Source organism: Achromobacter sp. MYb9, assembly GCF_002975275.1.
Taxonomy (GTDB): Bacteria; Pseudomonadota; Gammaproteobacteria; order Burkholderiales; family Burkholderiaceae_B; genus Achromobacter.
Window position 1 is genome coordinate 226,467 of sequence record NZ_PCOQ01000001.1, and the last position, 57,671, is coordinate 284,137.

Consider the following 57,671-nt stretch of genomic DNA (forward strand, 5'->3'; position numbering starts at 1 on the left):
GCGAACAACCCCAGGTGCAGGCCCGTGATAACGCCGGCGGTCTTTACCGTGGCGCTCAGATCGTCTTCGCTTTCCTGGAGTTCGCCCGTCACGCCGTTAAAGCGCATATAAGGCGCCAGGCGGCCATACGACACGCCGTCGGCGGCATCGCGCACCAGCGTGACGGTGGCGCCGGCATCTCCGGGGTTGTTGACCGTGACGCGGCCGACCCGGCCCTGCCAGTGCTGCTGGGCTTGTTCCACCAGCGGCGCAAGCCGGACCAGCGGCGCGGGCTGATTCAGCGGCGGCGTGACCTTGAACTGCTTGAAGACGTCGTCCGTGTATTGGCGCGAGCTTTCGTAGACGGCATGGATGCCCGCGGGCATCAGCATGATCATGAACAGCACCAGGCCGCTGAACGTGATCATCAGGTGGAACGGCAGCCCCAACACGGACAATACGTTGTGCCCATCCATCCAGGCGCGTTGTCCGCCCTTTCCAGGACGGAAGGTAAAGAAGTCGGTGAATATTTTCTTATGCGTGATGATGCCGCTGATGATGGCCACCAGCATGAACATGCCCGCAATGCTGGCCAGCCAGCGCCCCCACGGGAACGCGGTTTCCAGCTCGAAGTGGAACCGGTAGAAAAACTCTCCGCCGCGTGTCTCGCGGCCGGTCACGGCCTGCCCGGTCGCCGGATCCAGCTTCACGCGCACGAATCCGCGTTCGCCCGGCTTGGGCTTGGGCACCTGATACAGCATCTGGATCAGCGGTTCACGGTCCGTAGGCGGTGTGATGAACCAGCGTTTGGCATCCGGCGCATGTTCGCTCAGGTAACGTTGTCCGATTTCGACCGCCTGCACGGCGGGTACCGGCTTCGCCTCGATCTCGGGTTGCATCCACTGCGTGATTTCGGGCCGGAAGAACGCCAGCGATCCCGTCAGGAACATCGCGAACAGCACCCAGCCGAAGATCAGCCCAGCCCAGGTGTGCAGCCAGGACATGGACTGGCGCAGGCCTTCTTCGCCCTGCGCTTTGACTTTGGCTGCCTTCATGCCGCCCCCATCATTCGCCCGGCCAGGAACAGCCCGCCCAGCACGGCAGCCGGCAGCAGGACGCCGGCCCAGGCGCGCCAGGCGTTGCGCGTGGCGAATACCCAGATCACGCCACAGGTATAGAACACGAAGGACAGCATCTGCGCCGTGGTGACGGCGTCTGCCCGCCCCATCGGCAGCCAGACGGCCAGGCACGCCGCAGCCGCCGAGGCAAGGACATAGCCGCCCAGGATGGCCGCAGCCATTCTGGAAAATACGGCCATTCGGTAGCGCATCATGCCTGCGCCGGCTGCGGGAGCTTTCACTTGGACACGTTGAAGGTCAAGGTGGATACGTAGCGGATCTTGGCGTAGGACTTGCCGTCGGCCTCGCCCGCCTTCTCTTCGGCGTGCGCGGCTTCCAGCACATACTGGCCGGGCCACGGCGTCGTGATTTCGATGCGGCCATTTTCATCGCTGTGGAAACGCTTTTCCCACTTCGGCGGGCCGAACACGGTGACTTCGGTTTTGGCCAGCGGCTTGCCCTGGAACTGCAGGACGAACGTGTTCGCGCCGGCGGCGGTCGGCACAAGCTCCAGGTCCAGCTTGCCCTGCGTGTCGGCCCGGCCCGCCTTGGCGTTGTACTTGACGAGCGTTTCCTTGAACTGGATAGGCTGGGCCAGACGGACATCGCCCTTGCCTGCCGCGCCGAACTCAACGAAATCCGCGCCTTCGGCCGACATCTTCAGCGTCTTGCCGTCGGCACCGGTCACGACGGGCGACACCAGAACCTTGCCCAGCAGGCCGTCGCGCTTTTCACGCAGGTCATCAGCCCATTCGCCAAAGTACGCCTTGGCCGAACCTTCGGCGCTGCGTTCCAGCCAAACAAAGTGCGCCTGCGCGGCGCCCGCGCTGCCCAACAGGGCAATAGCGGCCAAAGTCCTAGCGAATTTCATTTTGGATTTTTTCCTTTAGTCCGAAAACCGGTCCAACAACCCAATCAGGCAAGCCCCGCGGCCGATGCCTGTTTGGCAGGGCCTAAATTATAACCATTCTCACTACGGACGGGGTGAAAAACTGGGGAAGGATAGGACACGCTGGTTAACCCCTATTCTTTTAAATTCTGCTTTAAATATATTAATTACATATCAATGTTCTTCAACCGCTCTTCAACCAGGAGGTCCTCATGACCCATCCCCGCTGGACTGGCATTTTTCCCGCCATCACCACCAAGTTCCACGCCGACGAACGGATCGATGCCGAAGGCACCGCGAAGCACATCGATTTCCAGATCCGCAACGGCATCCATGGCATCGTCACCTGCGGCTCGCTGGGTGAAGCCAGCACCTTGACGCTGGAAGAAAAACTGGAGGTCACGAAGATCGCCCTGGACGCCGCCGGCGGCCGCATACCCGTCCTGGCCAACGTCTCGGAAACCAGTACCCGTGAGGCGCTGCGCTACATCGAAGGGGCCAACAAACTGGGCGTCGCCGGGTTCATGCTCATGCCATCCCTGATCTACGTGGCGGATGCGCGCGAAGCCATGCTGAACGTGCGCACCATGGCTGACGCCGCGCAGCAGCCCGTCATGGTCTACAACAATCCGCTGGCATATCGCGTCGACCTGAAGCCGGAACACATGGCCGAACTGGCCGATTGCAAATGGATCGCGGCCGTGAAAGACAGCTCGGGCGATACCCGCCGCGTCACGGACCTGCGCAATGCCGTGGGCGACCGCTACCAGATTTTCCTGGGCGTGGACGACCTGGCCTACGAAGGGCTGGCATTGGGCTGCGACGGCCTGCTGGCCGGTGTGGGCTGCGCTTTCCCGCGCGAAACCGTTGCCCTCTATGACCTGATGAAAGCCGGCCAGCATGCCGAGGCCCTGGCGCTCTACCAATGGATGACGCCGCTGCTGCATCTGGACGTTTCGGCCAAGCTGGTGCAGAACCTGAAACTGATCGACGTGCTGGTGGGCGTGGGTACCGAACACGTGCGCCGCCCGCGTCTGCCCGTGATCGGCGAAGAGCGCGCGCTGATCGAACGCGTGGTGGCGAAGGCACTGGCCACCCGCCCGGCGAAATACCAGTCCGTGCCTTGAACGGCGGCGCAAGGCGGTATCCGGCGGCGATACGCCCGTAGATAACCCAAGGTTATCCCGCCGCGTCATCCGCCGCGTTATCCGGCTCCGGAACGGGGTGATGCTGCGGTCGACCGCAGCACGACGTCGCCCCGTTCCCTGCCTAGACTAAGGCTGCATCCCCCTTCCCCTCACGCTGAGGGCCAACCCTGCTGAACCAAAGGCGGCGCCATGAAGCAGATCCGTGTCATCGATTCCCACACAGGTGGCGAACCCACCCGGCTGGTCATTTCGGGGTTCCCCGACCTGGGCGCCGGCACCATGGCCGAGCGGCAACGACGGCTGGCCGGCCAGCATGACGCATGGCGCGCCGCCACGGTACTGGAACCCCGGGGCAGCGATGTCATGGTGGGCGCATTGCTGTGCGCCCCGGCCGACCCGACCAATGCCGCCGGCGTGATCTTCTTCAACAACGCCGGCTATCTGGGCATGTGCGGTCACGGCACCATCGGTCTGGTCGCCACCTTGGCCCATCTGAATCGCCTTGTTCCCGGCGAACATGGCATCGAGACGCCCGTCGGCACCGTCCGGGCCACCCTGCACGACGACGGCTCGGTCAGCGTGCGCAACGTGCCCGCCTACCGGCTGCATCACGCTGTGCGCGTGAAGGTGCCGGGCCACGGCGACGTGACCGGCGACGTGGCCTGGGGCGGTAATTGGTTTTTCCTGGCCGCTGACCACGACCAGCGCATCGCGCCGGACAACCTCGAGGCCCTGACCGCCTATGCCTGGGCCATTCGCCAGGCCTTGCAACGCGCGGGCATCACGGGCGCCGACGGCGCGGAAATCGACCATATCGAACTGTTTGGGGCGGACCCCGACGCCGACAGCCGCAATTTCGTCCTATGCCCCGGCAAAGCCTATGACCGCTCGCCTTGCGGCACGGGCACCAGCGCCAAGCTGGCCTGCCTGGCGGCCGACGGCAAACTTGCCCCCGGCCAGATCTGGCGTCAGGCCAGCGTGATCGGAAGCGTATTCGAAGCGAGCTATGCGCGCGCCGAAGACCAGATCCACCCCATCATCCGCGGGCGTGCCCATGTCTGCGCCGACGCCACCCTGTTGATCCAGCCCGACGATCCCTTCGGCTGGGGCATCCGCCTGTAGCCGGCAAAGAAGCCTTCTCATGTCACACCGTCATACGGATGTCCTGGTGATCGGCGCCGGCATCGTCGGCGCCGCCTGCGCCCACGAGCTGGCGCACGCCGGCCTCTCTGTGCATGTGGTCGACGCCCGCTTGGGCGGCGCCACGCAAGCCGGCATGGGCCACCTTGTCGCCATGGACGACAACGCGGCCGAACTCGCGCTAAGCAGCGCGTCGCTGGAAATCTGGAAAGCATGGGGGCCTCGCATGAACGCAACAGCGCCCGGCTGCGCCTACACCCGCTGCGGCACGATGTGGATCGCCGCCCGCGACGAGGAAATGGCCGAGGCCGAACGCAAGCAAGCGCGCCTGCACGCCTGCGGCATTCCCGCCACGCTGTTGAACGCGCGTCAACTCGCCACCGCCGAACCCGCCTTGCGCACAGGCCTGGCCGGCGCGCTGCAAGTGCCCGGCGACGGCCTGGTCTACGCGCCCGGCGCCGCCCGTTGGCTGCTGGCGCATGCGCCAGCCACGCTATCGTTCGAAGCCGTCGAAGTCCGCGAGATCGACGCGCAAGGCGCAGTGCTGAACAACGGCACGCGGCGCAACGCCAACGCGGTGGTCCTGGCCGCCGGCATGCCGGCCGCCCGCCTTTGCGCGGACCTGCCCCTGCATCCCAAGAAAGGCCACTTGGCCATCACCGACCGCTACCCCTTTGCAATCCATCACCAATTGGTCGAGCTGGGCTACATGGCCAGCACGCAGCAGCGGGAAGGCGCTGCCGTCGCGTTCAACGTGCAGCCCCGTCCCACGGGCCAATTGCTGATCGGCTCATCACGCCAGGTGGGCGAGGCCGACCCCGCCATCGAGCCCGCCGTGCTGTCGCGCATGCTCAAACTCGCCATCGACTACCTGCCGGCGCTGTCCGGCCACGACATCATCCGCACCTGGACGGGCGTGCGCGCTGCCACCCCGGACGGCCTGCCCATCATCGGTCCGCATCCCACGCGCAAGGGGCTCTGGCTGGCGGTGGGCCACGAAGGCCTGGGCGTGACCACCGCCCCGGCCACCGCAAAATTGCTGACCGCCTTGATAACGGGCGCGCCGCCGCCGCTGGACGCCGCGCCATTTTCGGCCACCCGCCACTTTCCCGTTCACAAGGCCGCGACATGACGCCCACCCCGCTTGCACGCGTGCGCATCCAGCTCGATGGGCAACCCGTGAACGTTGCCGCGGGCAGCAGCGTCGCCGCCGCCCTGGCCGCCCGCTCGCCCGGCAACTCGCGCATCTCGGTCACCGGAGAAAATCGAGCCGCCGTCTGTGGCATGGGCGTCTGCCACGAATGCCGCGTTCTGATCGACGGGCAATTACGCCTGGCGTGCCAGACGCTTTGCCAACAAGGCATGCGCATCGAAACGGTACTGGACCCTGGCACGCGCGCCGCTTGCTCCGGGGCGCCGCTGGAAAGCCACGACGACACCTGCGACCTGCTCATCATCGGCGCGGGTCCCGCCGGAATGGCCGCGGCGCTGGCCGCCGCTCCCAGTGGGCGCGCGATCGTCGTCGTGGACGACAATCCGGCCCCAGGCGGACAGATCTGGCGCGACGGCCCCGCCGTAACGCTGCCCGATTTCGCCAAGCAGCAACGCGAGCAACTGGCGCGCCACACCAACATCCGTCTGCGCTGCGGCACACGCGTGGCCGGGCTGGCGGGCAAGCCCGGATCGTCCGCGCTGCTTCTGGAAGACGCGCGGCAAGGATGGGTCCAACACTATGGCTCGCTGATCCTCTGCACGGGTGCGCGCGAGCTGCTGTTGCCGTTCCCCGGCTGGACGCTGCCCGGCGTGACGGGCGCCGGCGGCCTGCAAGCGTTGATCAAAGGCGGCATGGCCGTGCGCGGCCAACGCATCGTGATCGCAGGGTCCGGCCCGCTGCTGCTGGCGGCCGCGCAAAGCGCGCGCCACGCCGGCGCGACGGTGGTTCGCATTGCGGAACAAGCCGCGTGGCCGGCGCTATTGCGCTTTTCCGGCAGCCTGGCGCGCTGGCCCGGCAAGGCCCTGCAAGCGGCAGCCCTGTTCCACCCCCGATACCGCAGCGCCAGCCATGTGCTTGAAGCCGGCGGCGACGGCCGGCTGCAACACGTAAGGCTGCGCCGCGGCCGCCAGGTAGAACAGCTTGCCTGCCATCGTCTGGCCTGCGGGTTCGGCCTGGCGCCCAACACGCAGTTGGGCCAGATGCTGGGTTGCGCGCTCAACGCCCACGACGGCCTGCAAGTCGACGACCTGCTCCAGACCGGCGTGCCCGGCGTGTATGCGGCCGGCGAATGCACGGGTGTCGGCGGCAGCGAACGGGCGAGCATCCAGGGCACGATCGCGGGATACGCGGCGATCGGCGAACTGGCGCGTGCTACGCGCCTGGCGCCCCGCCTGGCGCGATGGCAGGCTTTCGCAAACACGTTGCGTCGTCATTTTTCATTAGGCCCGCCCGTGCTGGCATTGGCCCGCCCCGACACGCTGGTCTGCCGCTGCGAAGACGTGCCGCAATCCGCCCTGGCCGGCTGCGACGGCTGGATCGACGCCAAGCTACATACCCGCTGTGGCATGGGCGCCTGCCAGGGCCGCGTGTGCGGCGCCGCCACGCAAGCGTTGTACGGCTGGCGGCCCATGCCCTCCCGCCACCTGCTTGCGCCCACGCGCATCGACACCCTGGCCGGCCTAGACCTTCACGATGGCCACGCCCCCGCCCCCACGACAACACGCTGCGCTGACGCGGCGGATTCCCCGAATAAGGAGCCCCAATGACGAATACCCTGGACGACGGCATCGCCTTCGCCGAGCGCCTGGCCGATGAAGCGCGCGACCTGTACGCGCCCTACTTGAGCGCCGCGCCGCGCACCGACATCAAGCCGGACCGCAGCCTCGTCACCGCGCTGGACCAGGCCATCGAGGCGCATTTGCGCTCGCGCATCGAAAGCGCGTTCCCTGGCCACGGCATTTATGGCGAAGAAGGTGGCACTGTCCGGCTGGACGCCGAGTACGTCTGGGTGCTGGACCCCATCGACGGCACCGCTCCCTTCATTGCCGGAATCCCCGTGTTCGGTACGCTGATCGCCCTGCTGCGCCGCGGCGTGCCTGTCATGGGCCTGATGGATTTCCCCGCGACCCGAGACCGCTGGGTCGGCGCGGCCGACCGCCCCACCCGGCACCAGGGCCAGCCTTGCCGCACACGGGCTTGCGGCCAACTGGCCGACGCCATGCTCACCACCAGCAACCCCGACTTTTATGCGCCGCACGAGCTTCCCGCCTTCCAGGCCCTGCGCGAACGCACGCGCTGGCGCATTTACGGCGGTTGCTGCCTGGCTTACGGCGTATTGGCGTCGGGCCGCACGGACGTCGCGATCGACGCCAGGCTGGCGCTGTACGACTACGCGCCGTTCATTCCGGTCATCCAGGGCGCTGGCGGCGTCATCACCGACTGGAACGGCCAGCCCCTAAGCCTGGACAACCCCAGCCCGCGCATTCTTGCCGCAGGCGATCCCGCGCGGCACCGCGAAGCGCTGGACCTGGTGCGCCACGCCATGGCCTGACCTGCCGCAAGCCGCAACCGCCGGCTGTTTCCCCGCACTGACATGTTCCCTCTTGGGCCAGGAGCCTCCTGCCATGGATATTCGCATCGAAAATCTTTGCATCTCGTACCACCAGCAACGCGTCATCGACGGGTTGAATCTGGACATCGCGCCGGGCAGCTTCTTCACGCTGCTCGGGCCCAGCGGCTGCGGCAAGACCACCTTGCTGCGCACGCTGGCGGGATTCATCCCCGTCGAATCCGGCCGCCTGCTGTTCGGCGGCAAGGACGTCACCCGCTTGCCCGCGCACCAGCGCAATATCGGCATGGTGTTCCAGGACTACGCGCTCTTTCCCAATCGAAGCGTCTTCGACAATGCGGCGTATGGCCTGCGTGCCCGAAAAGTCGCGCCGGCCCTGATCAAGCAGAAGGTCGCGGCCGCGCTGGAACGTGTCGGTCTGGCGGAATACGGCAAGCGGCTGCCCGCCGAGCTTTCCGGCGGCCAGCGTCAACGCGTGGCGCTGGCCCGCGCACTGGTCATCCAGCCTCAGGTGCTGCTCATGGACGAACCCCTGTCGAACCTGGACGCCAAGCTGCGCATCCAGGTCCGGCAGACCATCGCCGACCTGCAACGAGAGGCCGGCATCACCACCGTCTTCGTCACCCATGACCAGGAAGAGGCGCTGGCGCTGTCAGATCAGATCGCGGTCATGCAAAAAGGCCGCGTGGCGCAGCTGGGTGCGCCACGCGACGTCTATGGGCATCCCGCCAGCGGCTATGTCGCGGACTTCATCGGCGCCGCGAACTTGCTGCCCGTGCAATGCGTGGCTGCCGCCTCCGGCCCCGTGCGGCTGGACCTGGATGGATACGCCATTGCCGCGCATGCACCTGCGCCCTTGAACGGCGCGGCCGTACTGGTCGCGCGGCCCGAAGATATCCGGCTGTCGGCGTCCCCTGGGCCCGGCGTGCCCGCGCGCATCCTGGCGGAACAGTACCTGGGGATCAAGATGAACTACCGCGTTCAACTGCCCGGCGGCCGTCTCATGAACGTGGACGTGCATGGCGGCCAAGCCTCGCCGCTCTCCCGCGGCATGACGGTCAGCCTGGCGTTCGACCCCAGCAAGACCCTGGTGTTGGCATCATGAAGCGGCTGATCTCCTCATTGCGGTCGCCCTGGACCTGGCTGTCGCTGGCGGTGTTGGCCGTGCTGGCCGTCTTCCTGGTGTGGCCCGTGCTGAACATCCTGTCGGCCAGCGTGCTGGCTCGCAACGAAGACGGCCATTCGGGCTGGCGCCTGCTGTTGTCCGACCCGCGCTACCTGCGCGCCATCGGCAACACCCTGATGCTGGGAGCGGGCGTCACGGTGCTGGCCGCCGGCATCGGCGTGCCGCTCGCCTACCTGACCGCGCGCCACCGCTATCCCGGCAAAGTCCTGGTGTCGATCCTGCCCCTGATCACGCTGGTCATCCCCGAAGTGATCGGCGCGCAGACCTGGCTGATGATCCTGGGCAACAACGGCGTACTGACGCGCGCCCTGCGCGACGGGCTAGGGCTGGACATCCCTTCGTTCTACGGCTGGCCCGGCCTGCTCATCGTCATGACCTTCACCTACTACGCCTATATCTACATCGGCACGCTGGCGGCGATCCGCGGTTTCGATTCGCAATTGGAAGAAGCCGCGCAAAGCCTGGGCACATCGCCATCCGTGTCGCGGCTGAAGGTCATGGCGCCGGTCGTGATGCCCGCCATCCTGGCCAGCGCCCTGCTGGTGTTCACCATGGTGGTGGGCAACTTCGCCACCTCGATGATCCTGGGGCACGAGGTCGAACTACTGTCCGTCCTGACTTACCAGGCGTCGGTATCGGAAACCGGCAGCGACCCGGTCATGCAAAGCACGCTGGCGACCACATCGATTTCGCTGGTGATGCTGGCGCTCTTTCTTCAACGCTGGATCGTGTCGCGCGGACGCTACGAGATCACGCAAGGGCGCGGCGCGCCTGCCACGCCCTTGCGTGGCCCACGCGCGCTGGCAATGGCAGGCGCCGCGCTGGGCGTCATGGCGCTGTCCATGCTGCCGTTGGGAACCCTGGCCGCGGGCGCCTTTACCCGCGCCAACGGCCCCGTGATGCGTTGGGGTGAATGGACGGCCGCACACCTTGAACGCGTGTTGATCAGCGCGCCGGCGCCGGTCCTGAATTCCATCGTCTACGCTGGCGTGGCCACGCTGATCGCCATCGCCTTCAGCACGCTGGCCAGCTATTTGATCGTCAAGAAGCGCAACCTGCTGACGCCGTGGTTGGATTACCTCAGTTCGATTCCGCTGGCGCTGTCGGGCACGGTGATCGGCATCGGCCTGCTGATGACTTTCGGCCACGGCGCGTTCGATCTTTCAGGTACCGCTGCGCTGATCGTGCTGGCCTACATCGTGCGGCGCTTGCCGTTCGGCGTGCGCAACGCCTCGTCCACGCTCTTCAACCTACCCGACTCCATCGAAGAGGCGTCCGTCAGCCTGGGCGTGCCGCCGTTGGCGTCGTTCGTGAAAGTCGTGCTGCCGCTGATGGCGCCGGCTATCGCGGCCGCGGCCGTGCTGACCTGGACCACCACCGTGTCGGAGCTGAGCGCGTCGGTCATCGTGTATTCGCCGGGGCACGAAACCCTGCCCATTCAGATTTTCCGGCTGATCGACAGCGGGCTCATGGCCCAGGCGTCGGCCTACGGTCTGGTCCTGATCACCGTGATCCTGGCGCCCGTGCTGCTGGCGACCCGGATATTCAAGCTGCGGCTCTTCGCCTGAGCCGGCTGCATTCACCCCTAGCGCAAGAGGCCTCATCATGACTCATCTTCCCCCGCTCAGCCGCCGCCAGATGCTCAAGCTACTGGCCGCCAGCGGCGGCGCCTGCGCCCTGCCCGCCCGCGCGCTGGCCCAACGCGCCGAGCAGGTCGTGCTGTACACCACGCTGAATTCGCAGTCGGTGGAAACGGCCAACGACATGGCCCGCGAAAAAATGCCCGGCGTCCGGCCCAGTGCGGTCGTCGGTGGCAGCAGCCAGCTGCTTAAACGGATCGAAGCCGAAGCGGCCAAACCGAAGAGCGATTTGTTCTGGACGTCCAGCGCCAACATCATGAATGCCTACCGGGCGCTGTTCGAGCCCTACCTGTCTCCGGAGGCCGCGGCGATCCCCGGCACGCTGCATGGTCCCGACAAGCTTTGGACCGCCGCCAACATCCATATCGTGGTGGCCATGGTCAACGCGCGCCAGCTTGCTGGCGCCGCGCCGGCCAGTTGGGCCGATCTGGCCGACCCCCGGTTCAAAGGCAAGATCATCATTGGCGACCCGGGCAACAGCTCGACCGCATATACGGCATTGTGGGGTATCGAGCGCGTCCTGGGGGATGCGGGCCTGAAAGCCCTGGCGCGCAACGTCAGCGTCTCGACCTCGGCCTCGCATGTGGTGCGCAGCGTCGGCCAGGGCGAATACGCCGTCGGCATCACCTTCGAATCCACGGCCTACCCCTATGTGGCCGGCGGCCAGAAAGAGATCGGCATCATGTACCCGGAAGACGGCACCTTCACCGTGGCCGACAACATGGCGCTGGTGAAAGGCGGCCCAAATCCGAAGGCCGCGCGTCGCATGTATGACCTGCTGCTATCACGCGATATGCAGCTGGCCCTGTTGCAAAACGCGTACCGGCGCCCCAGCCGCAACGACATCGACGTCAGCAAGCACCTGGGCATGCCGCCGCTTGCAGACATCCGGATCGTGACCGCGGACGAAGCCGACGCCTCCGCCGACCGCGATGCGTTCTTGCGCCGGTGGCGGGCGCACGTGGCAGCGGCGCGCGCCGGCTGATGCGCCCTGGGCAGGAGCCGCCCGCGTGTTCCCCAAAAAAAAGCGGCCCGAAGGCCGCTTTCCATGGGCTTACCTACCAGCGATACCGCAAGCTTGCCTTCACCGAACGCTGGTAGCCATACCAGCACCAGGAATCGCCCGAGCAAGACGCGATGTACTCCTTATCAAAGAGGTTCTGCACGTTCAGCGCCACCTGCATGCCCTTCAACGACGGCGACACGCGGCCCAGGTCGTAATCCAGCATCAGGTCGAACAATGTGACGGACGGCACCTTCATCGTGTTGGTGTCGTTCGCGTACGAGGAGCCGATGTAACGCACCCCGCCCCCCACTCCCATGCCGGCCAGCGGCCCATCCTGCAGTTGGTACCGCGCCCATGCCGACGCCTGTTGCGACGGCACGCCCACCGGCGTCTTGCCCTTCAGATCCAGACCGGCCAAGCTGGGATTCGCCTTGGTGTATTCGTTGTCCATCAACGAATACGCCGCCACCAGCGTCAGCCCCCGCAACGGTTCCGTCTTCGCTTCCAGCTCGATCCCCTGCGTGCGCAGTTCACCCGCCTGGATCGAACACCGGCCGCCCGCCGTGCCGCAGATATGCGTCGGATCGGGATCGGTCGTCGTCATGTTCTCGCGGCGGATATCGAAGGCCGCGAACGACAGCATCGTGGCGCTGCCCGGCGGCTGGTACTTGATGCCGACTTCGTACTGGTTGCCTTCAATCGGCTTGAAGGGCACGTTCTGCCAACCCGTGCCCGATTGCGGTTCGAACGATTCGGAATAGCTGAAATACGGCGCCACGCCATTGTCAAAGTTGTAGATCACGCCCAGCCGGCCCGTGAACGCCTCGGCGTTCAGTGACGACGGCGCGACGCGGCCCGACGCGATCGTGGTGGTTTCACCCACCGTGCGCGACCAGTCATAGCGTCCGCCCAGCAGCACCGACAATCGGTCGATCTTGATCTGGTCCTGGAAGTACAGGCCGGTCTGATACTGCTTGGACGTCGCGTCAGTCGAAAAAGCCGGCACCGGGATGTTCTGATGGTTATCCGGATTCAGCACATACAACGGCGGCGCGCTGCCAAAGCCGGACAAGGTATCCGTCTTGACGTGCTGGTAATCGAAACCCAGCAGCACGGTGTGTCCGAACGCGCCCGTGTTGAAGCGCGCTTGCATGTTGTTATCGATGGTCAGAGCGCCAACATCCACATCGGTCGCGATCGAGGCGCGCTGCTGATACAGGTAGTTGGGGTCCAGATAGCCGAAGTTGGAATTGGACGCACCGTAAACGCTTCGGTACGTTGCCTCGGAACGCGTCCAGCGCAGGCTTTGCGTCGCCTTGAACGTGTCGTTGAACCGGTGGTCCAGCACGTAGCCCAGCGAATAGCTCTTGCGGTCGCTCTTTTCGAAATTGGCGTCGCCGTCGTAGTAATCGGCAGGCAAGCGGATGCCATCGGGCGCCCGTTGCAGCGTGCGCATCGACGACAAGCTACCGTAGGACCCCATATCGGGATCCCGCTGGAAATTCGTCAGCACGGTCAGCGAGGTGTCGCCGTTGGGCTTCCAGGTGAAGGCCGGCGCCACGAAATAGCGGCGTTCCTTGGTGTCCTTGACCTGGCCGTCGGACAGGTAACCCGAGCCGACCAGGCGATAGAGGTACTTACCCTCTTCGTCGACAGGGCCCCCAAAATCAAAGTTGGCGCGGCGGTAATCATAGTTGCCGACTTGCACTTCCACTTCGCGTAGCGTCTCTTCCAGCGGGCGCTTGCTGACCTGGTTCACCACGCCGCCTGGGCCGCCTTGGCCATACATGACCGATGCCGGCCCTTTCAGGACATCCACGCGTTCAAGGCGGTAGGCGTCCACTTGCGGCAAGGCGTCGCGGCCGCCGAACACCCGCAAGCCGTCCAGGTAGGTCGACGCCGAAAAGCCGCGCACCGTGAACTGATCCAGGCGCGTGGCCGTGGCGCCGCGCGACTCGGTCGCCACGCCCGCCGTATAGCGCAGCACCTGATTCAAGGTCTGCGCGCCCTGCTCCGTGATCTGTTCACGCGTTACGACGGACACCGATTGCGGCGTCTCGATCAGCGGCGTGTCGGTCTTCGTTGCGCTGACGCTGGCGCGGGCGACATACCCGACCGTGGGCGCCAACGCGCTGTCCGCCATGCCGGACACGGTCACCGGCGCCAGCACAAGCGCATCGCCCGACGACGCCGCCGGCGCAGGCGCCAGCGTCCAGGTGTTGCCCGATTGTGCGCGTGCCTGCAAGCCGCTGCCCGACAACAGGCGGGCAAAGCCCGCGCCCACCGAATACGCGCCGTTCAGCCCGTCCGACCGGCGACCGCGCACCAGCGCGGGGTCGAATGACAGGATCACGCCCGCGCTGCGCGCGAACTGCGTCAGCGCATCGGCCAGTTCCCCGGCGGGGATCTGGTAGCTACGCTGGGCATTGGCGGCGGCGGGGGTGGATTGTGCCCAAGCCACGGGCATGCCGGCGGCAAACGCGCCCGCGCAAGTTGCGGCCAACACGGCCATGCGGCCGGCGGTCAGCGTGGAGCGCAAGCGCGCGTGTGATGAAGCAGACACAGAAACTCTCCCTGTACGGTGGTCTATCTCTGCCTTTCCGTATGGGAATTGAAAACCTGCAACCCGTCAGAAAAAAAAGATGTAACGCTCAGGCTTGGCGCGGGCCAACCTGCAGCCAATATTGCGTGTGCCGCGTCACCGAGATAGGCAATGCGGGCTCCAGCGCCTTGAGCGCGCGTTCGGCGTCGTCCAGCGGGAAGACACCCGACAACCGCAGGGCCGCCACCGCCGGGTCCACCCGGATCAGTCCTACACGCTGGCGCGCCAGGTACTGGGCGAAATAATCCAGGCGCCAGTCCTTCGCCACCACCAGCCCGTCCACCCAGGCCAGACGGTCCGGGTCGGCGGCATGGCGGTCGATCTGGCCGCCCGCCGCGAACCCCAGGCGTTCGCCCGCGGCGGCATGCGTCCACACGCCGTCGCGCCATAGCGCCACGCTGCCTTCGTATACGCCCAGGCGTGACCCCTCGCCCGTGCGGCGCACATCGAACCGGGCGCGTTCGGCGCGAAGTTCTCCATACCCCGTGTCCACGCGCAACGCGCCGATGCCGGGTCGCGATTCAGTGTTCACCAGCATTTCGCCGCGCAGCAGGTCGATGCCCCGCACATTGCCGCTCAGGTGCAGGCGCACCGCGCTGTCGCTGTTCAGCGTGATGTTCAAGCCATCAGCCAGCGCCACCGTGCGGCGCTCGCCCACCTCCGTGCTCAGGTCGGCGGCCAGACGTTGCCACGGCGCATGCTCGTAGCCAGCCCATCCCGTGGCAGCCAGCCCGGTGAACGCCAGCAAACCACGCAGCGCCGTGCGGCGTGCGGGCGACGGCGGCGCATTCAGTGCGGCGTGCGCCAACGCCGCGGGCACCCGGCGCGCATCGCGGCCAATGACCTGCAAGCGATCCCAGGCCTGTTGGTGCGAGGCGTCCGCCTGAAGCCAGGCGGCACAGGATTCCCGGTCGTGCGCGTTGGCCAGGCCCGACTGCAGCTTGGCCCACCAGGCGATAGCCTGGCGCACCACCGGGTCCGGCGGCATGCCGCGCGCGGCGTCACTCATAGAAGGCCGCATAGCACGCGGACATCGCGCGCACCATGTACTGTTGGACGGAACTGAGGGATACGCCCAGGCGCCGGGCGATTTCGGGATACGTCAGGCCGTCCAGCTGCGACAGCAGGAAAGCCGAACGCGCCTTGGGCGGCAGCCCGTCCAGCAGGCGATCCAGTTGCATCAGCGATTGCAGTTGCTCGGCCTGCGTCTCGGGTGAAGGCGCATAGGCCTCGGGCAGCGTGGCCAGATACGCCAGGTACGAATACTCAAGTGCGGCATGGCGCTGATGGTCCACCACCAGCCCCTTGGCGATCGTGGTCAGCAAGGCGCGCGCCTCGTTCACGCGCACCACTTTGCGGCCCTGGATCACCCGGACGAAGACATCCTGCGCCAGGTCCTCCGCGCGGTGCTCGCAACCCAGCTTGCGGCGCAACCAGCCGAACAGCCAGGGGCGATGTTCGCGATACAAGCCATCGACAGGCGCGACAGCGGCGTCGGCGCACGGGATCGATGCGGGAAGATAAGGGGAGGACACGATTGAGACGGCGGCGCGGGACCAGAAGTCTCAAAATCTTAATTGATAATGACTAGCGTTACCAATCCTATATCCGTTCGGCCCCTGCAACAGAGGCCGTATGCGGCATAACTACAACGTCACCGCCAACCGGCGCTCGGATTCCAGGTATTCGCGCGACTGCATTTCAAGAATGCGCGACACGGTGCGATGGAATTCATTGGCCAGCGCGCCTTCGGTGTAGATTTCCTCGGGTTCGCATTCGGCCGACATGATGAGCTTCACGCGATGGTCGTAGAACACATCGATCAGCCACGTGAAGCGGCGCGCCTCGGACGCTTGGCGCGGCCCCATCTTCGGCACGCCGGACAGGATCACGGCATGGAAACGGTTGGCCAGTTCCAGATAGTCGTTCTGCGACCGGGGGCCGCCGCAGAGCGTGGCGAAATCAAACCACACCACCGAGCCCGCCAGCGCCAGCGCGCGGATCTCCCGGTGCTCGATGTGCAGCAGCGGTTCTTGCGGCGGCGTGTCGGCCAGGCTGTCGAATGCCTTCTGCAGCGCGGCTTGGGCGTGTTCGTCCAGCGGCGTGTGATAGCACTGCACCTGTTCCAGCGAACGGCGACGGTAGTCGATGCCGGCGTCCACGTTCATCACGTCCATGCGCGACTGGATCAGTGCGATGGCGGGCAGCACGCGGTCGCGGTGCAGGCCATCGGTGTACAGCGTCGAGGGTTCGTAATTGGACGTCATCACGAAGGACGTGCCGTATTCGAACAATTTCAGCAGCAGGCGGTGCAGGATCATCGCATCGGCCACATCCGACACGTGGAATTCGTCAAAGCAGATCAGGCGGTAGCGCTTGGCCACCCGCTTGGCCACTTCATCCAGCGGATCTTGCATGCCCTTCACTTCTTCCAGCTCGCGGTGCACGCCACGCATGAACTCGTGGAAGTGCAGGCGCGTCTTGCGCACCACGGGCACGGTGGCATAGAACGCGTCCATCAGGAAGCTCTTGCCACGACCCACCCCGCCCCACAGATACACGCCGCGCGGCACGTCGGGCCGGTTCAGCAGCTTCTTCAACGCGTTCGAGCGCATCGATTTGAACTTGAGCCATTCATCGTAATAGCGCTGCAGGCGGTCGATCGCCAGCTTCTGGGCGGCATCGGGCTCGTAGCCGCGCTCGGCCAGGGCGTGTTCGTAGTATTCGCGGACGTTCATGTGGATCAGATAACCTTGACGATGCCCCACGACACGCATGCATCGCATGCTTCCCACCCCGTGGGGTGCTTCTATCTTGGGGCGGCCCGGCGATAAAAAAAAGGGCGGGTTCTGGAACCCGCCCCCTGTCTTGCTCAGGTCAAGCGTCGCTTAGAAGTTCAGCGCGCGCTTGTCCACGGCCAGAGCGGCTTCTTTCACGGCTTCCGACAGCGTCGGGTGCGCGTGGCAGATGCGGGCGATGTCTTCGGCGGCGCCGCGGAATTCCATGATGGTCACGGCTTCCGAGATCAGCTCCGAGGCCATCGGGCCCACGATGTGCACGCCCAGGACTTCGTCGGTCTTGGCGTCGGCGATGACCTTGGCAAAGCCCGTCGTGTCGCCCAGCGCGCGGGCGCGGCCGTTGGCCAGGAACGGGAAGCTGCCAGCCTTGTACTCGCGGCCTTCGGCCTTGAGCTGCTGTTCAGTCTTGCCCACCCAGGCGATTTCCGGCGACGTGTAGATGACCCACGGCACGGTGTCGAAGTTGACGTGGCCATGCTGGCCGGAGATGCGCTCGGCGACTGCCACGCCCTCTTCCTCGGCCTTGTGCGCCAGCATCGGGCCGCGCACGACGTCACCCACTGCCCAGACGTTCGGCAGGTTCGTCTTGCAGTCGGCGTCCACGGCCACGAAGCCGCGTTCGTCCAGCTTCAAGCCCACGGCGTCGGCGTTCAGGCCACCGGTGTAGGGCACGCGGCCGATCGAGACGATCAGCTTGTCCACCACCAGCTTCTGTTCGGCGCCCTTGGCGTCGACGTAGGGCACGGTCACCGACTTGGCGGTGGCCTTGATCTCGCCGATCTTCACGCCCATCTGGATGTTCAGGCCTTGCTTGGTGAAGGCCTTCAGCGCTTCCTTGGCCACTTGGCCGTCAGCGGCGGCCAGGAATTCCGGCATCGCTTCCAGGATGGTGACTTCGGAACCCAGGCGGCGCCAGACGCTGCCCATTTCCAGGCCGATCACGCCAGCGCCGATCACGCCCAGCGTCTTCGGCACGGCGCCGATGTTCAGGGCGCCGTCGTTGGACAGCACGACCTTTTCGTCAAACGGCAGGCCGGGCAATTCACGCGCCGACGAACCCGTCGCGACCACGACGTGCTTGGCAACCAGGTCTTCTTCGGTGGTGCCGGTAACCTTGATGGCCCAGCCGCCTTCCACTTGGCCGCTGAACGCGCCCATGCCGTGGAAGAACGTGACCTTGTTCTTCTTGAACAGGTACAGGATGCCGTCGTTGTTCTGCTTGACCACCGTGTTCTTGCGGCCGATCAGCGTGTCGAGCTTCAGGCTGACGCCCTTGACTTCGATGCCGTGCTCGGCGAAGTGGTGGTTGGCTTGTTCGAAGTGCTCGGACGATTGCAGCAGCGCCTTGGACGGGATGCAGCCGACGTTGGTGCAGGTGCCGCCAGGTGCCGGGCCGCCTTGGCCATTTTGCCAGGCGTCGATGCAAGCGACCGACATGCCGAGTTGCGCGGCGCGGATGGCAGCGATGTAGCCGCCAGGGCCAGCGCCAATCACGACGACGTCAAATTGTTTGGACATAGTGTTCTCGCGTGTGAGATGTGGGGTGGAACTCGCCCCGCCCGACGCGGTGGCGCCGGAGGCCGGCAGAGGGCCGGCCGGGGCGCCGCCGGCCCGAAGGCCCGGTGCGGCGCCGCGCGCGGAGCGTCGAGATTACAGGTCCAGCAACAGACGCTGCGGATCTTCCAGGGCGTCCTTCATGGCGACCAGGCCCAGCACGGCTTCGCGGCCGTCAATGATGCGGTGGTCGTAGGACAGCGCCAGGTAGTTCATCGGGCGGATGACGATCTGGCCGTTTTCGACAACGGCGCGATCCTTGGTGGCGTGAACGCCCAGGATGGCCGATTGCGGCGGGTTGATGATCGGGGTCGACAGCATCGAACCGAACACGCCGCCGTTGGAGATCGAGAACGTACCGCCGGTCATTTCTTCAATGCCCAGCTTGCCGTCAGCGGCGCGGCGGCCGAAGTCGGCGATGGTCTTTTCGATTTCAGCGATGGACAGCTGGTCGGCGTTGCGCAGGATCGGCACCACCAGGCCACGCGGGCTGCCGACAGCGATACCGATGTCGAAGTAGCCGTGATAGATGATGTCCTTGCCGTCGATCGATGCGTTGATCAGCGGGTACTTCTTCAGCGCGGCCACGGCGGCCTTGACGAAGAACGACATGAAGCCCAGTTTGATGCCGTGTTCCTTTTCGAACTTGTCCTTGTACTTGCTGCGCAGATCGATGACCGCTTGCATGTTCACTTCGTTGAACGTGGTCAGGATTGCGTTTTCTTGCTGCGATTGCAGCAGGCGCTCGGCGATGCGGGCGCGCAGGCGGCTCATCGGCACGCGCTGTTCCGGACGGCCGTCCAGCGACAGCGTGGTCGGGGCCGGGGCGGCCGGGGCCTTGGCCGGAGCAGCCTTGGCGGCGGGAGCGCCAGCAGCCAGGGCGTCGCCCTTGGTCACGCGGCCATCGCGGCCGGTGCCGGCCACGGAAGCGGCGTCAACGCCCTTCTCGGCCAGAATCTTGGCGGCGGCGGGCGATGCCACGCCGGCAGCAGCCGACGAAGCCGGCGCAGCGGCGGGGGCCGGGGCGGCAGCGGCTTGTTCGGCGGCCTTCGGGGCTTCGGCCGGGGCGGTCGCGGCGGCGGCGGCCTTGGCGGCGGTGTCGATGCGGGCCAGCACTTCGCCCGAGGTCACGGTGCTGCCATCGCCCTTGACGATTTCAGCCAGCACGCCCGAGGCGGGCGCCGGCACTTCCAGCACGACCTTGTCGGTTTCGACTTCGATCAGGATTTCGTCCGCTTCAACGGCAGCGCCCGGCTGCTTCTTCCAGGTCAGCAGGGTCGCTTCGGAGACGGATTCGGAAAGTTGGGGGACGACGACGTCGGTGATAGCCATTTTGTTTATTCCGTAAAGTTGTGTTCTGGTCACGCGGCGCGGCAAGGTTCGAAACGGGGTTCCAAAACGCTTGCCGCCCGCGGCGCGTGCATCAAGTCAGGATTACTTCGTCAACATGACCTTGAACTTGGGCGCGAAAGCCGTTTCGATCAGGGCCTTCTGCTGCTCTTGGTGCTTGGCCAGGTAGCCCACGGCCGGCGATGCCGACGCGGCACGACCAGCGTAGCCCAGCTTCTGGCCTTCGACCATGTTCTCGTACACGTGATGCTGAACGTAGAACCAGGCGCCTTGGTTCTGCGGTTCGTCCTGAACCCAGATCACTTCGGTTGCCTTCGGGTACTTGCGCAGTTCCGTTTCGAACGCCTTGTGGGCGAACGGGTACAGCTGCTCGACACGGATGATCGCGACATTGTCGGCGCCACGCTCGCGGCGGGCGTTGACCAGGTCGTAATACACCTTGCCCGAGCAAGCCAGCACGCGCTTGACCTTGCCTGCGTCGATCGTGTCGTCCACTTCGCCGATCACCGGACGGAAGCTGCCACCGGCCAGATCGGTCAGGGGCGAACCTGCGTCCTTGTTGCGCAGCAACGACTTCGGCGTGAACAACACCAGCGGCTTGCGGAACGGGCGGATCATCTGGCGACGCAGCACATGGAAGATCTGCGAAGCCGAGGTCGGCTGGATCACTTGCATGTTGTTGTCGGCGCACAGTTGCAGGAAGCGCTCGATGCGGCCCGAGGAGTGCTCGGGGCCTTGGCCTTCGTAGCCGTGCGGCAGCATCAGCGTCAGGCCCGATTGGCGGCCCCACTTGGCTTCGCCGGAGCTGATGAACTGGTCGATCACGACCTGGGCGCCGTTGACGAAGTCGCCAAACTGGCCTTCCCAGATGGTCAGCGTATTCGGCTCGGCGCTGGAGTAGCCGTATTCAAAGCCCAGCACCGCCTCTTCGGACAGCACGGAGTCGATGACGGTGAACGGGGCCTGGCCTTCCGACACGTTCTGCAGCGGAATGTAGGTACCGTCGTTCCAGCGTTCGCGGTTCTGGTCGTGCAGCACGGCGTGGCGGTGCGTGAACGTGCCACGGCCCGAATCCTGGCCGGTGATGCGGATGGCGTAGCCCGAGGACACCAGGGTTGCGAAGGCGAGGTGTTCGCCCATGCCCCAGTCCAGGTTCATTTCGCCCTTGGCCATCGTGCGGCGGTCGTTCAGCAGCTTGGCCACCAGCGGGTGCACCGTGAAGCCTTCCGGAACCGTCGTGATGCGTTCGCCGATGCGCTTGAGTTCAGCCAGCGGCACGGCCGTGTCGGCCTGGTCGGTCCACTTGGCGCCCAGGAATGGCGACCAGTCGATGGCGTATTTGCTCTTGTAGTCGGTCAGCACCGGTTCGATGGTGCGCTGGCCGTCTTCCATCAGCTGACGGTAGTCCTTGACCAGTTGATCGGCTTCGCCTTCAGCCAGCACGCCTTGCGTGGTCAGCTTGTCGGCGTACAGCTTGCGCGTGCCGGGGTGATGGCCGATGCGCTTGTACATCAGGGGCTGCGTCAGCGACGGGGTGTCTTGCTCGTTGTGGCCCAGCTTGCGGAAGCAAACGATGTCCACGACGATGTCGTGACGGAATTGCAGGCGGTAGTCCAGCGCCAGCTTGGTGACGAACACCACGGCTTCGGGGTCGTCGCCGTTGACGTGGAACACCGGGGCTTCGATCATCTTGACGACGTCGGTGCAATACAGCGTCGAACGCGAATCGCGCGGGTCGGACGTCGTGAAGCCGATCTGGTTGTTGATGACGATGTGCAGCGTGCCGCCCGTGCCGTAGCCGCGGGTTTGCGCCAGGTTCAGCGTTTCCATGACCACACCCTGGCCGGCGAAAGCCGCGTCGCCGTGCACCAGCACCGGCAGCACTTGCTTGCCTTCGGCATCGCCGCGGCGTTCCTGGCGAGCGCGCACGCTGCCTTCGACCACGGGGTTGACGATTTCAAGGTGGGACGGGTTGAACGCCAACGACAGGTGGACCGGGCCGCCACGGGTGGACAGGTCGGAAGAGAAGCCGTTGTGGTACTTCACGTCACCGTCGGTCAGGCCTTCGGCGTGCTTGCCTTCGAACTCGGCGAACAGGTCGCCGGGCATCTTGCCCATGATGTTCACGAGCAGGTTCAGGCGGCCGCGGTGGGCCATGCCGACCACGATTTCCTGAACGCCGTTTTCACCGGCGTGGTTCACCACTTCGTCCATCGAGGCGATGAAGCTTTCGCCGCCTTCCAGCGAGAAACGCTTCTGGCCGACGTACTTGGTGTGCAGGAAGCGCTCAAGCCCTTCGGACTCGGTCAGTTGCTGCAGGATGTGGCGCTTTTCTTCGGCCGAGTAGGCGGGCGCGCCCAGCGTGGTTTCCAGGCGTTCCTGGATCCAGCGCTTCGCGGCGGGGTCGGAGATGTGCGTGAATTCAGCACCGACGCTGCGGCAATACGTGTCGCGCAGCGCCTTCAGGATGTCGCGCAGCGTCATCGTGCTGGCGGTCGTGAAGTAGGTGTTGGTGGCCGAGTAGGTCTGGTCCAGATCGGCTTCGGTCAGGCCGTAGAAGGCGGGATCGAGTTCCGGGATCGGGGGACGTTCCTGGCGCTTGAGCGGGTCCAGGTCGGCCCAGCGCGAACCCAGCGAGCGGTAGGCGGCAATCAGCGATTGCACCGAAACCTGCTTGCTGGCGACGCTCAGGTCGGGTTCGGCCGAGCGTTGCACGAAGGCATTGGCCTTGGCGCGCTGGGCAAACGATTCGACGATGGGAGCGTGGGCCTGGTCGCGAGTGGATTCCTGGCCATCGGTAGCGGGAGCGTGCTGCAACTGGTCGAAATACTCACGCCAATTGTCAGGAACCGAACCGGGGTTGTCGAGGTAGGCTTCGTAAAGCTCCTCAACATATGGGGCGTTACCCCCAAAGAGATAAGACGTGGATAGAGATTCTATTTCCGAAGACATATCGCTTCACCTTTACGAGTGCTTCACTCGACACGATGCAGGAAAACCTTCCGCAGCACGGGCTTCCCGTTAAGCGGATCGCAGGGGCAGAAGGCGCGTACAAGCCTTGATAGCCGTATGTTTGAAAGTATAACCCTTTGAGTTTATGGGCGTCTTGCTGCATTTGCGTGACGCAAAAGCCCGTGCGGAATACCTGCATGCGGCTTTGGAATGTCCGTCGAACGCCTGCAATCCAGCCGTCTACGCGCCATCAAATTCCGTCAATCGAAAATGCCGCAGCGCGTCATTTTCAGGCACTCCAAACAAGAGTGTTGCGCAATAGCCGCGTCATACCGGCAGCGAGGTCGTGGACAGGATCTCTTTCAACACAAAAAAGGTGCGGATCTGACGGACGCCGGGCAACTTGATGATCTCGCCCGCATGCAGCTTGTTGAAGCGTTCCAGATCGCGGATGCGCAGCATCAGAAAGTAGTCGAATTCGCCGGCCACCAGATGGCATTCCAGGCAACCGCTGATACCGCGCGCCGCTTCCTCGAAATCGGTGAAGGACTCGGGCGTGGAACGGTCCAGCACCACGCCCACGATGACCAGCGTGGCCATGTCGACCGCGCCCGGTTCCAGCAGGGCGACCGTCTTCTTGATGACGCCTTCCGCCTTCAGCTTTTCAACCCGTCGCAGGCAGGCGGCCGGGCTAAGGTGGACGCGCGCGCTCAGGTCCAGGTTCGTGATCTGGGCGTCGTCCTGCAGCACGCGCAGGATGTGGCGGTCGATGCGGTCCAGGCCCGGCGTGGCGGTCATTTGATGTGTCCCTGAAAATTTAATTTCGTTAATGTTTTTATATTCGAAATATCCAATCCTCAGCAACGCCAATTAATAACTTTAAACACGGAAAACGAATAAATAACGCAATTGACCGCAAATCCCGGCGATTCCTATGATTTCCTATCCGCGCCACCCGGCCGGCCCGGACCTTTCCTTCAGGAGCCCGCATGGATCTGCAACGATTCCCCCGCCATCGCCTGACTTTCGGCGACACCCCCATCGAAAAGCTCGACCGCCTGTCCGCGCACCTTGGCGGCAAGGTCGAGATCTACGCCAAACGCGAAGACTGCAATAGCGGCCTGGCCTTCGGCGGCAACAAGCTGCGCAAACTGGAATACCTGATTCCGCAGGCGCTCGAGCAAGGCTGCGACACGCTGGTGACGATCGGCGGCATCCAGTCGAACCACACTCGCATGGTGGCCGCCGTCGCCGCCAAGCTGGGCCTGGCCTGCGTGCTGGTCCAGGAGAACTGGGTGGACTATTCCGACGCGGTCTATGACCGGGTCGGCAACATCATGATGAGCCGCCTGATGGGCGCCGACGTGCGGCTGGTGGACCAGGGCTTCGACATCGGTTTCCGGCGCAGCTGGGAAGAGGCGCTGGAAGACGTGAAGAAACGCGGCGGCAAGCCTTATGCCATTCCCGCCGGCGCGTCCGACCACGAACTGGGCGGGCTGGGCTACGTGGGGTTCGCCGAAGAGGTGCGCCGGCAGGAGGCCGACCTGGGATTCAAGTTCGACTACATCGTCGTGTGCGCCGTCACCGGCAGCACCCAGGCGGGAATGGTGGTGGGCTTTGCCGCCGACGGACGCGCCGACCGCGTCATCGGCATCGATGCGTCGGCCACGCCGGAACAGACGCGTGCGCAAATTCTTCGGATCGCGCGGCGCACGGCGGATCTGGTGGGGCTTGAGACCGGCATCGCCGACAGCGACGTGGTGCTGGACACGCGCTACGCGTATCCGGCCTACGGCCTGCCGTCGGCAGAAACCAACGACGCCATCCGCACCTGCGCGCGTCTGGAAGGCATGATGACCGACCCGGTCTACGAAGGAAAATCCATGCAGGGCATGATGGACCTGATCCGCCGCGGCGACATCCCTGCCAGCTCGAAAGTCCTGTATGCGCACCTGGGAGGGGTGCCGGCGATCAACGCCTACAGCTTTCTGTACCGCAACGGCTAACGAAGGCTTCGGCGCGGCCGGGTTCGGATCGATGGGATGGCCGGCCGGCGACCTGCGCTGAACCGGCCGCCGCCCTGCTTCGGCCTACTTCGTCTTGGCGCCCGCCTGGAACCAGGCGCCGATCAACGCGCGCTCATCGTCGGTCATGCCGGTGGAATTGGCCATCGGCATGATCTTCGCGACCACCACCTGCTGGTAGACGGCTTGGGCGTGCGTCGCGATCTGCTCGGCCGAATCCAGCCGCACGTTCTTCATCTGCACTTGCGCGCCGTGGCACAGCAGGCAACGCTGGTCGAACACCTGGCGCACCTGCACGAACCCCACCTCTTTGGACACGGCGGCCACGGCCGGCGCCGCCACCGGCGCGGGCCGCATCCAGATGATGGTCAGGCCCAGCACCGCCACGCCCAGCAGCGCGTACGGCAACGGATTGCGCGCATTGCCCAGCTTGAAGCGGTGACGCACCACGAAGAACTGCCGAATGGCCGCGCCGCCCAGCATGATCAACAGCAGCACGATCCAGTTGTACGGATGCGTGTAGGTGAAGCTGTAGTGGTTGCTCATCATGGCGAACAGCACCGGCAGCGTGAAGTACGTGTTGTGCACGCTGCGCTGCTTGCCGCGCTGGCCGTTGACCGGATCCACCGGCTTGCCGGCCCGCATCGCCGCCACGTTCTTGCGCTGCCCTGGAATGATCCAGAAAAACACGTTGCCGCTCATGGTGGTGGCCATCATGGCGCCCACCAGCAGGAAGGCCGCGCGCCCCGCGAACCAGTGGCAGGCCAGCCACGAGGCCAGCGCGATGAACACCGCCAACAGCACGCCGACGACGGTGTCGCCATGCTTGCCGCGGCCGAACCAGCGGCAGATGCCGTCATAGACGAGCCAGAACACCACGAAGAACGCCAGCGCCACCGCCACCGCGGTGCCGGGCTGCCAGTCCATCTTCGTACGGTCGATCAGATAGGTGCTGGCATTCCACAGGTAAGACACGGTGAACAACGCAAAACCGGTCAGCCAGGTGCTGTAGCTTTCCCAGAACGACCAATGCAGGTGGTCGGGCAGCGTCTTGGGCTGCACCGCGTACTTCTGCATGTTGTAGAAGCCGCCGCCGTGCACCGCCCATTGCTCGCCGCCCACGCCTTTAGCGACCGACTCCGCGTCGCGGGGCTTCTCCAGGCTGTTGTCCAGCATCACAAAGTAGAACGACGTGCCGATCCACGCGATGCCGGTGATGATATGGGCCCAGCGCAGCAGCAGATTGACCCAATCCAGGTAATAGCTTTCCATGCACGCTCCCGCAGTGGACGGGCCTGTCATAGGCTCCGCCGCACTGCCTACCACCGCGGGCGCTGTAAGCAGAAGTTGGATCGCGCACAAGGCCGGCAGGCCCCGCACCGCTGCGATCAAGTGCTAAAAATTGTATGCATGTTTTGTCCACAAGGCTATCAGTGGCGGCCGCGCGCGGCATCAGGAATACCCTGATGCCCGACACCCCAGACCAAGCGTCAGGATCCGCGGTAGGTCGAGTAGCTCCAGGGGCTGACGAGCAGCGGCACGTGGTAATGCTCGTCTGGGTGCGCCACGCCGAAATCCAGGCTGACCTGATTCAGGAAATTGGGTTCGGGCAGGGCCACGCCCCGCGCCTTGAAGTACCCCGCCACGTCGAACACCAGCCGATACGTGCCCGTGCGCAGGTCCTGGTCGGTGAACAGTGGTTTGGCGCTGCGGCCGTCGGCGTTGAGCGTGAATTGGTTCAGCAACGTGGCGCCGCCATCGCCGGTGGCATAAAGCGCAACGTCCATGCCCGCCGCGGGGCAGCCGTGCATGGTATCCAGTACGTGCGTGGTCAGGCCCAATCGTCTCTCCTCATGCCCGCAGGTGGCCGGGCGCTATCATGGTTATCCTTAATGATGTACATAAATTGTATACAGCTTATTGCTTTCCAGCTATCGTTTAGCCCATCATGAAACCGTCCGCCAACCCGTGCCCGCCCGCCCATTCATGAACACCTACGACTCCACGCTTCCGTACCCCCGCGACCTGATCGGCTACGGCCGCAATCCGCCCCACGCGCAATGGCCGGACCGCGCCCGCATCGCCGTGCAATTCGTGCTGAATTACGAAGAAGGCGGTGAAAACTCCGTGCTGCACGGCGACGCGGGATCCGAACAGTTCCTGTCCGAGATGTTCAATCCGGCCAGCTACCCGGATCGCCATCTCAGCATGGAAGGCATTTATGAGTACGGCTCGCGCGTGGGCGTCTGGCGCATTCTGCGCGAATTCGAAAAGCGGCAGTTGCCGCTGACCGTGTTCGGCGTGGGCATGGCCTTGCAGCGCCATCCCGACCTGACGGCGGCGCTGACCGAACTGGGCCACGAGATTGCCTGCCACGGCTGGCGCTGGGTGCACTACCAGAACGTGGACGAAGCGACCGAACGCGAACACATGCGTCTGGGCATGGACGCCATCACGCAGCTGACCGGCACGCGGCCGCTGGGTTGGTACACCGGCCGCGACAGCCCCCGCACGCGCCGGCTGGTGGCGGACTACGGCGGCTTTGAATACGACAGCGACTACTACGGCGACGACCTGCCGTTCTGGATGCAGGTGCAGAAAAGCGACGGCTCAGTCGTGCCGCAACTGATCGTGCCCTATACGCTGGATTGCAACGACATGCGCTTCGCCCTGCCCCAGGGCTATTCGCACGCCGACCCGTTCTTCCAGTACCTGAAAGACAGTTTCGACGTGCTCTACGCCGAAGGCGACGGCGCGCCCAAGATGCTCAGCATCGGCATGCATTGCCGGCTGCTGGGCCGCCCCGGGCGCATCACGGCGCTGCAACGCTTCCTGGACCACATCGCCAGCCACGACCGCGTCTGGGTGTGCCGTCGGCTGGATATCGCCCGGCACTGGAAAGCCACCCACCCCTATCTTCCCAACCGGTAAGCGCGACAACCATGGCCTACACCCTGGAACAACTCAATGCCGCCACGCCCGACGAGGCCGTGGCCATGCTCGACGGCTTGTACGAGCACTCGCCCTGGATCGCCCGGCAAGCGCTGGCCGCGCGCCCGTTCCGGTCGCTGGCGAATTTGCAGGACCAGATGCGGCGCGTGCTGGATGCGGCCGATATCGAAGCCCGGCTGGCGCTGATCCGCGCCCACCCGGAACTGGCCGGCCGCGCCATGCAGCAGAACGGCCTGACCGCCGAATCCACGAACGAGCAAGACCAGGCAGGCCTCACGCATTGCTCGCCCGAAGAACTGGCGCGCCTGCAGCAACTGAACACCGATTACGGCGCCCGCTTCGGCTTCCCCTTCATCCTGGCCGTGCGCGGCGCGCGCGGCACGGGATTGAACCGCCAGCAGATCATCGATGAATTCGCGCGGCGGCTGGACAACCCGCCGGACGTCGAACTCCAGGAGGCCGTGCGCAACATCCACCGCATCGCCGAAATCCGCCTGGCCGACAAGTTCGGCGCCGACCTGGCGCTGGGCGATGACATCTGGGACTGGCAGGAACGCCTCAGCATCCACAGCGACCCCGGCTATGCCGAAAAGGGACAGCTGACCGTCACCTATCTGACCGAGGCCCACCGGGCCTGCGCGCAACGCATCTCGCACTGGATGCGCGACTGCGGCTTCGACGAGGTCGAGATCGACGCGGTGGGCAACGTGGTCGGCCGCTACCGCGCCGACCGTGCCGATGCACCCACGCTGATGACGGGCAGCCACTACGATACGGTGCGCAACGGCGGCAAGTACGACGGCCGCCTGGGCATCTTCGTGCCGATGGCCTGCGTGCGCGAACTGCATCGCCAGGGCCGGCGCCTGCCCTATCACGTGGAAGTGATCGGCTTCGCCGAAGAAGAAGGCCAGCGTTACCGCGCCACGTTCCTCGGGTCCGGCGCGCTGATCGGCGACTTCAAGCCCGAATGGCTGGACCAGAAAGACGCCCAGGGCGTCACGATGCGCGACGCCATGCTGCACGCCGGGCTGTGCATCGACGACATCCCCAAGCTGCGCCGCGATCCCGCCCGCTATCTGGGCTTTGTGGAAGTGCATATCGAACAAGGCCCCGTGCTGTTCGAAATGGGCCTGCCGCTGGGCATCGTCACGTCGATCAACGGCAGCGTGCGATACCAGGCCCAGATTTTCGGCATGGCGTGCCACGCCGGCACCACGCCGATGAACCGGCGCCGCGACGCCGCCACCGCCACGGCGGAACTGGCCCTGTACCTGGAGCAGCGCGCGGCGCGCGACGGCGATTCGGTCGGCACGATCGGCATGCTGGAAGTGCCCAGCGGGTCCATCAACGTGGTGCCCGGCGAATGCCGCTTCAGCCTGGACTTGCGCGCCCCCAGCGACCCGCAGCGCGACGCGCTGGTGAACGACGTGCTGGCCGAACTGGCCGCCATCTGCCAGCGGCGCGGCCTGCGTTACGCCCTTGAGGAAACCATGCGCGCCGCCGCCGCGCCCAGCGATCCCGCCTGGCAGCAACGCTGGGAACGCGCCGTCGATACCCTGGGCGTGCCCGTGCACCGCATGCCCAGCGGCGCCGGCCACGACGCCATGAAGCTGCACGAGGTCATGCCCCAGGCCATGCTGTTCGTGCGCGGCCAGAACTACGGCATCAGCCACAACCCCCGCGAATCCACCACCAGCAACGACATCCAGCTTGCGGCGCTTGCCATGCAGCGCCTGCTGGACGACCTTGCCAACGACATCACCCGCTGACACCATGACCGATTACGCCCGACTCGACGCCTGGGTAGATGCCCACTTTGACGAGGAAGTCCGCTTCCTGCAGGCATTGGTGCGCGTCCCCACGGACACGCCCCCCGGCAACAACGCCCCGCACGCCGTCCGCACCGCCGAACTGTTGCAGGACTTCGGCTTCCAGGCCGAAGCCCATGCGGTGCCCGCGCAGCAGGTCAAGGATTACGGCCTGGAATCCATCACCAACCTGATCGTCCGGCGCGAATACGGCCCAGGCCGCCGCGTGGCGCTTAACGCCCACGGCGACGTTGTCCCCCCCGGCGACGGCTGGCAGCACGCCCCCTACGGCGCCGAGATCGACGACGGCAGCCTGTACGGCCGTGCCGCCGCGGTCAGCAAGAGCGATTTCGCCAGCTTCACCTTCGCCGTGCGTGCGCTGGAAGCCGTTGCCCGCCCCACGCACGGCGCCGTTGAACTGCACTTCACCTACGACGAAGAGTTCGGCGGCCTGCTCGGACCCGGCTGGCTGCTGTCGCAGGGCCTGACCAAGCCCGACCTGATGATCGCCGCCGGCTTCAGCTATGAGGTCGTGACGGCCCACAACGGCTGCCTGCAAATGGAAGTGACCGTGCACGGCAAGATGGCGCACGCGGCCATTCCCTCTACCGGCGTCGACGCGCTGCAAGGCGCGGTCAAGATCCTGAACGCGCTGTATGCGCAGAACGCGCGCTACCAGCAGGTGACGTCCGGCGTCGCGGGCATTACGCACCCGTACCTGAATGTCGGCCGCATCGAAGGCGGCACCAACACCAACGTCGTGCCCGGCATGGTCAGCTTCAAGCTGGACCGCCGCATGATCCCGGAGGAAAACGCTGCGGAAGTCGAAGCTGATATCCGTCGCGTCCTCCAAGAGGCCGCGGCGGCCACGCCCGGCATCACCATCGAAATCAAACGCCTGCTGCTGGCTAATTCGATGCGCCCCCTGCCCGGCAATCAGCCGCTGGTCAGCGCCATCCAGAAGCACGGCGAGGAGATCTTTGGCGAACCCATCCCCGCCATGGGCACCCCGCTCTACACCGACGTGCGCCTGTACGGCGAAGCGGGCATTCCCGGCGTGATCTACGGCGCAGGCCCGCGCACGGTGCTGGAGTCGCATGCCAAGCGCAGCGACGAACGGGTCGTGCTTGAAGACCTGCGCCGCGCCACCAAGGTCATCGCTCGCACGCTGGCCGATTTGCTGCAGCCCGCCTGAGCGTGCCAGGGCATGACACGCGCCGGTGGGCGCGCGTCATGCCCCATCAGCGGCAAATCCTTCATTAAGTAACTAAATATATCAAATTAACTCGGGTTTTCCTCTATTCCGAAGACCCGGCCAGTCTGTATACATTCCTAGTACACAAGAACGCTTTTCAGGACTTTTTCCACCGACATCCCACTCCGCCAGGAGACTTTCGCCATGCAGGCTGCATCGTCCGCGCCCTCCCGCGCGCCGCAAGACATCCACCCCGTCGACCAGCGCCTGCCCACCGGCAAGCTCGCGGCGCTGGGCCTGCAACACGTGCTGGTGATGTACGCCGGCGCGGTGGCCGTGCCGCTGATCGTGGGCCGCGCCCTGAACCTGTCGCCGGACGAAGTGGCCATGCTGATCTCGGCGGACCTGTTCTGTTGCGGCATCGTCACGCTGATCCAGACCCTGGGCGCGACGCAGTGGTTCGGCATCAAGCTGCCGGTGATGATGGGCGTCACCTTCGCGTCGGTCGCGCCCATGGTGGCGATCGCGAACGCCAACCCCGGCACGGCGGGAGCGCAATTGCTGTTCGGCACCATCATCGGCGCGGGCGCGGTGTCCATCCTGATCGCCCCGATGATCAGCCGGATGCTGCGCTTCTTTCCGCCCGTCGTGACGGGCACCATCATCGCCGTCATCGGCATCACGCTGATGCGCGTGGGCATCAACTGGATATTCGGCAATCCGTTCGGCCCCACCGCGCCCGTCATCGTCGACCCGCTCTACGCCAAGTGGCTGGCCGACGTGACCTCGCCGGGCAGCGCCATTCCGCCCGTGCCGCAAGGGTTCGCCATCATGCCGTCGATGCCGAATCCCCGATACGCCGACCTGACCGGCCTGGGCATCGCCGCGCTGGTCCTCGTCTCCATCCTGCTGATCGTCAAGTACACGCGCGGCTTTGTCGCCAACATCTCGGTGCTGCTGGGCATCGTGATCGGCGCCGTCGCCGCGTCCGCGACCGGCATCATGACCTTCGAGAAGATCGGCCAGGCCGCCTGGTTCGACATCGTGCTGCCGTTCCACTTCGGCATGCCGAAGTTCGACCCCATCCTGATCCTGAGCATGTCGCTGATCATGGTGGTGGTGATGATCGAATCCACCGGCATGTTCCTGGCGCTGGGCGAAATGACCGGCCGGGACGTCCGGCAGGAAGACCTGGCGCGCGGTTTGCGCACCGACGGCCTGGGCACCTTGCTCGGCGGCATCTTCAATACCTTCCCGTACACCAGCTTTTCGCAGAACGTCGGGCTGGTCGCGGTAACGGGCGTCAAAAGCCGCTATGTCTGCGTGGCCGGGGGCCTGGTCCTGCTGGTGCTGGGATTGCTGCCCAAGATGGCCGCGCTGGTGGAATCGCTGCCCACCGTGGTGCTGGGCGGCGCGGGCATCGTCATGTTCGGCATGGTCACCGCCACGGGGATCCGCATCCTGTCCGGCGTGGATTTCAAGGGCAACCGCCACAACGCAATGATCGTGGCCGTTTCGATCGGGGTCGGCATGGTGCCGCTGATCGCGCCCAACTTCAAGCAGTGGATGCCGCACTCGCTGCACACGCTGGTCGAGTCCGGAATTTTATTGGCCTCGCTGTCGGCCGTGCTGCTTAACCTGTTCCTGAACGGCGCCACGCATGACAAGCGCGCCATCATCTCGGCGGCGCTGCAAGCCGACGAACACTAAGCGTGGCGCGGTGGCCGGCCCGCGGCAGGCGCGGACCCGGCCACAGCGTCGCGGCCAGCGCCCCTGCCGCTATCCCAGCCGCATCACGCGGCGCCAGAACAGCACCGCGACCATCACAAAAACCGCCAGCCCCAGATAAGACGCGATGGACGCGAAGCCTTCGCCCGCGATCGCCAGCGGCGCGTCCGTGCCCGCCGCGCCGATGATGGCCGCCATCAGCACGCCGACCAGGCTTTCACCCACGATCAGGCCGGAAGCGATCAGCACCCCGCGGCGGTTCGCCGCATCCGCGTACTGTTCGTAGGGCTTGCCGGCGGCCGAGGCGCGACGCCGCAAGGCACGTTCCAGCAGCCACGCCAGCACTGCGCCAGCCACAATGGGCGCGGCCACCGTCGGCGGCAGATAGATGCCGATCCCGACCGCCAACACCGGGATGCGGGCCACGCGGCACGTGCGCTTCAGAATCTCGTCCACCACGATCAGGCCCACGCCCACGGCCATGCCGATCAGGATCATGGTCCAGTTCAATTGGTGGGTGAAGATGCCGCGCGCGATCGCCAGCATCAGCGTGGCCTGCGGGGCCGACAGCGCCTGCGCCGGATCCATGCCTTCGCGCGGCATCGCATCCGCGAAACCGTAGGCGTTGTACAGCAGCTCCAGCACCGGCGAGATCACCGCGGCGCCCACCACGCAGCCGATCAGCAGCGCCACCTGCTGGCGCCACGGCGTGGCGCCCACCAGCCATCCCGTCTTCAGGTCTTGCAGGTTGTCGTTCGAAATCGATGCCACGGCCACCACGGCCGACGTACTGAAGATGGACAGCGCGATCGCCATCTGCACGCCGTTCTGCACGCCAAGCAATTCGCCGCCCAACGCCAGCATCAGCAGCGACACCAGCACGATGGCCACGATGCCGACGCCCGAAATCGGGCTGGTCGACGACCCCACCAGGCCTGCCATGTAGCCGCAAGCCGCCGCTACCAGAAAGCCGAACACGAAGGCGAACAGCACGGCGTAGGCCACCAGCTTCCAGATGGCGCCGGCCGACAACGGCGCGTCAGACAGGAACACCTGGAACGTGATCACCAGAATCGCCACCAGGATCAGCGTGACGATGGAAATCCAGCCGGCGGACAGGTCGCGCTCGGTGCGCGGCGCCTGGCCTGCCCGGGCCGCGCCCGCCTTGGTCAGCGCCGAAAACGACGCCTTCACGCCGCGCGCCATCGGCATGAACAAGGTCGCCAGCGTCCAGATGGCGCCCACGCCGATTACGCCAGCGCCGATGAAGCGCACCTGCGACGACCACAGCCCGGTGGCGTATTTGGCCAAGGTCTGGCCGGCGGGGATGTCGCCCATGGCGGTCAGGACCGGCACCGCGATACCCCAGGAAATGATCAGGCCGGTCAGCATGGCCAGGCCCGCGACGATGCCGATCAGGTAGCCCGCGCCCAGCAACGCCAGGGAAAAGCCCATCGGCAGGCGGAACACCGCGCCGCCCATGGCGAACCAGCCGCTGACACTGTCGCCCAGCACGCGCAGGCCGCTGGCGGCAAAGCTGACCACGGCCGCCACCACGCCGCCCGTCACGATGTCGCCCATGCCGGTCGCGGCAGGCTTGGCGCCGGGCCGGCCGCTGGCCTGGCCAGCGTCCCCGGCCGCATCCTGCGCCCGTTCGGCGCTGCCCACACGCAGGATCTCGGCGGCCGCCACGCCTTCCGGATACGGCAGATCGCTTTGCACCACCATCACATGGCGCAACGGGATCGTGAACATCACACCCAGCATGCCGCCGGCCGCGCAAATGCCCAGCGTCTGCCAGAACGGAAAGCCCTGCCAGTGCCCCATCATGACCAACGCGGGCAGGATGAAAATGATGGACGACAGCGTGCCGGCCGCCGAAGCCTGCGTCTGCACCATATTGTTTTCGAGGATGTTCGCGTCCTTGAACAGGCGCAGCACCGACATCGAGATCACCGCCGCGGGAATGGCGGATGAGAACGTCAGGCCAACCTTCAGCCCCAGGAAGACGTTGGAGGCGGTGAAGATCACGGTGATCAAGGCGCCCAGCAAGACGCCGCGGAACGTCAGTTCCGGAAGGGTGACGTTTGCCGGGACGCTGACGGGTTGAGTCATTGAAGTCTCCCGTTGTGGGTTCTGCTAAACCGCGCATTCTAGCGCTTCAGCGTCCACGCAGTGGTCACCACGCGTAAACGCCGCTTGGCGGCAGATGCTGCCGGCTTTGGAAACGCTTGCAAAAGATTATGCTGAAAGCGGGCCTTTCCACCCTGGAATTTGATGACTCATGCCTTCGACACAGGTCTAGCATTGAGCGATAACAGGAGACATCACGACCATGCGCGACGCCAGCCAACCCATCGCCGGGCAAGACGACCGGCACGACGCCGACCCATCGGAAACCGCCGAATGGCGCGACGCCCTGCAGTCGCTGGTCGATAATGGCGGGGCCGGCCGCGCCGGCTACGTGTTGGACAACCTGCTTGGGCACGCCGCGTCGCTCGGGTTGCGCGCCAACAGCCAGACCCGCACCGCCTATCTGAACACGATACCCGCCGACCAGGAGCCCCCCTTCCCCGGCAACTTGGCGGTGGAAGAACGCATCGCCCGCATCAACCGCTGGAACGCACTGGCCATGGTCGTACGCGCCAACCAGGCGCATGGCGAACTGGGCGGCCACATCGCCAGCTACGCCTCCGCCGCCGACCTGTTCGAAGTGGGCTTCAACCATTTCTTCCGCGCGCAGTCGGCCGACGGCCCGGGCGACCTGGTCTACATGCAACCGCATTCGGCGCCCGGCGTTTATGCCCGCGCCTACCTGGAAGGCTTCCTGGGCGAAGACGACCTGGCCCACTTCCGGCAAGAGATAACCGCCACCGCGCGCGGGCTGCGTGGTCTGTCGTCCTACCCCCATCCCTGGCTGATGCCGGATTTCTGGCAGTTCCCCACGGGTTCCATGGGCATTGGCCCCATCAACGCCATCTACCAGGCGCGTTTCATGCGCTACCTGGAACACCGCTCTCTGGTGCCTGGCGGCGACCGCAAGGTCTGGGGCATTTTCGGCGACGGCGAAATGGATGAACCGGAATCCATCGCGGCGCTGACGCTGGCCGCGCGCGAAAAGCTGGACAACCTGGTCTTCGTCGTCAACTGCAACCTGCAGCGGCTGGATGGCCCGGTGCGTGGCAACGGCCGCATTATCGACGAGCTGGAAACGTTATACGCGGGCGCAGGCTGGAACGTGATCAAGCTGGTCTGGGGCAGCGACTGGGACGCGCTGCTGCGGCGCGATACCGGCGGCGCGCTGGCCCGCGCGTTCGCGAATACCGTGGACGGCCAGTTCCAGACCTTCGCCGCCAACGACGGCGCCTTCAACCGCGCCCATTTCTTCAACCAGAATCCCGAACTGGCGGCGCTGGTGGCCGACTGGACCGACGAGGCCATCGACCGTCTGCATCGCGGCGGCCACGACATGGTGAAAATCCATGCCGCCTACCACCGCGCGGCCCGGCACCGGGGCCAACCCACCGTGATCCTGGCGCAGACCAAGAAAGGCTTCGGCATGGGATCGGCCGGCCAGGGCAAGATGACGACGCACCAGCAGAAGAAGCTGGACGACGAGGCCCTGCTGGCCTTCCGCGACCGCTTCGCGCTGCCGATCTCGGACGCGGACTGCCTGGCGCTCAAGTTCTACCGCCCCGCCGAAGACAGCGCCGAACTGCGCCACCTGCAAGCGCGGCGCGCGGCGCTGGGCGGCCACATTCCGCGCCGCCGCACGCAGGCCCCGCGGCTGACACCACCCGCCGCCGAACACTGGGCGCGCTTCGCATTGGCCGCCGACGGCAAGGAAATGTCGTCCACCATGGCCATCGTGCGCATGCTGACCGCCTTGCTGAAAGACGCCACCGTGGGCGCGCGCATCGTGCCCATCGTGGCGGACGAGGCCCGCACGTTCGGCATGGCCAATCTGTTCCGCCAGATCGGCATTTACTCGGCGCAAGGCCAGTTGTACGAGCCCGAAGACATCGGCTCGGTGCTGTACTACCGCGAGGCGCGCGATGGCCAGATCCTGGAGGAAGGCATTACCGAGGCCGGCGCGATTTCATCCTGGACCGCGGCCGGCACCAGCTATTCGGTCAACGGCCTGCCGATGCTGCCCTTCTATATCTATTACTCGATGTTCGGCTTCCAGCGCATCGGCGACCTGATCTGGGCCGCCGCCGACCAGCGCACCCGGGGCTTCCTGATCGGCGCAACGTCCGGCCGCACCACGCTGGGCGGCGAAGGCTTGCAGCATCAAGACGGCTCCAGCCACATCATGGCCGCCGCCGTGCCCAACTGCCGCGCGTACGACCCGGCCTACGCCTTCGAGGTCGCCGTCATCGTCGAACACGGCATGCGCCGCATGCTGGACGAGCAACGCGACGAATTCTTCTACCTGACGGTCACGAACGAAAACCTGGCGCAGCCCGACATGCCCGCCGGCGCTGGCGTGCGGGACGGCATCCTGCGCGGAATGTACCTGCTGCGCCCCGCCCAAGGGCAAGCCCAGGTGCGCCTGCTGGGCGCGGGTCCGATGCTGCGCGAAGCCGAAATGGCGGCGGACCGCCTGCGCACGCGCCATGGCGTGGACGCCGAGGTCTGGAGCGTCACCAGCTTTTCCGAGTTGGCCCGGGATGGCCGCGAATCGGAGCGCGCCCGCGTGTTGGGGCTGGACGCGGCGGACGGCGCGGACTGGGTCCGCACCTGCCTGGGCACAAGCGACGCGCCGGTCATCGCCGCCACCGACTACGTGCGCGCCGTGCCCGAACAGATCCGCGCCTGGGTGCCCGCCCCCTACCGGACCTTGGGGACGGACGGCTTTGGCCGCAGCGACACCCGGGCCCAGCTGCGCGATTTCTTCGAAGTCAGCGCCGACTGGATGGTGCTGTACGCGCTGGACAGCCTGGGCCGCCAGGCGGACGCCGACACGCTGCGCCAGACCTTGAACGCCCGGGCGCGGCAAACCCCGCCGTGGGAACTATAGGCGCTGCACGCCGGTCCCGCCGGACCTCTACACGCCGCTCGCACTTGCCGTCGCGAGCGGCGAAATATCCCGCCGCTTTTTGATCAAAACGGCTGGCTCGCTGCACTGCAACAACCAAGCGCCCGCGCTTTCTGGTGAAATACGGGTGTTCCCTAAGCATTTCGCGAAGAAACCGGCGGGCCGTGAGCCCGCCGTTTGTCATCCCGTTTTCTTTTTCAGTTAGTGCCTCAGAGGCCCGATCCCATGGACGAAACTCTTACCAAAATGGCGTTGGATTACCACGCCTATCCCACCCCCGGCAAAATCTCGGTCGTCCCGACCAAGACGTTGGCCAACCAGGACGATCTGTCCCTGGCCTACTCCCCCGGCGTGGCCGCCGCTTGCATGGCGATCTTCGACCAAGGCGATGACGCTGCCTCGAAGTACACCTCGCGCGGCAACCTGGTGGGCGTGATCACCAACGGCACGGCCGTGCTGGGCCTGGGCAACATCGGCCCGCTGGCCGCCAAGCCGGTCATGGAAGGCAAAGGCTGCCTGTTCAAGAAGTTCGCCGGCATCGACGTGTTCGACATCGAACTGGCCGAAAACGACCCCGACAAGCTGGTCGACATCATCGCGGCGCTGGAACCCACGCTGGGCGGCGTCAACCTGGAAGACATCAAGGCGCCCGAGTGCTTCTACATCGAAAAGAAGCTGCGCGAGCGCATGAAGATCCCCGTCTTCCATGACGACCAGCACGGTACCGCCATCATCTCGTCGGCCGCCATCCTGAACGGCCTGAAGGTCGTGGGCAAGGACATCGGCTCGGTCAAGCTGGCCTGCTCGGGCGCCGGCGCCGCCGCCATCGCCTGCCTGGACCTGCTGGTCCACCTGGGCGTCAAGCGCGAGAACATCTTCGTGGTGGACTCCCGTGGCGTGATCTGGGATGGCCGCGATGAAAACATGGAAGCCAACAAGAAGCGCTACGCGCAGAAGACCGACGCGCGCACGCTGGCCGACGTGGTCAACGGCGCCGACGTGTTCCTGGGCTGCTCCACCGCTGGCGTGCTGACGGGCGACATGGTCAAGACCATGGCCGACCGTCCGCTGATCCTGGCGCTGGCCAATCCGGAACCGGAAATCCGCCCGGAAGTCGCCAAGGCTGCCCGCCCGGATTGCATCATCGCCACCGGCCGTTCGGACTACCCGAACCAGGTCAACAACGTGCTGTGCTTCCCCTTCATCTTCCGCGGTGCGATGGACGCTGGCGCGTCGCGCATCACCGAAGAAATGAAGCTGGCCTGCGTGAAGGCCATCGCCGAACTGGCGCAGGCCGAGCAGAACGATGAAGTGGCCCGCGCCTACGCCGGCCAGGAACTGTCGTTCGGCCCCGACTACATCATCCCGAAGCCGTTCGACCCGCGCCTGATCGTCCAGATCGCGCCCGCCGTGGCACAGGCCGCCGCCGACTCCGGCGTGGCTGCCCGCCCCATCGAAGACATCGAGGCCTACCGCCAGAAGCTGATGGGCTTCGTGTACCACTCGGGCCAACTGATGCGCCCGTTGTTTGCCCAGGCCAAGAAGGCGCCCAAGCGCGTCATCTACGCTGACGGCGAAGACGAACGCGTCCTGCGCGCCGTGCAGACCGTAGCCGACGAAAAGCTGGCATTCCCGATCCTGGTCGGCCGCCCGGCCGTCATCGAAATGCGCATCCAGAAAGCCGGCCTGCGCCTGATCGCTGGCCAGCACTTCGAGATCGTGGATCCGGAAGACGACAACCGCTTCAACGAAACCTGGAACGCGTACTACCAGTTGAAGGGCCGTGAAGGCGTGACGCCGGCCATCGCCAAGGCGATGATCCGCAAGCACAACACGCTGATCGGCGCGATGCTGCTGCGCCGCGGCGATGCCGACGCCCTGCTCTGCGGCGTGGCCAGCAAGTACGACAACCAGCTCAAGTACATCGACGAAATCATCGGCAAGAAGGAAGGCCAGACGTACGCTGCGCTGAACGTGCTGATGCTGCCCGACCAGACGCTGTTCGTCACCGACACCCACGTCAACGAAAACCCGACGTCGGAAGAAGTGGCCAACATCACCATCCAGGCCGCCGACGAAATGCTGCGCTTTGGCGTGGTGCCGAAGATTGCGCTGCTGTCGCACTCGAACTTCGGCAGCCGCGTGACGGAATCGTCGAAGAAGATGGCCGCCGCCAGCAAGCTGGTGCAAGAACGCGCGCCCGACCTCGAAGTGGATGGCGAAATGCACGCTGACGCCGCCCTGTCCGAGAAGATCCGTGTGCTGGCCTATCCGGACAGCACGCTCAAGGGCCGCGCCAATCTGCTGGTCATGCCGAACCTGGATACCGGCAACATCACGTACAACATGCTGAAGATGACGGGCAGCAATGGCGTCGCCATGGGTCCGATCCTGCTGGGCGCCGCGCGCCCGGTGCACATCCTGACGACCAGCGCCACCGTGCGCCGCATCGTCAACATGACGGCCCTGGCCGTCGTGGATGCGCAGCAGGAAGCGGCCGAGGCCGCCAGAAAGCGTCGTTGATCGCCAGCCGGCGGTAACGGAACGGGTGCCCCACGGGGCACCCGTTTTTCTTTGCGCCGCCACAACCGGCGCCGGCCGAAACGCTGGCCCGCCTGAGTGGCCGGATGGTACAACCCAAGCTTGCCCATTTCCCTGGAGACGACATGCTGGCCGATGCCCTGTACGCCTGGTTTCACTACCTGGCGATTTTCGTAATGGTGGTGGTCCTGACCGCCGAAGCCGTGCTGCTGCGCCCCGATCTCACCGCCAACGGCGTGAAGCGCCTGATCATCTACGATCGTCTCTACGGCGTCAGCGCCATTCTGGTATTGGTCACCGGCGTGCTGCGGTTGACGCTGGGCGCGAAGGGCGCCGCGTTCTACATGAGCACGCCCTGGTTCCACGCCAAGATCACGCTCTTTGTCATCATCGCGCTCTGTTCGATCCCGCCCACGCTGGCCATGCTGCGCTGGGCCAGGCAATCCCGCCAGCAGGCAGGCTTCGTGCCGGCCTTGCCCGAAATCAAGCGGGTGCGGCGCTGGGTGATGATCGAATCGCACCTCTTCATCTTCCTGCCCCTGTTCGCCGTCCTGATGGCGCGGCACATCAGCGTGTAGGCGCAGGGGCCGGCCAGCCCTTGGCCAGGCATGTCATCAGATAGTCGACGAATGCCCTGGCCCGGGCCGGCAACAGCCGCGTCTCGGTCACCACATGCACGGGAAATGGCCCCAGGCTCCAGCCCGGCAAGACGCGGCGCAGGCCGCCTGAGCGCTCAAGCTCGCTTTGGTCCCCGCCCAACGGCGCAATGCCCGCGCCCAGCACCGCCAGTTGGCGGGCCATGCCCGCCTCGTTCACCGAAAACCGGCTGCCCGGCATGACGCTGATCTGCTCTTGTCCGCGCGTCAATGGCCACCGCGTCGGCGCCCCATGCGCCTCGGCGCGGAAACCGATGCACTCGTGCGCGGCCAGTTCGGAGGGATGCGCCGGCGCGCCGTGGGCCGCCAGATAGCTTTCCGACGCGTACAGATGGACATTCACGGCCCCCAGGCATCGGGCGATGCGCGTGGAATCCGGCATCTCGCCGATCTTGATCGTCAGGTCGCAGGGTTCGGCCACCCGATCCGCATGGTCCAGGCTGGCCAGGTTCATGTGGAAGGCCACCTCCGGATGCCGCCGCGAAAATCCCAGGAAAATCTCGGCCATCACGTCGGTGGCGAACGTGGCGGGCATATTGACGCGCAGCAGGCCCGAAGGCGTCGCGGTCAGGGCCTGCAATTCCTCGTGCGCGACCTGGGCTTCTTCGACGATACGCAGGCAGCGCTCCAGATAGAGCTCTCCTGCTCCCGTCAGCTCTACTTTGCGCGTGCTGCGGTTGAGCAGGCTCAGGCCAACCGAACGCTCCAGTTCCGCCACCCGGCGCGACAGCGTCGACTTCGGCAGCCCCAGCACGACAGCGGCGCGACTGAAGCTGCGCGCCTTGGCCACTTCCGCAAACAGCTCCATGCTGTGCAGGCGCTTCACCGACGTCTCATCCGAAATCACTCCCTTACGGTTCAGCCGGTGTGGGACGCCACCGGCAAGCCGCATTGTCGGGCGAGACTTTTAAGAATTTCTTAACGTGCCCCTTCCGACCCGACCGGGCAGCCGCTATGGGCAGGCCGCCCGTCTGGGCAGCACGGGCGCGTCGTCGCCGACGACAAACGTCGCGAATTCAAACACGCCAACCGCTTCGTTCTTCTCGATGCCGGCCAACGTTCCATCGAACGCCTGCAGCACCGACATGCCTGCCGGCACGTCCTCGTGGCCGTCGCGTTTGGCGGGTTGCCCATCCGCAGGGCTGAAGGCGAATATGCCCGGAAACGGTTCGCGCCCGTCGCCCTGGCCCCGGCGAAGGGTCTTGACCCGGGTGCCAGGCGCATAGTGGAACCCGCCCAGATCCAACCTGCACGCCAGCTCCGTGTCGCTGACCCGCAAGAGGCGGCGGTCGGCGTCCAGGTAGATCCGGGGATCGCTCAGCATCAGCCCGAACACCTTGACCGCCACGGGGTCCTTGACCTCCACACGCCAGCGGTCCGGGTCGGATGAGCCGTCCGTATATACGGTGCCGCTCGAGCCGTACAGGATCGAACCCGGCGCAAGGGTCAAATCCCCCACCTGGTTTCCGCTGCCCAGTTGGCACTGGTTCAGCCCCTTCATGCCGCCCTCGCGCGTCGTGTCGAACTCGATGTCGCGGGTAGCGTCGCAGCGCCAACCCAGCACCGCCTGATCGCCCTGGCCGCTGAGGATGACGGTTCGCGGATACCGGCCAGTCAGCGCATACGTGTCTTTGTCGTAGTCGCTGTCAAGAAAGCGCCGCACGCGCATCGCCTGCACGCCGAACATCGTCACCGGCTGTGGGAAGTCGGCTTCCAGGTAGGTGTCCAGCTGCCCTTCGTCCTGCAGGGTCAGCCGCGTGCCGGCGGGCATGGGCGTGCCGCCCACCGTTGCCGCTTGTTCCAGCGTGACATGGCGCGCGGCCTCCCGGCGATCGCCTTCCCGCTCGATCTGCCAGATAACGACCTGGACCCACGCATAGAAGGCAAACGGCACCGCCAGCACCACGAACAACGCGGCTGACAGCTTCCAATGCCTGCGGACGAACCGGCGATGCGTCGCGCTTGCCGCGAACATCGCGGCCCAGCCAACAAGCACGATGCCGGCAAGAAAGCCAAAGGAAAGCAGCAGGTAGAAACTGGCAGAGGGGAGCGCGACGGGAATCATGGCAAGCATGATATCCGCTTATTCGGCACAAAAAAAACCGCCCGAAGGCGGTTTCTTGCCGAAGCGGAAAAGCAGATTAACGCTTGTCCATCGGGGGCACGTCGCGGGTGACCGAACCCGTGAACAGCTGGCGCGGACGGCCGATCTTGTAATCGGGATCCGACAGCATTTCGTTCCACTGGGCGATCCAGCCCACCGTGCGGGCCAGCGCGAAGATAGCCGTGAACAGCGAGGTCGGGATGCCGATGGCGCGCTGGACGATACCCGAGTAGAAGTCCACGTTCGGGTACAGCTTGCGCTGCACGAAGTACGGATCCGACAGGGCGATGCGTTCCAGTTCCATGGCCAGCTTGAACAGCGGGTCGTTTTCCAGGCCCAGGGCCGAGAGCACTTCCTTGCAGGTTTCCTGCATCAGCTTGGCGCGCGGGTCGTAGTTCTTGTAGACGCGGTGGCCAAAGCCCATCAGGCGCACGCCCGAGTTCTTGTCCTTGACCTTCTCCATGAACTCACCGACCTTGTCGATGCCGCCGTTGGCTTGCAGCTCTTCCAGCATTTGCAGGCAAGCTTCGTTGGCGCCGCCGTGAGCCGGGCCCCACAGGCAAGCCACGCCGGCCGAGATGGCGGCGAACGGGTTGGTGCCCGACGAACCGCACAGGCGCACGGTGGACGTCGACGCGTTTTGCTCGTGGTCGGCGTGCAGGATGAAGATGCGGTCCAGCGCGCGCTCGACGACTTCATTCACCTTGTAGTCTTCGCACGGCGTGGCGAACATCATGCGCAGGAAGTTGCCCGTGTAGGACAGGTCGTTCTGCGGATAGATGAACGGTTGGCCTTGCGAATACTTGTACGCCATCGCAACCAGCGTCGGCATCTTGGCGATCAAACGGATGGCCGAGATGTGGCGATGCTGCGGGTTCGTGATGTCGGTGGAGTCGTGGTAGAACGCGGACAACGCGCCAACCAGGCCCGTCAGCACGGCCATCGGGTGGGCGTCGCGGCGGAAGCCACGCAGGAAGAAGTGCAGTTGCTCGTTGACCATCGTGTGATGGGTCACTTGCGAGTCGAAGTCGGCCTTCTGTTCCTGGTTGGGCAGATCGCCGTTCAGGATCAGGTAGCAGATGTCCATGAAGTCGCAATTGACGGCCAATTGCTCGATGGGGAAGCCGCGGTACAGCAGTTCGCCCTTGTCGCCGTCGATGTACGTGATGCCCGATTCGCAAGCCGCGGTGGACATGAAGCCCGGGTCAAACGTAAACATGCCCGTCTGGCCATACAGCTTGCGGATGTCGATCACATCCGGACCGACCGTGCCCTTGTAGACAGGGAACTCAATGGGTGCGCTGCCATCCGAGAAGGATAGAGTGGCTTTTTTGTCAGACAGGTTCATGTTTATTCCTCTCACATTAATCAGAGTGCGCGCATCTGGCCAATAATGCCCCGAAGCCTGGGAGTATCCAGTTCACCTTCGAGTTCCTTGCGGGCCAGCAGCAGGTCGAGAAGATCGTTGTCTCCCATCTCGAACAGCTGGGTCAATGCGGCCACATCATCATCGGTAAGTTCAGCCTCGTAAGCGTCAAGATACCGAGTGATGATCAAGTCGTTTTCGAGCAGGCCGCGGCGCGCCCGCCAACGCAGACGCGCCCGCTCCAGTTCAGTTAGCCTGCTCATCGTTACACCATAAGTACAAAAGTCTTCACACTAGAAACTAGACCGTGCGGCGGACCATCAGTTCCTTGATCTTGCCGATCGCCTTGGTCGGGTTCAGTCCCTTGGGACAGACGTCGACGCAATTCATGATGGTGTGGCAACGGAACAGGCGGTACGGATCTTCCAGGTTGTCCAGACGCTCACCCGTGGCTTCGTCGCGGCTGTCGGCGATGAAGCGGTAGGCTTGCAGCAGGCCGGCCGGGCCGACGAACTTGTCCGGATTCCACCAGAACGACGGGCAGGAAGTGGAACAGCACGCGCACAGGATGCACTCGTACAGACCATCCAGTTCTTCGCGCGCCTCCGGCGACTGCAGGCGCTCTTTTTCGGGCGGCGGCGCGTCGTTGATGAGGTACGGACGAACGGAGTGGTACTGATTGAAGAAGTGCGTCATATCCACGATCAGGTCGCGGATGACGGGCAGGCCCGGCAGCGGGCGCAGGACGATGGGTTCCTTCAATTCGCGAAGGTTCGTCGTGCAGGCCAGGCCGTTCTTGCCGTTGATGTTCATGGCGTCCGAACCGCACACGCCTTCACGGCACGAGCGGCGCAGGGCCAGGCTGTCATCGACGTCGTTCTTGATGCGCACCAGCGCATCCAGCAACATCTTGTCGGTCGGCTGGAGTTCAACGTCCAGCTTCTGCATGTACGGGCGCTCGTCCTTGTCCGGATCGTAGCGGTAGATTTCGAACTTGACGATTCTCTTGGTGCTCATAATGGGCTCTATCCGGACTTAGAAGGTACGCGCCTTGGGCGGGAAGGACTCAACCGTCAAAGGCTTCATCTGCACGGGCTTGTAATCCAGGCGGCTGCCTTCGGAATACCACAGCGTGTGCTTGAGCCAGTTCTCGTCGTCGCGCGTCGGGTGGTCGTCCAGCGCGTGAGCGCCGCGGCTTTCCGTACGGGCAGCGGCCGACTTGATCGTGGCGCGGGCCACTTCGGTCATGTTGGCCAGTTCCAGCGCTTCGACGCGCGCGGTGTTGAACACCTTGGACTTGTCCTTGAAGTAGATGCTGTCGGCTTGCTTGGCCAGATCTTCGATCTGCGTCACGCCTTCGTTCAGCAGTTCCAGCGTGCGGAACACGCCGCAGTGGCGCTGCATCGAGAAGCGGATGGCGTTGCCGATGTCTTGCGTCTTTTCGCCCGAGGTGCGCGATTCCAGCTTGTTCACGCGGTCCAGCGAGAACTCCACGGCTTCCTTCGGCAGATCCTGGTGCGCGCGCTGGCGCTCCGGGTGCGAATTGACGATGTGGTTGCCGGTGGCGCGGCCGAACACGATCAGGTCCAGCAGCGAGTTCGTGCCCAGGCGGTTGGCGCCGTGCACCGACACCGCCGCGCATTCGCCGATGGCGTACAGGCCGTTGACGACCTTGTTCTCGCCGTTTTCACGCGACAGCACCTGGCCGTGGTAGTTGGCCGGAATGCCGCCCATCTGGTAGTGGATGGTCGGAACGACGGGGATCGGTTCCTTGATCGGGTCGACGTTGCCGAACTTGATGGCGATTTCGCGGATCGAGGGCAGACGCTTGTTGATGACGTCGGCGCCCAGGTGGTCAAGCTTCAGGACGACGTAGCTGCCGTCCGGACCGCAACCGCGGCCTTCCTTGATTTCCTGATCCATCGAGCGGGACACGAAGTCGCGCGGGGCCAGATCCTTCAGCGTGGGCGCATAGCGCTCCATGAAGCGTTCGCCATCCTTGTTCAAGAGGATGCCGCCTTCGCCACGCACGCCTTCCGTGATCAGCACGCCCGCGCCGGCGACGCCGGTCGGGTGGAACTGCCAGAATTCCATGTCTTGCAGCGGGATGCCCGCGCGCGCCGCCATGCCCAGGCCGTCACCGGTGTTGATGAAGGCGTTGGTGGACGCGGCCCAGATACGGCCAGCGCCGCCGGTGGCCAGCACCGTGGTCTTGGCTTCCAGGATGTAGATCTCGCCCGTTTCCATTTCCAGGGCGGTCACGCCCACGACGTCACCGGCTTCGTTGCGCAGCAGGTCCAGCGCCATCCATTCGACGAAGAACTGGGTGCGCGCGGCAACGTTGCGCTGGTAGAGGGTGTGCAGCAGCGCGTGGCCGGTGCGGTCGGCGGCGGCACAGGCGCGCTGCACCGGCTTTTCACCGAAGTTGGCGGTGTGGCCGCCGAACGGACGCTGGTAGATCGTGCCGTCGGGGTTGCGGTCGAACGGCATGCCGAAGTGCTCAAGCTCGTACACGGCGTTCGGCGCTTCACGGCACATGAATTCGATGGCGTCCTGGTCGCCCAGCCAATCCGACCCCTTGACGGTGTCGTACATGTGCCAGTACCAGTTGTCTTCGCTCATGTTGCCCAGCGAGGCGCTCACGCCGCCTTGCGCGGCAACGGTGTGCGAACGCGTGGGGAACACTTTGGACAGCACGGCAACCGACAGGCCCGCTTGGGACAGTTGCAGCGAACAACGCATGCCGGCTCCACCGGCGCCAACGACCACCACATCAAACTGGCGGCGCGGCAAGGATTTCATGACAGAGACCACGGCTTAAATGCTCCAGAGGATTTGCGCGAAGTAAACGACCGTACCGATCAACCAGAGGATCGTCAGCACTTGCAGCAGCAGGCGCAGGCCCACAGGCTTGACGTAATCCATCCAGATGTCGCGCACGCCAATCCAGGCATGCCAGGCCAACGCAATGAATGCAAGGGAGGCCAGGATCTGGCCTACCGGAATGAAGCCCACGTAGAAATTGAACAGCTTGACCCAATGTTCATACGTGAAGGCGGGCATCGTCAGGATGCCGACAAGCAGCACCAGCGTGTACACGGCCATGATGACGGCGGTGATGCGCTGGATGATGAAATCCATGACCCCATAGTGGGCGCCGACGACCAGGCGCTTGGGTCCGTAGTTTTTAGCGGCGGCCATTTACAGCACTCCGAACAGTTTGAGACCGAACACCAGCGTCAGCGCCAGGCTGACACCGAAGACCACGCCGGCGCTTTTCTTGGCCGACAGCTTGTCGATACCGATGTGCAGGTCCAGCAGCAGGTAGCGAATGCCGGCACAGAAGTGGTGCAGGTAGCCCCAGATCAGGACCAGGAAGACAAGCTTGACGATCGGGTTGGCCGCGATGGAGGCGATCCAGGCGAACGACTGCGGTGCGGCCACGCTTGCTGCGAACAGCGGCACGATGACCAAGGGCAAACAGAGGAACAGCAAAATGCCGCTGATGCGGTGCAGGATGGACAGCTTGCCGGCCAGGGGCAGGCGATAGGAGAACGCAACTTGGGCAAGCCCAATATTGCGAAACTGCGGACGTGGCTTGGCAGCGGTGTCGGACATGACGGCCTCGGTGTTTCGGAACTAGGGAATCGTGACGGCGGAAATGCCGTGGCCCTTGCGGGCAAACACGGTATTTTCGCCCAGAGATAGGGTTGGTATCAAATCGTAGTGTAAAAGCTCATCAATTCAGACTATTGCGGTAGTGGTATCGATCGGTCAAGTACAACCCCCGGCGAATTTCCATGGGGCGGTCACCATAGGTGTACGACACCCGATCCACCTGCAACAACGGCGTGCCGGCGGGAACATTAAGCAGCGGACAGACTTCGGCTGGCGCGATCACCGCGCGCAGCTTTTCGTCCGCGCGCACCATGCTCACGCCGAACTCGGATTCGAACAGACCATAGAGCGGCGCCTTGTTGGCAGTCAGCAGCTCGAGGGTCAGTCCACGGAAAATGGTGCCAGGCAGCCAGATATCGTCCACGACGGTCGGCGTCTGCCCCATGGACAGCAGGCGGCGGATCATGACGACCGTTTCGCCCGCCCGAAGGTCCAGGGCGCGCGCGATCTCGGCGGGCGCCCTCAGGCGCCGGCATTCCAGGATGCGGCTTTCGGCACGGCCGGGCTCGCCTTCTTCGTCGGCGGCCAGGCGCAGGAAACGGTAGCGGACGCGGGCTTCGTGATGGGTGGCGACAAAGGTGCCCTTGCCCTGGCGGCGCAGCAGCATGTGCTCGGCCGCGAGCTCATCGACCGCCTTGCGCACCGTGCCCTGGCTCACCTGGAAACGGGCGGCCAGATCGATTTCGCTGGGGATGAGTTCACCGGGCTTCCATTCGCCGCGCTCAAGGCTTTGAACGAGCAGATCCTTGATCTGGCGGTAGAGCGGACTGAAAGCGGCTCCCTCGCCCGTTGAACGGGCGGCGCGAGTGCGTAAGGAGGTTTCGGGCCGAGGCTCTGCCATGGATCTTCTTGAAAGTGTCATGTTCATCCGGATGATGGGAAGGCAGCTCAAAAACAGGGTGCAGACCCACATCCAAAATGCGCCCGCAAAGGCACAGCGGACTGTGCTGCAACGCATTCGAATAAACGCTCTATTGTGGCATATCGGGCGGGAAGCTGTCCAACGTCTTATGTCTTATATAAGATAGAAGAGCGTTTGACGCACCCGTAAAATCGATCTAGGATTCACGGCTGTCAGGGGCCCGCGCAGGCTTGCCCGCACGCGCCGTTTTGGCCCCCTCAACGATTACACTGATTGGTGAGATTTTTCTCGCCAAACCATTACGGAGAACGTCCATGTCCAAGCCTGCCTTGCGTGTCGCCGTCACCGGCGCCGCCGGCCAAATCGGTTACGCACTGCTATTCCGCATCGCCTCCGGCGAAATGCTGGGTAAAGATCAACCCGTCATCCTGCAACTGCTGGAAATCCCCGACGAGAAAGCGCAAAAGGCCCTGAAGGGCGTCATCATGGAATTGGATGACTGCGCCTTCCCGCTGCTTCAGGAAGTGACCGCCCACAGCGACCCGCGCACCGCCTTCAAGGACGCCGACGTGGCCCTGCTGGTCGGCGCCCGTCCGCGCGGCCCCGGCATGGAACGCAAGGACCTGCTGTCCGTCAACGCCCAGATCTTCACGGCGCAGGGCAAGGCCCTGAACGACGTGGCCAGCCGCAACGTCAAGGTCCTGGTCGTCGGCAACCCCGCCAACACCAACGCCTACATCGCCATGAAGTCGGCCCCGGACCTGCCGGCCAAGAACTTCACCGCCATGCTGCGCCTGGACCACAACCGCGCGCTGTCGCAGTTGTCGGCCAAGTCGGGCAAGCCGGTTGCCGATATCGAAAACCTGATCGTCTGGGGCAACCACTCGCCCACGATGTATCCCGACTTCCGTTTCGCCACCGTCGGCGGCGAGTCGCTGACCAAGCTCATCAACGATGACGCCTGGAACCGCGACACGTTCATCCCGACCGTCGGCAAGCGCGGCGCCGCCATCATCGAAGCCCGTGGCCTGTCCTCGGCCGCTTCGGCCGCCAACGCCGCCATCGACCACGTCCGCGATTGGGTCCTGGGCAGCAACGGCAAGTGGGTCACGATGGGCATCCCGTCGGACGGCTCCTACGGCATCCCGGAAGGCATCATCTACGGCGTGCCGGTCACGACCGAAAATGGCGAATACAAGCGCGTCGAAGGCCTGGAAATCGACGCCTTCTCGCGTGAGCGCCTGGACTTCACGCTGAAAGAGCTCCTGGAAGAGCGCGACGGCGTCAAGGACCTGCTGAAGTAAGCAGCGTTTGAATGAAGAATTGGGCCCGTTGATGCGGGCCCAATTCCTAAGCAGGACCGGAACACCAGACCGGCGCATAAACCTGTCCCTTCGCCCCGCTGCCTGCGATTGTCGCGGAGGGGACAGATTTATATTCCGGACCCGCGATAAGGTCGTGGGCTAGCCATAAGAAAGAACGGAGACCTCCATGTCCAGACCCGAATCGCCCGGCGCCCTCTTCCGCCGCGCCCTCGCCGAAGAAAGCCCGCTGCAGATCATTGGCGCCATCAACGCAAACCACGCCTTGCTGGCCAAGCGCGCCGGCTACCGCGCCATCTACCTGTCCGGCGGCGGCGTGGCGGCCGGATCGCTGGGCTTGCCCGACCTGGGCATCAACACCATGGACGACGTGCTGACCGACGTGCGCCGCATCACCGACGTGTGCGACGTGCCGCTGGTGGTGGATATCGACACCGGCTTTGGTCCGTCGGCGTTCAACATCGCCCGCACCGTCAAGAGCCTGATCAAGTTCGGCGCGGCGGCGTGCCACATCGAAGACCAGGTCGGCGCCAAGCGCTGCGGCCACCGCCCCGGCAAGGAAATCGTCACGACCGAAGAAATGGCCGATCGCGTCAAGGCGGCCGCCGACGCCCGCACCGACAGCGACTTCTACCTGATCGCCCGCACCGACGCCATCGCGTCGCATGGCGTGGACGCCGCGATCGAACGCGCGTTGGCCTGCGTGGAAGCCGGCGCCGACGCGATCTTCGCTGAAGCCGCTTATGACCTGCCCACCTACGACCGCTTCGTCAAGGCCGTCAAGGTGCCGGTCCTGGCCAACATCACCGAATTCGGCAAGACACCGCTGTTCACCGTCGAAGAACTGAAAAGCGTGGGCGTGGGCATGGTGCTCTATCCGCTGTCCGCCTTCCGCGCCATGAACAAGGCCGCCGAAGCCGTCTACACCGCCATCCGCCGCGACGGCCACCAGAAAAACGTGGTGGACCTGATGCAAACGCGCGAAGAGCTGTACGACCGCATCGGCTACCACGAATTCGAATCCAGACTGGATGCGCTCTTCCAAAAGGGCAAAGCGTAAGTCCGCAACGCCTTTTGTATCCGGCGCCGCGGCCATCCCGGGGCGCCACGCTTTCCCCCCATATCGTCAATCGCGAAAGGAAAGGAGTAGAGACATGAGCACGGCTCCCAAGAAGCAAGAAGCCAAACCGGACGCCAAGCCGGAAGAGAAAGCCGGCTTCAAACCCAAGAAGTCCGTCGCCCTGTCGGGCGTGGTCGCAGGCAATACCGCGCTGTGCACCGTGGGCCGCAGCGGCAACGACCTGCACTACCGTGGCTATGACATCCTGGACATCGCGCACACCAGCGAGTTCGAGGAAATCGCCCACCTGCTGGTCCACGGCAAGCTGCCCAACAAGGCCGAACTGGCCGCGTACAAGCAAAAGCTGAAGAGCCTGCGCGGCCTGCCGGCGCAACTGCAAGTGGCGCTGGAAGCGTTGCCCGCGTCGAGCCACCCGATGGACGTGATGCGCACCGCCGTGTCCGTGCTGGGCTGCGTGCTGCCCGAGAAAGACGACCACAACACCCCGGGCGCGCGCGACATCGCCGACCGCCTGATGGCCAACCTGGGTTCGGCCCTGCTGTATTGGTACCACTACAGCCACAACGGCCACATGATCGACGTGCAGACGGACGATGACAGCATCGGCGGCCACTTCCTGCACCTGCTGCACGGCGAAAAGCCCAGCGACGAATGGGTCAAGGCGATGCACATCTCCCTGAACCTGTACGCCGAACACGAATTCAACGCATCCACGTTCACCGCGCGCGTCATCGCCGGCACCGGTTCGGACATGTTCTCGTCCATCGCCGGCGCCATCGGCGCGCTGCGCGGCCCCAAGCATGGCGGCGCCAATGAAGTAGCGTTCGACGTGCAGAAGCGGTATGAAACGCCGGACGAGGCCGAAGCCGACATCCGCCGCCGCGTCGAGGCCAAGGAAGTTATCATCGGCTTTGGTCACCCCGTCTACACCGTGTCCGACCCGCGCAACAAGGTCATCAAGGACGTGGCCAAGAAACTGTCCAAAAAGGCCGGCAGCACCAAGATGTTCGACATCGCCGAACGCCTTGAGACGGTCATGTGGGACATCAAGAAGATGTTCCCCAACCTGGACTGGTTCTCGGCCGTCAGCTACCACATGATGGGCGTGCCCACCGCCATGTTCACCCCGCTGTTCGTCATTGCGCGCACCGCAGGCTGGTCGGCTCACATCATCGAGCAGCGCATCGACAACAAGATCATCCGCCCCACCGCCAACTACGTGGGCCCGGAAGATCAGAAGTTCGTGCCGCTGGACAAGCGCAAGTAGGCCCGGCGCAAGCCAGACGAGAGCAAGGGCGCAGCATGGCTACCTGTATTCACTCCATGAAGAGGTACCGCTATGTCTGCCCCAATCTCCAACGTACGTCCCGAGCCCGACCAGGTGTTGGTCGATATCGCGGACTACGTTCTGAACTACGACATCAAGAGCAGCCTGGCGTATGAAACCGCCCGCAACTGCCTGATCGACACGCTGGGCTGCGGCCTGGAAGCGCTGGAGTACCCGGCGTGCAAGAAATTGCTGGGTCCGGTCGTGCCGGGCACGGTGGTGCCCCACGGCGCCAAGGTGCCCGGCACGTCGTTCCAGCTGGACCCGGTGCAGGCCGCGTTCAACATCGGTACCCTCATCCGCTGGCTGGATTTCAACGACACGTGGCTGGCCGCCGAATGGGGCCACCCGTCGGATAATCTGGGCGGCATCCTGGCTACCGCCGACTGGCTGTCCCGCACCGCGGTCGCCGCCGGCAAACCGCCCCTGACCATGCGCGACGTCCTGACGGGCATGATCAAGGCGCACGAGATCCAGGGCTGCATCGCGCTGGAAAACTCCTTCAACCGGGTCGGACTGGACCACGTCGTGCTGGTCAAGGTGGCGTCCACCGCCGTCGTGGCGCAGATGCTGGGACTGGACCGCGATGAAGTGATCAACGCCGTGTCACTGGCCTGGGTCGACGGCCAAAGCCTGCGCACCTACCGCCACGCGCCCAATACCGGCAGCCGCAAAAGCTGGGCCGCCGGCGACGCCACCAGCCGCGCCGTGCGCCTGGCGCTGATCGCCAAAACCGGCGAAATGGGCTATCCGTCGGTGCTGACCGCCAAGACCTGGGGCTTTTACGATGTGCTCTTCAAGGGGCAGCCGTTCAGGTTCCAACGGCCCTATGGCAGCTACGTGATAGAGAACGTGCTGTTCAAGATCTCGTTTCCTGCCGAATTCCATTCGCAGACCGCCGTGGAATGCGCCATGCAGATCCACGACCGCCTGCGCGCCGAAGGCAAGCGCGCGGAAGACATCAAGGCCATCACGATCCGCACGCACGAGGCCTGCATCCGCATCATCGACAAGAAAGGCCCGCTGAACAATCCCGCCGACCGCGACCACTGCATCCAGTACATGGTGGCGGTGCCCGTGCTGTTCGGCCGCCTGACGGCCGCCGACTACGAAGACGAGGTCGCCCGCGATCCGCGCATCGACGCGTTGCGCGACAAGATCGTCTGCGTGGAGGACCCGGCCTATACCCGCGACTACCACGATCCCGACAAGCGCTCGATCGCCAACGCGCTGACGGTCGAGTTCACCGACGGCTCGCGGTTTGAAGAGATCGTCTGCGAATACCCCATCGGCCACAAGCGCCGCCGGCAAGACGGCATTCCGCTCCTGGAAGCCAAGTTCCGGACCAACCTGGCGCGCATGTTCCCGGCCCGGCAGCAGCGCCGCATCCTGGATGTATCGCTGGACCAGCAGGCGCTGGAGGCCATGCCGGTACACGAATACGTGGACCTGTACGTCATCTGAGTTCACGCGCCGGCCAACCGGAAGCTCGCTGCGGCGCCGGCCTTACAATGCGGCTTTCCTCGATCGGATCGCGCCATGGCCATGCTCTGGGTCAAGACCTTCCATATTGTCTTTATCGCTTCCTGGTTTGCCGGATTGTTCTACCTGCCGCGCATTTTCGTGAATCTGGCGCAGCAGACGGACGCCTCCGTACAGGCCACGCTGCTGGGCATGGCGCGCCGGCTGTACCGCTTCACCACCATCCTTGCCGTGGTCGCCATCGTGTTCGGCATGTGGCTGTACCTGGGCTATCGCATCGGCGTGGGCCCCGGCAATGGCTGGATGCACGCCAAACTCTTTTTCGTCCTGCTCGTCATCGGCTACCATCACGCCTGTGGCTTGATGCTGCGTAAATTCGAACTGGGCAAAAATACCCGTTCGCACAAGTTCTATCGCTGGTTCAACGAAGTTCCCGTCTTGCTGCTCTTGGTGGTGGTGGCGCTGGTCGTCGTCAAACCCTTCTGATTCCCCCTACCTTTGCACATTCGCCAGGATTCGTATGTCCTCTGATGAACACGACCGTCCGCGCAAGACGCTGACGATCAAGAAAACGGCGCGCGACGCCCACGCCGAAGAAGCGCCCAAGCGCACCCGCACGGGCGCCCGCGCCCGGCTGGTTGCCCAGATTGAGCGCACCCGCGAAAACGTCGAGCGCCAGAAAGACCCTGAAGGCTACCAGCGCCGCCAGGAAGAAGAGGCCCGCTACGCCCGCAAACCGGCCGCGGGCGGCCGCGGCGCCGCTCCCCGCGGGCAGGCGCCGCGCGGTGGCCAATCCGATCGCGGTCAATATGATCGCGGCGCGCCTGGCCGTTCGTCGGAACGCAGCGCGCCCAGCCGGAGTTCGTCTGAGCGCGGTGCATCCAGCCGCGGCTCGTCTGATCGCGCACCGTCCGATCGCGCGTCGTCTGGCCGCGTCCCCGCAGCCCGCAGCCGTTCCGACGACACGCGCCGCGACGCGGGCGCAAGCGCCAGTTCGCGCCCGCCGCGTCCGCAGCAGCGCGCGCCGCGCCTGCGCGACGACCAATACATCGCCCCCGCCACGCCGGCGGGACGCTTCTACGATCCGTTTGAAGACGACGGTCCCGCGCCGGAGTACGCCGCCGAGACCGACCACGGACACGTGCCGGATCAAGGCCAGGACGCGCAGCCGGACTTCGCCGAAGCGCGCGACGATTCCCGCGACCGCGCCCCGACGGTCGAGACCCGCAGCCGCCGCCCGCGCGAACCTCGCCAGGCGGAAGTGTTCACGATATTCGCCCCCTGCCCGCAAGGCCTGGAAGAGGCCCTGACGGCGGAAATGCAGGCGCTGGGCTACGAAGACGCCAAGGCGGGCCGCGCCGGCTGCTCGTTCACGGCCGATTGGGCCGGCGTGCAGCGCGCCAACCTGTATTCGCGCCTGGCCACCCGCATCCTGGTGCAGGTCGCGCACGCCGAGATCTCGCACGAAGACGACATCCTGGACCTGGCCCGCGACACCCCCTGGGAACGCTGGTTCGGCGCCGAGCAAACGCTGCGCGTGGACACCTCGGCCATCAAGAGCCCGGTGCAAAGCCTGCAGTACTGCAATCTGCGCGCCAAGGACGGCATTTGCGACCGCCTGCGCGAACTGGAAGGCGAACGCCCCAGCATCGACACGGTGCGGCCGGATGCGCGCGTCCACCTGTTCCTGACGGGCCACACCGCCACCCTGTATCTGGACACTTCGGGCGAATCACTGTTCAAGCGCGGTTGGCGCCTGGACAAGGGCGAAGCCCCGTTGCGCGAAAACCTGGCGGCCGGCATGCTGGCCCTGGCGGGTTGGGACCCGGCGGCGCCGCTGCTGGACCCGTTCTGCGGGTCGGGCACCATCCTGATCGAAGCCGCCTGGATCGCGTTGGGCGTGCCCCCGGGCATTTCGCGCCCGTTCGGCTTCGAGCGCCTGCGCGACCATGACGCCTATCGCTGGCGCGACCTGAAGGACGATGCCCGCTCACGCATCCTGCCGCAGCTGGAGGCGCCCCTGGTTGGTTACGACCTGGACCCGCAAGCCATTGAATTCGCCCAGAACAACGCCGAACGCGCCTGGCTGACGGCCGATTCCATCCGCTTTGAAATCGGCGATGCCCGCGAGATCGCGGCGCCCGCCGACCACGGCTGGATCGTCACCAACCCGCCTTATGGCGAGCGCATGCTGACCGAACCGGACGCGGACCTGTGGCGCGATTGGGCCAGTTGCCTGAAGCGCAATTTCGCCGGCTGGCAATTGCATGTCATCACCAGCGACCTGACGCTGCCCAACCAGATGCGCTTGAAGCCCAAGCGCCGCGTGCCGCTGCATAACGGCGCGCTGGACTGCCGCCTGTTCGGCTTCGAACTGGTCGCTGCGGGCTACCGCGACGCTTGATCGCGCGACGCCCAGGGCGGCTGTCCTGCCCTGGGCGTCAACCCCATTTTCCGCACGAAAGCGCGTTGTAAAAGCGCCGCAATATGGTGCGCGTATCTTTGCTTATGGTGCCCCGCCGCGCGGTTTTGGGGCATTATCAGCACCAGGGTGTTGCCAAGTTGCACCTGCTTGCACCTTCCCCTTGCACAGTTTCAGGGTAAACCCTATAATTCGGGTTATCCCTAGTAGCAAACAACTGTGCAAGCCCGTGGAGGCTATTGTGATCAACCCGAACAACACCATCCGCCTGACCGACGAACTCGAGCGCCAACTGATGCTCCAGGCTATTGAAGAACAATTCCGTCCGCATCCGATGCGGGCGTTGGCCGCCGGCCTGCGTAAGCTGGCCCACGGCGTGAAGGCCCTGGCTGGCAAGACGAGCGCCAAGAACGCGCACTCAGCAGCCTAAAGACAGGCCTGGGCCTTAAGCGCTAAGGCCCGAAAGATTTTCCCCTTGGGGGCTGCATAGCCCCTTTTATAGACCCGCCCTTACCGGCGGGTTTTTTTTCGTCGGGCCTTTCCTCCCTGGGAGGCAGAGAACACACGTAGTGCGTGAAGCGTGGGGGCACCCTCCCCCCGCCGGGCCGCCCCAAGGGGGGAGAGCCCCCTCGGGGGGCAGAGAACACACGTAGTGTGTGAAGCGTGGGGGCACCTTCCCCCGCCGGGCCGCCCCAAGGGGGAAGAGCCCCCTCGGGGGGCAGGAAGCCCGTAGGGCGCACCGTGGGGGCAATCTTTATCGGATAATGCCCACCCATGACGACAGACGCCCTTGACCAGACCCCCAACCGGCTGCGCCGGTTTGCCTGCATGATGTACGAAGCCGTGCTGCTGTTCGGCGTGGTGTTCCTGGCGGGCTACCTGCTGGACACGCTGACCCAGAGCAAGAACGCGCTGGAACTGCGGGCGGCCCGGCAGGCCTGGCTGTTCGTCGCGATAGGCGCCTACTTCGTGTTGTGCTGGCGCCGGCGGGGCCAGACCTTGCCCATGAAGACCTGGAACATCCGGCTGGTCGACCGCGACGGCAACACGCCGCCGACGTTCCGGCTGATCCTGCGCTACGTGCTGGTCTGGCCGTTGGTACTGGCCGGGGCTGCCGTGGTGTGGGGCGCCGCCAGCTTGACGGGCTGGGCCTCGAT

47 protein-coding genes (2 of these 47 cut by a window edge) are annotated in these 57,671 nt (G+C 65.0%); 24 read left to right on the top strand and 23 right to left on the bottom strand.

The genetic code is table 11. The features are described 5' to 3' along the window. The 3 genes in view from CQ050_RS01070 to CQ050_RS01080 are tightly spaced (at most 23 nt apart) and all read right to left on the bottom strand, a layout consistent with a single transcriptional unit that may run on beyond the window. Positions 1 to 1,034 carry the 5' portion of a PepSY domain-containing protein gene (locus tag CQ050_RS01070; RefSeq protein WP_105555011.1) on the bottom strand. 658 nt of this gene lie to the left of the window's left edge, so 1,034 of the gene's 1,692 nt are visible here — the first part of the coding sequence; its start codon is at positions 1,032 to 1,034; its stop codon lies beyond the left edge, outside the window. Beyond that, complete coding sequence (locus CQ050_RS01075; protein ID WP_199196705.1) at positions 1,031 to 1,312, bottom strand: DUF3649 domain-containing protein; 282 nt, start codon at positions 1,310 to 1,312, stop codon at positions 1,031 to 1,033. Before CQ050_RS01075 ends, CQ050_RS01070 begins: the two co-directional genes overlap by 4 nt. A gap of 23 nt (positions 1,313 to 1,335) precedes the next feature. Beyond that, positions 1,336 to 1,968, bottom strand: a complete 633-nt coding sequence (locus CQ050_RS01080; protein WP_105555013.1) for a DUF4198 domain-containing protein — start codon at positions 1,966 to 1,968, stop codon at positions 1,336 to 1,338. Between the two features lie 230 nt (positions 1,969 to 2,198). Here CQ050_RS01080 and CQ050_RS01085 point away from each other — a divergent pair, with 230 nt between their 5' ends. The 8 genes from CQ050_RS01085 (at position 2,199) to CQ050_RS01120 (ending at position 11,648) form a co-directional block, all read left to right on the top strand. Beyond that, positions 2,199 to 3,113 (top strand): dihydrodipicolinate synthase family protein, encoded by a 915-nt coding sequence (locus tag CQ050_RS01085; protein WP_105555014.1) that lies wholly within the window; start codon positions 2,199 to 2,201, stop codon positions 3,111 to 3,113. 210 nt (positions 3,114 to 3,323) lie between these two features. Further along, positions 3,324 to 4,256 (top strand): 4-hydroxyproline epimerase, encoded by a 933-nt coding sequence (locus CQ050_RS01090; protein WP_105555015.1) that lies wholly within the window; start codon positions 3,324 to 3,326, stop codon positions 4,254 to 4,256. A gap of 19 nt (positions 4,257 to 4,275) precedes the next feature. After that, positions 4,276 to 5,406 carry an FAD-binding oxidoreductase gene (locus tag CQ050_RS01095; protein ID WP_105555016.1) on the top strand — a complete coding sequence of 377 codons (1,131 nt, stop codon included), beginning with the start codon at positions 4,276 to 4,278 and terminating at the stop codon, positions 5,404 to 5,406. Beyond that, a complete protein-coding gene (locus tag CQ050_RS01100) occupies positions 5,403 to 7,034 on the top strand; it encodes an FAD-dependent oxidoreductase (RefSeq protein WP_105555017.1) in 1,632 nt (543 codons plus the stop codon). The genes CQ050_RS01095 and CQ050_RS01100 overlap by 4 nt, the downstream gene beginning before the upstream one ends. Beyond that, positions 7,031 to 7,819, top strand: coding sequence for an inositol monophosphatase family protein (locus tag CQ050_RS01105; protein WP_105555018.1), 789 nt, complete (start codon positions 7,031 to 7,033; stop codon positions 7,817 to 7,819). Before CQ050_RS01100 ends, CQ050_RS01105 begins: the two co-directional genes overlap by 4 nt. Before the next feature lie 73 nt (positions 7,820 to 7,892). Next, positions 7,893 to 8,942, top strand: coding sequence for an ABC transporter ATP-binding protein (locus CQ050_RS01110; protein ID WP_105555019.1), 1,050 nt, complete (start codon positions 7,893 to 7,895; stop codon positions 8,940 to 8,942). Beyond that, entirely contained in the window at positions 8,939 to 10,591 is a 1,653-nt protein-coding gene (locus CQ050_RS01115) for an iron ABC transporter permease (protein ID WP_105555020.1), read from the top strand. Before CQ050_RS01110 ends, CQ050_RS01115 begins: the two co-directional genes overlap by 4 nt. A 37-nt stretch (positions 10,592 to 10,628) precedes the next feature. Continuing rightward, complete coding sequence (locus CQ050_RS01120) at positions 10,629 to 11,648, top strand: extracellular solute-binding protein (RefSeq protein ID WP_105555021.1); 1,020 nt, start codon at positions 10,629 to 10,631, stop codon at positions 11,646 to 11,648. Between the two features lie 73 nt (positions 11,649 to 11,721). Here the strand turns inward: CQ050_RS01120 and CQ050_RS01125 are convergent, their stop codons facing one another. From CQ050_RS01125 to CQ050_RS01160, 8 genes are all read right to left on the bottom strand, one after another. After that, positions 11,722 to 14,181: a TonB-dependent siderophore receptor gene (locus CQ050_RS01125; protein WP_199196725.1), complete on the bottom strand. Its 2,460-nt coding sequence runs from the start codon at positions 14,179 to 14,181 to the stop codon at positions 11,722 to 11,724. A 139-nt stretch (positions 14,182 to 14,320) separates the two neighbouring features. Continuing rightward, a complete protein-coding gene (locus CQ050_RS01130) occupies positions 14,321 to 15,280 on the bottom strand; it encodes a FecR domain-containing protein (protein WP_105555023.1) in 960 nt (319 codons plus the stop codon). Next, complete coding sequence (locus tag CQ050_RS01135) at positions 15,273 to 15,806, bottom strand: sigma-70 family RNA polymerase sigma factor (RefSeq protein ID WP_105555024.1); 534 nt, start codon at positions 15,804 to 15,806, stop codon at positions 15,273 to 15,275. Before CQ050_RS01135 ends, CQ050_RS01130 begins: the two co-directional genes overlap by 8 nt. 111 nt (positions 15,807 to 15,917) lie before the next feature. Next, positions 15,918 to 17,009: a cell division protein ZapE gene (gene zapE, locus CQ050_RS01140; protein WP_199196726.1), complete on the bottom strand. Its 1,092-nt coding sequence runs from the start codon at positions 17,007 to 17,009 to the stop codon at positions 15,918 to 15,920. 150 nt (positions 17,010 to 17,159) lie between these two features. Beyond that, positions 17,160 to 18,587, bottom strand: coding sequence for a dihydrolipoyl dehydrogenase (gene lpdA / locus CQ050_RS01145; RefSeq protein WP_105555026.1), 1,428 nt, complete (start codon positions 18,585 to 18,587; stop codon positions 17,160 to 17,162). Between the two features lie 132 nt (positions 18,588 to 18,719). Next, positions 18,720 to 19,955 carry a 2-oxoglutarate dehydrogenase complex dihydrolipoyllysine-residue succinyltransferase gene (gene odhB / locus CQ050_RS01150; protein ID WP_105555027.1) on the bottom strand — a complete coding sequence of 412 codons (1,236 nt, stop codon included), beginning with the start codon at positions 19,953 to 19,955 and terminating at the stop codon, positions 18,720 to 18,722. Between the two features lie 102 nt (positions 19,956 to 20,057). Then, positions 20,058 to 22,925, bottom strand: coding sequence for a 2-oxoglutarate dehydrogenase E1 component (locus CQ050_RS01155; protein ID WP_105555028.1), 2,868 nt, complete (start codon positions 22,923 to 22,925; stop codon positions 20,058 to 20,060). 327 nt (positions 22,926 to 23,252) lie between these two features. Next, positions 23,253 to 23,723 (bottom strand): Lrp/AsnC family transcriptional regulator, encoded by a 471-nt coding sequence (locus CQ050_RS01160; RefSeq protein ID WP_105555029.1) that lies wholly within the window; start codon positions 23,721 to 23,723, stop codon positions 23,253 to 23,255. Positions 23,724 to 23,914: 191 nt separating this feature from the next. On the opposite strand from CQ050_RS01160, the gene CQ050_RS01165 reads away from it, so the two are divergent. Beyond that, complete coding sequence (locus CQ050_RS01165) at positions 23,915 to 24,931, top strand: 1-aminocyclopropane-1-carboxylate deaminase (protein ID WP_105555030.1); 1,017 nt, start codon at positions 23,915 to 23,917, stop codon at positions 24,929 to 24,931. Between the two features lie 84 nt (positions 24,932 to 25,015). Here CQ050_RS01165 and CQ050_RS01170 read toward each other — a convergent pair whose 3' ends face one another. Beyond that, entirely contained in the window at positions 25,016 to 26,221 is a 1,206-nt protein-coding gene (locus CQ050_RS01170) for a urate hydroxylase PuuD (protein WP_105555031.1), read from the bottom strand. A gap of 218 nt (positions 26,222 to 26,439) precedes the next feature. Then, positions 26,440 to 26,790, bottom strand: coding sequence for a hydroxyisourate hydrolase (gene uraH / locus CQ050_RS01175; RefSeq protein WP_105555032.1), 351 nt, complete (start codon positions 26,788 to 26,790; stop codon positions 26,440 to 26,442). 145 nt (positions 26,791 to 26,935) lie between these two features. On the opposite strand from uraH, the gene puuE reads away from it, so the two are divergent. From puuE to CQ050_RS01195, 4 genes are all read left to right on the top strand, one after another. Then, the gene (gene puuE / locus CQ050_RS01180) at positions 26,936 to 27,880 is read left to right on the top strand and encodes an allantoinase PuuE (protein WP_105555033.1); all 945 of its coding nucleotides are present in this window, start codon (positions 26,936 to 26,938) and stop codon (positions 27,878 to 27,880) included. 11 nt (positions 27,881 to 27,891) lie between these two features. Continuing rightward, positions 27,892 to 29,670: a 2-oxo-4-hydroxy-4-carboxy-5-ureidoimidazoline decarboxylase gene (gene uraD / locus CQ050_RS01185; protein WP_105555034.1), complete on the top strand. Its 1,779-nt coding sequence runs from the start codon at positions 27,892 to 27,894 to the stop codon at positions 29,668 to 29,670. A gap of 4 nt (positions 29,671 to 29,674) precedes the next feature. Beyond that, entirely contained in the window at positions 29,675 to 30,904 is a 1,230-nt protein-coding gene (locus tag CQ050_RS01190; RefSeq protein ID WP_105555035.1) for a M20/M25/M40 family metallo-hydrolase, read from the top strand. Between the two features lie 204 nt (positions 30,905 to 31,108). Beyond that, positions 31,109 to 32,614 carry a nucleobase:cation symporter-2 family protein gene (locus CQ050_RS01195; RefSeq protein ID WP_105555036.1) on the top strand — a complete coding sequence of 502 codons (1,506 nt, stop codon included), beginning with the start codon at positions 31,109 to 31,111 and terminating at the stop codon, positions 32,612 to 32,614. Between the two features lie 69 nt (positions 32,615 to 32,683). On the opposite strand, the gene CQ050_RS01200 is transcribed toward CQ050_RS01195, so the two are convergent. Further along, entirely contained in the window at positions 32,684 to 34,747 is a 2,064-nt protein-coding gene (locus tag CQ050_RS01200; RefSeq protein ID WP_105555037.1) for an OPT family oligopeptide transporter, read from the bottom strand. Positions 34,748 to 34,967: 220 nt separating this feature from the next. Between CQ050_RS01200 and mdeB the strand changes: the two genes are divergently transcribed. From mdeB to CQ050_RS01215, 3 genes are all read left to right on the top strand, one after another. Then, complete coding sequence (gene mdeB, locus CQ050_RS01205) at positions 34,968 to 37,655, top strand: alpha-ketoglutarate dehydrogenase (protein ID WP_105555038.1); 2,688 nt, start codon at positions 34,968 to 34,970, stop codon at positions 37,653 to 37,655. A 243-nt stretch (positions 37,656 to 37,898) separates the two neighbouring features. Further along, positions 37,899 to 40,196: an NADP-dependent malic enzyme gene (locus CQ050_RS01210; protein WP_105555039.1), complete on the top strand. Its 2,298-nt coding sequence runs from the start codon at positions 37,899 to 37,901 to the stop codon at positions 40,194 to 40,196. 143 nt (positions 40,197 to 40,339) lie between these two features. Continuing rightward, positions 40,340 to 40,792, top strand: a complete 453-nt coding sequence (locus CQ050_RS01215; RefSeq protein WP_105555040.1) for a DUF2214 family protein — start codon at positions 40,340 to 40,342, stop codon at positions 40,790 to 40,792. On the opposite strand, the gene CQ050_RS01220 is transcribed toward CQ050_RS01215, so the two are convergent. The 9 genes from CQ050_RS01220 to CQ050_RS01260 all read right to left on the bottom strand — a co-directional run bounded on the left by CQ050_RS01220 (position 40,782) and on the right by CQ050_RS01260 (position 48,859). Then, positions 40,782 to 41,678, bottom strand: coding sequence for a LysR family transcriptional regulator (locus tag CQ050_RS01220; RefSeq protein ID WP_105555550.1), 897 nt, complete (start codon positions 41,676 to 41,678; stop codon positions 40,782 to 40,784). The two genes, CQ050_RS01215 and CQ050_RS01220, sit on opposite strands and share 11 nt — an antisense overlap. Before the next feature lie 144 nt (positions 41,679 to 41,822). Further along, complete coding sequence (locus CQ050_RS01225) at positions 41,823 to 42,944, bottom strand: hypothetical protein (protein ID WP_233213770.1); 1,122 nt, start codon at positions 42,942 to 42,944, stop codon at positions 41,823 to 41,825. A 67-nt stretch (positions 42,945 to 43,011) separates the two neighbouring features. After that, positions 43,012 to 44,322 carry a citrate synthase gene (gene gltA / locus CQ050_RS01230; RefSeq protein WP_050449832.1) on the bottom strand — a complete coding sequence of 437 codons (1,311 nt, stop codon included), beginning with the start codon at positions 44,320 to 44,322 and terminating at the stop codon, positions 43,012 to 43,014. A gap of 20 nt (positions 44,323 to 44,342) precedes the next feature. Beyond that, positions 44,343 to 44,603 carry a succinate dehydrogenase assembly factor 2 gene (locus CQ050_RS01235; RefSeq protein ID WP_046802661.1) on the bottom strand — a complete coding sequence of 87 codons (261 nt, stop codon included), beginning with the start codon at positions 44,601 to 44,603 and terminating at the stop codon, positions 44,343 to 44,345. 37 nt (positions 44,604 to 44,640) lie between these two features. Then, complete coding sequence (locus CQ050_RS01240) at positions 44,641 to 45,357, bottom strand: succinate dehydrogenase iron-sulfur subunit (protein WP_105555041.1); 717 nt, start codon at positions 45,355 to 45,357, stop codon at positions 44,641 to 44,643. Between the two features lie 18 nt (positions 45,358 to 45,375). Beyond that, positions 45,376 to 47,154 (bottom strand): succinate dehydrogenase flavoprotein subunit, encoded by a 1,779-nt coding sequence (sdhA, locus tag CQ050_RS01245; protein WP_105555042.1) that lies wholly within the window; start codon positions 47,152 to 47,154, stop codon positions 45,376 to 45,378. A 3-nt stretch (positions 47,155 to 47,157) separates the two neighbouring features. Then, positions 47,158 to 47,541 (bottom strand): succinate dehydrogenase, hydrophobic membrane anchor protein, encoded by a 384-nt coding sequence (sdhD, locus tag CQ050_RS01250; protein ID WP_006223905.1) that lies wholly within the window; start codon positions 47,539 to 47,541, stop codon positions 47,158 to 47,160. Next, positions 47,542 to 47,958: a succinate dehydrogenase, cytochrome b556 subunit gene (sdhC, locus tag CQ050_RS01255; RefSeq protein WP_006223904.1), complete on the bottom strand. Its 417-nt coding sequence runs from the start codon at positions 47,956 to 47,958 to the stop codon at positions 47,542 to 47,544. It abuts the gene before it with no gap. 121 nt (positions 47,959 to 48,079) lie between these two features. Then, positions 48,080 to 48,859 carry a GntR family transcriptional regulator gene (locus tag CQ050_RS01260; RefSeq protein ID WP_006223903.1) on the bottom strand — a complete coding sequence of 260 codons (780 nt, stop codon included), beginning with the start codon at positions 48,857 to 48,859 and terminating at the stop codon, positions 48,080 to 48,082. Between the two features lie 335 nt (positions 48,860 to 49,194). Here CQ050_RS01260 and CQ050_RS01265 point away from each other — a divergent pair, with 335 nt between their 5' ends. The 8 genes from CQ050_RS01265 to CQ050_RS01300 form a co-directional block, all read left to right on the top strand. Beyond that, a complete protein-coding gene (locus CQ050_RS01265) occupies positions 49,195 to 50,184 on the top strand; it encodes a malate dehydrogenase (RefSeq protein ID WP_105555043.1) in 990 nt (329 codons plus the stop codon). A gap of 187 nt (positions 50,185 to 50,371) precedes the next feature. Beyond that, entirely contained in the window at positions 50,372 to 51,262 is an 891-nt protein-coding gene (gene prpB / locus CQ050_RS01270) for a methylisocitrate lyase (RefSeq protein WP_006218121.1), read from the top strand. 94 nt (positions 51,263 to 51,356) lie between these two features. Further along, positions 51,357 to 52,550, top strand: coding sequence for a 2-methylcitrate synthase (gene prpC / locus CQ050_RS01275; protein ID WP_105555044.1), 1,194 nt, complete (start codon positions 51,357 to 51,359; stop codon positions 52,548 to 52,550). Positions 52,551 to 52,622: 72 nt separating this feature from the next. Next, positions 52,623 to 54,074, top strand: coding sequence for a bifunctional 2-methylcitrate dehydratase/aconitate hydratase (locus CQ050_RS01280; RefSeq protein WP_105555045.1), 1,452 nt, complete (start codon positions 52,623 to 52,625; stop codon positions 54,072 to 54,074). Positions 54,075 to 54,149: 75 nt separating this feature from the next. Next, positions 54,150 to 54,578 carry a CopD family protein gene (locus CQ050_RS01285; RefSeq protein WP_199196706.1) on the top strand — a complete coding sequence of 143 codons (429 nt, stop codon included), beginning with the start codon at positions 54,150 to 54,152 and terminating at the stop codon, positions 54,576 to 54,578. A 34-nt stretch (positions 54,579 to 54,612) separates the two neighbouring features. Beyond that, positions 54,613 to 56,496: a THUMP domain-containing protein gene (locus tag CQ050_RS01290; protein WP_105555046.1), complete on the top strand. Its 1,884-nt coding sequence runs from the start codon at positions 54,613 to 54,615 to the stop codon at positions 56,494 to 56,496. A gap of 259 nt (positions 56,497 to 56,755) precedes the next feature. Beyond that, positions 56,756 to 56,944, top strand: coding sequence for a hypothetical protein (locus tag CQ050_RS01295; RefSeq protein ID WP_035212795.1), 189 nt, complete (start codon positions 56,756 to 56,758; stop codon positions 56,942 to 56,944). Positions 56,945 to 57,288: 344 nt separating this feature from the next. After that, on the top strand, positions 57,289 to 57,671 hold the 5' portion of the coding sequence (locus CQ050_RS01300) for an RDD family protein (protein ID WP_105555047.1). The gene runs 133 nt beyond the window's last position; the window shows 383 of its 516 coding nt (coding positions 1–383); its start codon is at positions 57,289 to 57,291; its stop codon lies beyond the right edge, outside the window.

What these genes read in the sequence shown, in the direction of transcription:
- CQ050_RS01280 (WP_105555045.1), top strand. Translation starts at nt 52,623, where the DNA reads ATGTCTGCCCCAATCTCCAACGTACGTCCCGAGCCCGACCAGGTGTTG.
- CQ050_RS01165 (WP_105555030.1), top strand. Translation starts at nt 23,915, where the DNA reads ATGGATCTGCAACGATTCCCCCGCCATCGCCTGACTTTCGGCGACACC.
- CQ050_RS01125 (WP_199196725.1), bottom strand. Translation starts at nt 14,181, where the DNA reads ATGGCCGTGTTGGCCGCAACTTGCGCGGGCGCGTTTGCCGCCGGCATG.
- CQ050_RS01110 (WP_105555019.1), top strand. Translation starts at nt 7,893, where the DNA reads ATGGATATTCGCATCGAAAATCTTTGCATCTCGTACCACCAGCAACGC.
- mdeB (WP_105555038.1), top strand. Translation starts at nt 34,968, where the DNA reads ATGCGCGACGCCAGCCAACCCATCGCCGGGCAAGACGACCGGCACGAC.
- CQ050_RS01100 (WP_105555017.1), top strand. Translation starts at nt 5,403, where the DNA reads ATGACGCCCACCCCGCTTGCACGCGTGCGCATCCAGCTCGATGGGCAA.
- CQ050_RS01190 (WP_105555035.1), top strand. Translation starts at nt 29,675, where the DNA reads ATGACCGATTACGCCCGACTCGACGCCTGGGTAGATGCCCACTTTGAC.
- CQ050_RS01220 (WP_105555550.1), bottom strand. Translation starts at nt 41,678, where the DNA reads ATGGAGCTGTTTGCGGAAGTGGCCAAGGCGCGCAGCTTCAGTCGCGCC.
- CQ050_RS01115 (WP_105555020.1), top strand. Translation starts at nt 8,939, where the DNA reads ATGAAGCGGCTGATCTCCTCATTGCGGTCGCCCTGGACCTGGCTGTCG.
- CQ050_RS01195 (WP_105555036.1), top strand. Translation starts at nt 31,109, where the DNA reads ATGCAGGCTGCATCGTCCGCGCCCTCCCGCGCGCCGCAAGACATCCAC.
- CQ050_RS01090 (WP_105555015.1), top strand. Translation starts at nt 3,324, where the DNA reads ATGAAGCAGATCCGTGTCATCGATTCCCACACAGGTGGCGAACCCACC.
- CQ050_RS01235 (WP_046802661.1), bottom strand. Translation starts at nt 44,603, where the DNA reads ATGAGCAGGCTAACTGAACTGGAGCGGGCGCGTCTGCGTTGGCGGGCG.
- gltA (WP_050449832.1), bottom strand. Translation starts at nt 44,322, where the DNA reads ATGAACCTGTCTGACAAAAAAGCCACTCTATCCTTCTCGGATGGCAGC.
- CQ050_RS01290 (WP_105555046.1), top strand. Translation starts at nt 54,613, where the DNA reads ATGTCCTCTGATGAACACGACCGTCCGCGCAAGACGCTGACGATCAAG.
- puuE (WP_105555033.1), top strand. Translation starts at nt 26,936, where the DNA reads ATGAACACCTACGACTCCACGCTTCCGTACCCCCGCGACCTGATCGGC.
- CQ050_RS01155 (WP_105555028.1), bottom strand. Translation starts at nt 22,925, where the DNA reads ATGTCTTCGGAAATAGAATCTCTATCCACGTCTTATCTCTTTGGGGGT.
- CQ050_RS01225 (WP_233213770.1), bottom strand. Translation starts at nt 42,944, where the DNA reads ATGCTTGCCATGATTCCCGTCGCGCTCCCCTCTGCCAGTTTCTACCTG.
- CQ050_RS01130 (WP_105555023.1), bottom strand. Translation starts at nt 15,280, where the DNA reads ATGAGTGACGCCGCGCGCGGCATGCCGCCGGACCCGGTGGTGCGCCAG.
- CQ050_RS01120 (WP_105555021.1), top strand. Translation starts at nt 10,629, where the DNA reads ATGACTCATCTTCCCCCGCTCAGCCGCCGCCAGATGCTCAAGCTACTG.
- CQ050_RS01160 (WP_105555029.1), bottom strand. Translation starts at nt 23,723, where the DNA reads ATGACCGCCACGCCGGGCCTGGACCGCATCGACCGCCACATCCTGCGC.
- sdhD (WP_006223905.1), bottom strand. Translation starts at nt 47,541, where the DNA reads ATGGCCGCCGCTAAAAACTACGGACCCAAGCGCCTGGTCGTCGGCGCC.
- CQ050_RS01105 (WP_105555018.1), top strand. Translation starts at nt 7,031, where the DNA reads ATGACGAATACCCTGGACGACGGCATCGCCTTCGCCGAGCGCCTGGCC.
- zapE (WP_199196726.1), bottom strand. Translation starts at nt 17,009, where the DNA reads ATGAACGTCCGCGAATACTACGAACACGCCCTGGCCGAGCGCGGCTAC.
- prpB (WP_006218121.1), top strand. Translation starts at nt 50,372, where the DNA reads ATGTCCAGACCCGAATCGCCCGGCGCCCTCTTCCGCCGCGCCCTCGCC.
- CQ050_RS01080 (WP_105555013.1), bottom strand. Translation starts at nt 1,968, where the DNA reads ATGAAATTCGCTAGGACTTTGGCCGCTATTGCCCTGTTGGGCAGCGCG.
- sdhC (WP_006223904.1), bottom strand. Translation starts at nt 47,958, where the DNA reads ATGTCCGACACCGCTGCCAAGCCACGTCCGCAGTTTCGCAATATTGGG.
- CQ050_RS01265 (WP_105555043.1), top strand. Translation starts at nt 49,195, where the DNA reads ATGTCCAAGCCTGCCTTGCGTGTCGCCGTCACCGGCGCCGCCGGCCAA.
- CQ050_RS01095 (WP_105555016.1), top strand. Translation starts at nt 4,276, where the DNA reads ATGTCACACCGTCATACGGATGTCCTGGTGATCGGCGCCGGCATCGTC.
- CQ050_RS01085 (WP_105555014.1), top strand. Translation starts at nt 2,199, where the DNA reads ATGACCCATCCCCGCTGGACTGGCATTTTTCCCGCCATCACCACCAAG.
- CQ050_RS01240 (WP_105555041.1), bottom strand. Translation starts at nt 45,357, where the DNA reads ATGAGCACCAAGAGAATCGTCAAGTTCGAAATCTACCGCTACGATCCG.
- odhB (WP_105555027.1), bottom strand. Translation starts at nt 19,955, where the DNA reads ATGGCTATCACCGACGTCGTCGTCCCCCAACTTTCCGAATCCGTCTCC.
- CQ050_RS01210 (WP_105555039.1), top strand. Translation starts at nt 37,899, where the DNA reads ATGGACGAAACTCTTACCAAAATGGCGTTGGATTACCACGCCTATCCC.
- CQ050_RS01200 (WP_105555037.1), bottom strand. Translation starts at nt 34,747, where the DNA reads ATGACTCAACCCGTCAGCGTCCCGGCAAACGTCACCCTTCCGGAACTG.
- lpdA (WP_105555026.1), bottom strand. Translation starts at nt 18,587, where the DNA reads ATGTCCAAACAATTTGACGTCGTCGTGATTGGCGCTGGCCCTGGCGGC.
- CQ050_RS01075 (WP_199196705.1), bottom strand. Translation starts at nt 1,312, where the DNA reads ATGATGCGCTACCGAATGGCCGTATTTTCCAGAATGGCTGCGGCCATC.
- uraD (WP_105555034.1), top strand. Translation starts at nt 27,892, where the DNA reads ATGGCCTACACCCTGGAACAACTCAATGCCGCCACGCCCGACGAGGCC.
- CQ050_RS01215 (WP_105555040.1), top strand. Translation starts at nt 40,340, where the DNA reads ATGCTGGCCGATGCCCTGTACGCCTGGTTTCACTACCTGGCGATTTTC.
- CQ050_RS01285 (WP_199196706.1), top strand. Translation starts at nt 54,150, where the DNA reads ATGGCCATGCTCTGGGTCAAGACCTTCCATATTGTCTTTATCGCTTCC.
- CQ050_RS01170 (WP_105555031.1), bottom strand. Translation starts at nt 26,221, where the DNA reads ATGGAAAGCTATTACCTGGATTGGGTCAATCTGCTGCTGCGCTGGGCC.
- CQ050_RS01260 (WP_006223903.1), bottom strand. Translation starts at nt 48,859, where the DNA reads ATGGCAGAGCCTCGGCCCGAAACCTCCTTACGCACTCGCGCCGCCCGT.
- prpC (WP_105555044.1), top strand. Translation starts at nt 51,357, where the DNA reads ATGAGCACGGCTCCCAAGAAGCAAGAAGCCAAACCGGACGCCAAGCCG.